This is a genomic window from Pseudescherichia vulneris NBRC 102420 (genome assembly GCF_000759795.1).
Classification (GTDB): Bacteria; Pseudomonadota; Gammaproteobacteria; order Enterobacterales; family Enterobacteriaceae; genus Pseudescherichia; species Pseudescherichia vulneris.
The window spans coordinates 57672-115342 of record NZ_BBMZ01000022.1 but is presented as its reverse complement, the minus strand read 5'-3'; the positions used below and the strand labels follow the sequence as shown (position 1 = coordinate 115342).

Annotated in this window: 42 protein-coding genes, 1 tRNA gene and 1 other RNA gene (2 of these 44 cut by a window edge); 13 read left to right on the top strand and 31 right to left on the bottom strand. The window is 58.3% G+C overall.

What is annotated here, in order from left to right; translation table 11 throughout:
* From gorA to EV102420_RS16905, 5 genes are all read left to right on the top strand, one after another.
* Nucleotides 1-611, top strand: the end of a protein-coding gene (gene gorA, locus EV102420_RS16925; RefSeq protein WP_042394138.1) for a glutathione-disulfide reductase. It extends 742 nt beyond the left edge of the window; 611 of the gene's 1353 nt are visible here — the last part of the coding sequence; its start codon lies off the left edge, out of view; the stop codon is at nt 609-611.
* A gap of 205 nt (nt 612-816) precedes the next feature.
* On the top strand, nt 817-1608 hold the full coding sequence (locus tag EV102420_RS16920) for a hypothetical protein (protein WP_072015292.1): 792 nt from the start codon (nt 817-819) through the stop codon (nt 1606-1608).
* Between the two features lie 17 nt (nt 1609-1625).
* A complete protein-coding gene (locus tag EV102420_RS16915; RefSeq protein WP_042394131.1) occupies nt 1626-1913 on the top strand; it encodes a hypothetical protein in 288 nt (95 codons plus the stop codon).
* A gap of 170 nt (nt 1914-2083) precedes the next feature.
* Entirely contained in the window at nt 2084-2521 is a 438-nt protein-coding gene (locus EV102420_RS16910) for a CopD family protein (protein ID WP_042394128.1), read from the top strand.
* Nucleotides 2522-2757: 236 nt separating this feature from the next.
* Nucleotides 2758-4407, top strand: a complete 1650-nt coding sequence (locus EV102420_RS16905) for an alpha,alpha-trehalase (RefSeq protein WP_042394125.1) — start codon at nt 2758-2760, stop codon at nt 4405-4407.
* A gap of 16 nt (nt 4408-4423) precedes the next feature.
* Here the strand turns inward: EV102420_RS16905 and EV102420_RS16900 are convergent, their stop codons facing one another.
* Nucleotides 4424-6022: an STY4199 family HEPN domain-containing protein gene (locus EV102420_RS16900; RefSeq protein WP_042394122.1), complete on the bottom strand. Its 1599-nt coding sequence runs from the start codon at nt 6020-6022 to the stop codon at nt 4424-4426.
* Between the two features lie 226 nt (nt 6023-6248).
* On the opposite strand from EV102420_RS16900, the gene EV102420_RS16895 reads away from it, so the two are divergent.
* Nucleotides 6249-6647 carry a YdeI family stress tolerance OB fold protein gene (locus EV102420_RS16895; RefSeq protein WP_042394119.1) on the top strand — a complete coding sequence of 133 codons (399 nt, stop codon included), beginning with the start codon at nt 6249-6251 and terminating at the stop codon, nt 6645-6647.
* A 50-nt stretch (nt 6648-6697) separates the two neighbouring features.
* Here the strand turns inward: EV102420_RS16895 and EV102420_RS16890 are convergent, their stop codons facing one another.
* Nucleotides 6698-7456, bottom strand: coding sequence for an SDR family NAD(P)-dependent oxidoreductase (locus EV102420_RS16890; protein WP_042394116.1), 759 nt, complete (start codon nt 7454-7456; stop codon nt 6698-6700).
* Nucleotides 7457-7574: 118 nt separating this feature from the next.
* On the opposite strand from EV102420_RS16890, the gene EV102420_RS16885 reads away from it, so the two are divergent.
* The 3 genes from EV102420_RS16885 to EV102420_RS16875 all read left to right on the top strand — a co-directional run bounded on the left by EV102420_RS16885 (nt 7575) and on the right by EV102420_RS16875 (nt 11171).
* Nucleotides 7575-8483, top strand: a complete 909-nt coding sequence (locus EV102420_RS16885) for a LysR family transcriptional regulator (protein ID WP_042394114.1) — start codon at nt 7575-7577, stop codon at nt 8481-8483.
* Between the two features lie 58 nt (nt 8484-8541).
* On the top strand, nt 8542-9582 hold the full coding sequence (gene yhjD, locus EV102420_RS16880; protein WP_042394110.1) for an inner membrane protein YhjD: 1041 nt from the start codon (nt 8542-8544) through the stop codon (nt 9580-9582).
* A gap of 272 nt (nt 9583-9854) precedes the next feature.
* Entirely contained in the window at nt 9855-11171 is a 1317-nt protein-coding gene (locus EV102420_RS16875; protein ID WP_042394108.1) for an MFS transporter, read from the top strand.
* A gap of 111 nt (nt 11172-11282) precedes the next feature.
* Here EV102420_RS16875 and EV102420_RS16870 read toward each other — a convergent pair whose 3' ends face one another.
* The 3 genes from EV102420_RS16870 to pdeH all read right to left on the bottom strand — a co-directional run bounded on the left by EV102420_RS16870 (nt 11283) and on the right by pdeH (nt 14901).
* Entirely contained in the window at nt 11283-11795 is a 513-nt protein-coding gene (locus tag EV102420_RS16870) for a hypothetical protein (protein WP_042394104.1), read from the bottom strand.
* A gap of 200 nt (nt 11796-11995) precedes the next feature.
* Nucleotides 11996-14056 carry an AsmA family protein gene (locus EV102420_RS16865; protein ID WP_042394101.1) on the bottom strand — a complete coding sequence of 687 codons (2061 nt, stop codon included), beginning with the start codon at nt 14054-14056 and terminating at the stop codon, nt 11996-11998.
* 74 nt (nt 14057-14130) lie between these two features.
* Nucleotides 14131-14901, bottom strand: a complete 771-nt coding sequence (pdeH, locus tag EV102420_RS16860; RefSeq protein WP_042394099.1) for a cyclic-guanylate-specific phosphodiesterase — start codon at nt 14899-14901, stop codon at nt 14131-14133.
* Nucleotides 14902-15136: 235 nt separating this feature from the next.
* Between pdeH and kdgK the strand changes: the two genes are divergently transcribed.
* Nucleotides 15137-16066 carry a 2-dehydro-3-deoxygluconokinase gene (kdgK, locus tag EV102420_RS16855; RefSeq protein ID WP_042394097.1) on the top strand — a complete coding sequence of 310 codons (930 nt, stop codon included), beginning with the start codon at nt 15137-15139 and terminating at the stop codon, nt 16064-16066.
* A gap of 55 nt (nt 16067-16121) precedes the next feature.
* Here kdgK and EV102420_RS16850 read toward each other — a convergent pair whose 3' ends face one another.
* From EV102420_RS16850 to bcsR, 9 genes are all read right to left on the bottom strand, one after another.
* On the bottom strand, nt 16122-17612 hold the full coding sequence (locus EV102420_RS16850) for a M16 family metallopeptidase (RefSeq protein WP_042394095.1): 1491 nt from the start codon (nt 17610-17612) through the stop codon (nt 16122-16124).
* A 186-nt stretch (nt 17613-17798) separates the two neighbouring features.
* Nucleotides 17799-19085: a dicarboxylate/amino acid:cation symporter gene (locus EV102420_RS16845; RefSeq protein ID WP_042394094.1), complete on the bottom strand. Its 1287-nt coding sequence runs from the start codon at nt 19083-19085 to the stop codon at nt 17799-17801.
* Between the two features lie 156 nt (nt 19086-19241).
* Nucleotides 19242-21248, bottom strand: a complete 2007-nt coding sequence (gene hmsP, locus EV102420_RS16840) for a biofilm formation regulator HmsP (RefSeq protein WP_042394092.1) — start codon at nt 21246-21248, stop codon at nt 19242-19244.
* A gap of 113 nt (nt 21249-21361) precedes the next feature.
* Nucleotides 21362-24901 carry a cellulose synthase complex outer membrane protein BcsC gene (bcsC, locus tag EV102420_RS16835; protein ID WP_077776554.1) on the bottom strand — a complete coding sequence of 1180 codons (3540 nt, stop codon included), beginning with the start codon at nt 24899-24901 and terminating at the stop codon, nt 21362-21364.
* Nucleotides 24889-25992, bottom strand: a complete 1104-nt coding sequence (gene bcsZ, locus EV102420_RS16830; protein WP_042394087.1) for a cellulose synthase complex periplasmic endoglucanase BcsZ — start codon at nt 25990-25992, stop codon at nt 24889-24891. The genes bcsC and bcsZ overlap by 13 nt, the downstream gene beginning before the upstream one ends.
* Before the next feature lie 3 nt (nt 25993-25995).
* Nucleotides 25996-28368 (bottom strand): cellulose biosynthesis cyclic di-GMP-binding regulatory protein BcsB, encoded by a 2373-nt coding sequence (gene bcsB / locus EV102420_RS16825; RefSeq protein ID WP_042394084.1) that lies wholly within the window; start codon nt 28366-28368, stop codon nt 25996-25998.
* Between the two features lie 13 nt (nt 28369-28381).
* Entirely contained in the window at nt 28382-31000 is a 2619-nt protein-coding gene (bcsA, locus tag EV102420_RS16820) for a UDP-forming cellulose synthase catalytic subunit (RefSeq protein ID WP_042394081.1), read from the bottom strand.
* Nucleotides 30997-31764, bottom strand: coding sequence for a cellulose biosynthesis protein BcsQ (gene bcsQ, locus EV102420_RS16815; RefSeq protein WP_042394079.1), 768 nt, complete (start codon nt 31762-31764; stop codon nt 30997-30999). Before bcsQ (EV102420_RS16815) ends, bcsA (EV102420_RS16820) begins: the two co-directional genes overlap by 4 nt.
* A gap of 18 nt (nt 31765-31782) precedes the next feature.
* Nucleotides 31783-31971, bottom strand: coding sequence for a cellulose biosynthesis protein BcsR (gene bcsR, locus EV102420_RS21595; protein WP_072015291.1), 189 nt, complete (start codon nt 31969-31971; stop codon nt 31783-31785).
* A 169-nt stretch (nt 31972-32140) separates the two neighbouring features.
* On the opposite strand from bcsR, the gene bcsE reads away from it, so the two are divergent.
* From bcsE to bcsG, 3 genes are read left to right on the top strand one after another with little or no spacing between them, the layout of a single operon-like run.
* Complete coding sequence (gene bcsE, locus EV102420_RS16810; RefSeq protein ID WP_072015290.1) at nt 32141-33700, top strand: cellulose biosynthesis c-di-GMP-binding protein BcsE; 1560 nt, start codon at nt 32141-32143, stop codon at nt 33698-33700.
* Nucleotides 33700-33894: a cellulose biosynthesis protein BcsF gene (bcsF, locus tag EV102420_RS16805; RefSeq protein ID WP_255211692.1), complete on the top strand. Its 195-nt coding sequence runs from the start codon at nt 33700-33702 to the stop codon at nt 33892-33894. The genes bcsE and bcsF overlap by 1 nt, the downstream gene beginning before the upstream one ends.
* Nucleotides 33887-35566 (top strand): cellulose biosynthesis protein BcsG, encoded by a 1680-nt coding sequence (gene bcsG / locus EV102420_RS16800; RefSeq protein WP_042394071.1) that lies wholly within the window; start codon nt 33887-33889, stop codon nt 35564-35566. Before bcsF ends, bcsG begins: the two co-directional genes overlap by 8 nt.
* A 138-nt stretch (nt 35567-35704) precedes the next feature.
* On the opposite strand, the gene EV102420_RS16795 is transcribed toward bcsG, so the two are convergent.
* The 17 genes from EV102420_RS16795 to EV102420_RS16720 form a co-directional block, all read right to left on the bottom strand.
* Entirely contained in the window at nt 35705-36712 is a 1008-nt protein-coding gene (locus EV102420_RS16795) for a family 8 glycosyl hydrolase (RefSeq protein WP_042394068.1), read from the bottom strand.
* A gap of 5 nt (nt 36713-36717) precedes the next feature.
* On the bottom strand, nt 36718-37203 hold the full coding sequence (gene bcsD / locus EV102420_RS16790; RefSeq protein ID WP_255211691.1) for a cellulose biosynthesis protein BcsD: 486 nt from the start codon (nt 37201-37203) through the stop codon (nt 36718-36720).
* Complete coding sequence (locus tag EV102420_RS16785; protein WP_042394062.1) at nt 37200-41180, bottom strand: cellulose biosynthesis protein BcsC; 3981 nt, start codon at nt 41178-41180, stop codon at nt 37200-37202. The genes bcsD and EV102420_RS16785 overlap by 4 nt, the downstream gene beginning before the upstream one ends.
* Nucleotides 41181-41194: 14 nt before the next feature.
* Entirely contained in the window at nt 41195-43486 is a 2292-nt protein-coding gene (gene bcsB, locus EV102420_RS16780; protein ID WP_042394058.1) for a cellulose biosynthesis cyclic di-GMP-binding regulatory protein BcsB, read from the bottom strand.
* Entirely contained in the window at nt 43483-45591 is a 2109-nt protein-coding gene (gene bcsA / locus EV102420_RS16775; RefSeq protein WP_052512381.1) for a UDP-forming cellulose synthase catalytic subunit, read from the bottom strand. The genes bcsB (EV102420_RS16780) and bcsA (EV102420_RS16775) overlap by 4 nt, the downstream gene beginning before the upstream one ends.
* An 18-nt stretch (nt 45592-45609) precedes the next feature.
* Nucleotides 45610-46413, bottom strand: coding sequence for a cellulose biosynthesis protein BcsQ (gene bcsQ / locus EV102420_RS16770; RefSeq protein ID WP_042394056.1), 804 nt, complete (start codon nt 46411-46413; stop codon nt 45610-45612).
* Nucleotides 46404-46931: a cellulose biosynthesis protein BcsO gene (bcsO, locus tag EV102420_RS16765; protein WP_042394054.1), complete on the bottom strand. Its 528-nt coding sequence runs from the start codon at nt 46929-46931 to the stop codon at nt 46404-46406. Before bcsO ends, bcsQ (EV102420_RS16770) begins: the two co-directional genes overlap by 10 nt.
* Nucleotides 46932-47468: 537 nt before the next feature.
* Nucleotides 47469-48485, bottom strand: coding sequence for a dipeptide ABC transporter ATP-binding subunit DppF (dppF, locus tag EV102420_RS16760; protein ID WP_042394052.1), 1017 nt, complete (start codon nt 48483-48485; stop codon nt 47469-47471).
* Nucleotides 48472-49464: a dipeptide ABC transporter ATP-binding protein gene (gene dppD, locus EV102420_RS16755; RefSeq protein WP_042394049.1), complete on the bottom strand. Its 993-nt coding sequence runs from the start codon at nt 49462-49464 to the stop codon at nt 48472-48474. Before dppD ends, dppF begins: the two co-directional genes overlap by 14 nt.
* Nucleotides 49465-49475: 11 nt before the next feature.
* Nucleotides 49476-50378 carry a dipeptide ABC transporter permease DppC gene (dppC, locus tag EV102420_RS16750; protein ID WP_042394047.1) on the bottom strand — a complete coding sequence of 301 codons (903 nt, stop codon included), beginning with the start codon at nt 50376-50378 and terminating at the stop codon, nt 49476-49478.
* A gap of 9 nt (nt 50379-50387) precedes the next feature.
* Nucleotides 50388-51407 (bottom strand): dipeptide ABC transporter permease DppB, encoded by a 1020-nt coding sequence (dppB, locus tag EV102420_RS16745; RefSeq protein ID WP_042394042.1) that lies wholly within the window; start codon nt 51405-51407, stop codon nt 50388-50390.
* Nucleotides 51408-51569: 162 nt separating this feature from the next.
* Nucleotides 51570-53177 carry a dipeptide ABC transporter periplasmic-binding protein DppA gene (gene dppA / locus EV102420_RS16740; protein ID WP_042394040.1) on the bottom strand — a complete coding sequence of 536 codons (1608 nt, stop codon included), beginning with the start codon at nt 53175-53177 and terminating at the stop codon, nt 51570-51572.
* A 722-nt stretch (nt 53178-53899) separates the two neighbouring features.
* Nucleotides 53900-54033: non-coding RNA, RtT sRNA (locus EV102420_RS21590), on the bottom strand.
* 34 nt (nt 54034-54067) lie between these two features.
* Nucleotides 54068-54144 (bottom strand) — tRNA-Pro (locus EV102420_RS16735).
* Between the two features lie 87 nt (nt 54145-54231).
* On the bottom strand, nt 54232-55920 hold the full coding sequence (eptB, locus tag EV102420_RS16730) for a kdo(2)-lipid A phosphoethanolamine 7''-transferase (RefSeq protein ID WP_042394037.1): 1689 nt from the start codon (nt 55918-55920) through the stop codon (nt 54232-54234).
* Between the two features lie 214 nt (nt 55921-56134).
* Nucleotides 56135-56566 (bottom strand): organic hydroperoxide resistance protein, encoded by a 432-nt coding sequence (locus EV102420_RS16725; protein WP_042394035.1) that lies wholly within the window; start codon nt 56564-56566, stop codon nt 56135-56137.
* An 85-nt stretch (nt 56567-56651) separates the two neighbouring features.
* Nucleotides 56652-57671: the 3' portion of an L-lactate MFS transporter gene (locus tag EV102420_RS16720; protein WP_042394033.1), read on the bottom strand. Its footprint extends 183 nt past the window's final position; only the last 1020 of its 1203 coding nucleotides appear in the window; its start codon lies off the right edge, out of view — the gene reads right to left on this strand; it ends in the stop codon at nt 56652-56654.

The window sequence follows — 57671 nt, the reverse complement described above, 5'->3', positions numbered from 1 at the left end:
ATGGCCGTAGCGAGACCGTTGACTGCCTGATCTGGGCGATTGGCCGCGAACCGGCTAACGACACCTTCAACCTGGACGTCACCGGGGTAAAAACCAACGATAAAGGCCACATCATTGTCGATAAGTTCCAGAACACCAGCGTGCCAGGCATTTATGCGGTCGGTGATAACACCGGCGCGGTTGAGCTGACGCCAGTTGCGGTGGCGGCAGGCCGTCGTCTTTCCGAACGCCTGTTCAACAACAAGCCGGACGAGCATCTGGACTACAGCAATATTCCTACCGTGGTCTTTAGCCATCCGCCTATCGGCACCGTTGGTCTGACCGAGCCGCAGGCGCGCGAGCAGTACGGCGATGACCAGGTGAAGGTCTACACCTCCTCCTTTACCGCCATGTACACCGCCGTCACTCTGCACCGCCAGGCGTGCCGGATGAAGCTGGTCTGCGTCGGCCCGGAAGAGAAGATTGTCGGCATTCACGGCATCGGCCAGGGCATGGATGAGATCCTGCAGGGCTTCGCCGTGGCGCTGAAGATGGGTGCAACCAAGAAAGACTTTGATAACACCGTGGCAATCCACCCGACGGCGGCAGAAGAGTTTGTGACGATGCGTTAAGGGGAAATTGCCGACTCTAAAATTTAGACCGGATAACTACTGCCCGTTAATTACGCTTCTTAAAAGGGGTACAGCGATAACGCTGTGCCCCTTTTTCTTTTATCTCTCTCTTAAAAGTGCATCAACACCAGGTAAAAAACAGATAATTGCATAAGAACATTTAAATATAATTACTTAAATCCAACTACGCTTAGCAGGAGTTTTCATGCCTATTCCCTCACCCACCTCTACAGTTTATCGTGTTGACTTCCGTGCACCTGATATTATTTTTCAGCAAGGGTTCCAGCCGCGCGGAAATAACATGAACATTATTGATCATCTTTCTGGAAGATCCACCTATGGTCAACACGCTAGCTTTACTCATAATTCGGGACTGATTTCTACGGCGGGCATTCGTAATGCAGCAATACGTATTGGATATTCGAATGCCCAGGCATGGCAGATGCACAACACGGGTACACCACCGACTATGTATCTGTATGAAATACGGGGTACCGATAATATGTACAATGCCCGTGCACCCATGGAGAATTACATGGAAATGTATGCCGGAAATACAGGGCAATATCGTTTCTGGGCCAGTCGGATCGCTAACGACGCTGAAACAGAAGAGTGGGTAGCCGCCGGGGCGATAGAGCCTGAACAAATTTCTCGGGCTTATTCGCTAACTTTTGCGGCTCGGGGAGAAGTGCCTACGGTTTCTGAAGCCCCCGTCGCCACAAATTCTGCATTTGTCCAGACCGGCAGTACCACATCTGCGGAAGTGTATCCCGTAGCTGACGGAGATAATGTGACCCCATGGTATATGCCAGGCGGAAGGCTTATGCAACGCATTCCCACTGCCTTTGCATGCTGTTTTACATCCAATGAAGATTTAAATAAAAAAGCGAATTTAAATGCAAGTGAAATGATATGCGATGGTTTTAAACCTATAGAGTTAGAAAGTGTTAAATATGACCATTACATAAAATTAATTAATCATCATGACGAACTATAAATTCAGGAGATATTTATATGAGTTGGTATCAAGGGTATGTAAAATATATTAATGTGGATTTTACCGATGGTTTAATGAAAATTGGAATATCGTCTAACTCTGATCCTAATGAAGAGGAGCCCTCAATTTGGTTTAATCTGTGGCCAACGTCAGGTGTTTACTCCGATCTTGCTAAACAGATGATTCTTAATTTACGTTATGCATATATTTACGGAGTCAAGGTTACCATCACTTATTCAAATAAAGATGGTGGGTATATTCTGGATTCTGTCGATCTTTCATGGTATGACGAAGTGAATAGTTGATTTTAATAACGGCGCAGGTCGCATTATCATTCTACGCCGTTTACATCTCATGTTTGTTACTCTACTCCTCACCACCGCAGTCATGTATGTTTAAGCGATCCCTTTAAGCCTCCAGCGTGATGGAGTATGATCTCAATTACAACAATAGGGTTACAGCTCAGGGGAAAGCGATGGACTACCGTTGGTTAGACGCTCTGCATATTATGGCGGGCGTGATTTGGCTGGGCGGCATTTTTATGATGGCAGCGATCGTCGCAGCATGGTCCCAAAGCCGCAGCGCGGTGGCAAAAGGGGAGAGCAACCCTCTGTTAGAGTACGTGCGCCGCTGGAACCGGTTTGTTACGTCACCAGCGATGATCCTGCTGTGGGCCTTGGGTATCGCCCTGATGTTAAAAGGCGACTGGCTGCTGCCGCTGTGGCTGGGCATTAAGCTGGCGGTGCTGGTGTTCCTCTCGGCGGTGCACGGCATCCTCTCGGGGTCGCTGCGCAGACTGGCAACCGGTGAAACCTCTACCGTGTCCCTGCTGGCACGCAATGCTGCCTGGCTCACCGTGGTGGTCGTTATCGTCGTTGTGGCTTTAGCGGTAGTAAAACCGTTTAGCGGCTAAACGTTATCTTGAATGCTCTGAAAATGCAGTCTGTTTAGTCAGGCTGCAATGTCATATTTTTATCATTAAAAACAAAAAGTTATTCTCTGTCCCTTTACAAATTGCCGCTTGTAATTGTGATCTTGCGCACACTTTGTACTTCAATACTCATATCAAATGTCTAAACTTTAGACTTAAATAATAACCGGGAAAATACCCGCCTTTTTTTACGACGCCATCCGGAGGTCGCCACAGCTATGTTCAACCAGAAAATTAAGTTTGCTGATTCTGTCGAGTTCGAGATTGAAGAGAAGATCCGTTACGAGACCGATCCGCGCGAATTAAAACTGGATGAAATGATCGAGGCGGAACCAGAACCGGAGATGATCGAGGGGATGCCTGCCTCTGACGCGCTGACTCCTGCCGATCGCTATATGGAACTGTTCGAACAGGTACAGTCGTCGGGCCTCTTTGCCGACAGCAAAACCTTCCCTGACTGCGCGCCAAGAATGGATCCGCTTGATATCCTGATCCGCTATCGTCGTATCAAACGCAGGCCTGACTTTGACCTGCGCCTGTTTATTACACGACACTTCTGGCTGCCGCAGCAGATGGACAGCCAGTATGTCTCTAATCCAGAAAACTCGCTGAAAGAGCACATCGACCAGCTGTGGCCGGTGCTGACCCGCGAGCCGCAGGATCACATCCCCTGGTCGTCGCTGCTGGCGCTGCCGCAGGCCTATATTGTGCCCGGCGGCCGGTTTAGCGAAACCTATTACTGGGACTCCTACTTCACCATGCTGGGGCTGGCCGAAAGTGGCCGTAACGATCTGCTGAAGTGTATGGCGGATAACTTTGCGTGGATGATTGAAAAGTATGGCCACATCCCGAACGGCAACCGTACCTACTACCTGAGCCGCTCCCAGCCACCGGTGTTCGCGCTAATGGTGGAGCTGTTTGAAGAGGACGGCGTGCGCGGGGCGAAACGCTACTATGAGCATCTGCTGATGGAGTACGCCTTCTGGATGGACGGTTCTGAATCGCTGAACCTCAACCAGGCCTACCGCCATGCAGTTCGCATGCCTGACGGCTCTCTGCTCAACCGCTACTGGGACGATCGTGATACGCCCCGGGATGAGTCTTGGATCGAAGACGTGGAAACGGCGAAGCACTCGGGCCGTCCACCGAATGAGGTCTACCGCGATCTGCGCGCGGGGGCGGAATCCGGCTGGGACTACTCCTCACGCTGGCTGCGTGATACCCAGCGTCTGGCCAGTATCCGTACCACGCAGTTCATCCCTATCGATCTGAACGCCTTTCTGTTCAAGCTGGAGAGCACCATTGCTAACCTCTCAGGGCTGAAGGGCGATCGCGAGGGCGAAGCGATGTTCCGCCAGCGCGCCAGCGATCGTCGGGCGGCGGTGAACCGCTATCTGTGGGATGAAGAGAAAGGCTGCTATCGCGACTATGACTGGCGGCGCGGCGAGCAGGCCCTGTTCTCGGCAGCGAGTATCGTGCCGCTCTACGTCGGTATGGTCACTCATGAGCAGGCCGATCGCATCGCCGTCGCAGTACGTGAGCGCCTGCTGACCCCAGGCGGGATGATGGCTACGGAGTATGAGACTGGCGAGCAGTGGGATAAACCCAACGGCTGGGCACCGCTACAGTGGATGGCTATTCAGGGCTTTAAGCTCTACGGCAACGATGAGCTTGGGGATCAGATTGCCCATAGCTGGCTCAATACCGTTAACGGCTTCTATCAGCAGCACCACAAGCTGATCGAGAAGTATCATATCGCCAGCGGCACGCCGCGCGAAGGCGGCGGCGGTGAGTATCCGTTGCAGGACGGCTTCGGCTGGAGTAACGGCGTCATACGCCGCTTGATTGGACTCTACGGGGAGCCGTAGCGCTCCCGGTTTACCCTTAGCGAATAACGTTATAGATCGCAGTCTGGATCGCCAGCCACTGGCGGGTGCTCTCATCAGGCTGCGCTTTATTACGTATCTTTGCCTGCTCGGTTTCATAGCGCTGGCGCTCTACCACGGCAGACCTCGTGCAGAAGGTGCGCAGATAGTCTTTCCGCTGCCCGGTAAGCTTTTCTCCGTTTAGCATCGCGTGGCTCAGCGTCGCGGTAAAACGGCGGCACGGGCGCGGCTCAACCATCTGCCGCTGGTAGCGCAGCAGCAGGGTCAGCACCTCATCATTACCCGCCGACAGCGCCTGCTCGGTCCAGGAGAGCTGCCAGTCCATCCCCCCTTTCAAAAAGAGCTGCGCGACGCGGGTATCGTTGCGATCTATTGCCGAGCGAAGGTTACTTTCATCCCACGTGATGCCCATCCGGGTCAGCTGCATGCGTGAGGTCGGCGTCTCTTGCTCATTTTGCGTATTGGTTAGCACCTGCACCTGGGCTGGCGGCTCGCTTACCGCCCGTGCGGGAGGGGTGCTGTTTATCAGCATGAAGCCACCGCCGATCATCACCAGCACCATCACGCCAACCGCGCCCCAGAGAATGCCTGAGACCAGGCGGATACGCTGCTCCGGCGAGCGAACGGCACGGCGTTCAGGTCGTTCGATGTCTTCCCCCACCTCGAAAATATCCCCTCCCGCGCCTGCCTTTTTAACCGCTCGCGCTTTAAAGCCGTTCAGCTCGTCTACGTCGGTGGTTAACAGACTGGAAGGATTAACGGTGGTGCGACCCTCGTTGAAGGCGCGCTGAACCGGAGCGGAAATCTGCGGATAGTAGGTATCCAGCATAGTAAGCTGGATAGCAGAGAGCGGCTTCTGTGCGGTAAGGGTATTGCGGATCTGGCGAATATCATTGAGCAGGGTTTGCAGGGTTTTACGCGGGTCGGCAAACAGCGTCAGAACCGAGCTATCGTTAAACAGCGGGGCGTAGTGGCGGGAGAACTCTTTTTTATCCACCAGCATCAGCGCCAGCTCGCTAAACAGCATTCCGCTGAGCACGTCGTTGCGCTCCCCCAGCTTTAACCAGCGGCGCACACGATCCTGACCAAACTGCGTTTTCAGGTGGTTACGCAGCTTAACGCCATCTGGCCAGGCGGCATAAACCAGCCCGCTAATCATCAGCTCCAGCGCACGCAGCTGGGACAGCCCTTTGAGCTGTGCTTCGCCGTTGACCGTTTCCGTTGAGGTGGGATAGGTCAGCAGAGGCTGCTGCAGGCGAAGGTGCTCCAGAGCGGCGACAAAGCGCAGCGCGGCAATCAGCTGGTTTTCACTGACGTCCTGGCCGCTTTCATACTGAGGAACCAGCTGTTGAAGATGGCGTAGCTGCATGGTGAACTGCGTCAGCTCGGCATCGTTGAGCTTCAGGCGCTGCGCCACTGCTCCCCAGCCGCCAAGGCCCAGACGGGCGTTTTCCAGCTGCTCCAGAAACCAGCGCGGATCCTTCCCTTCACTGACGCGAACGTCCAGCAATAACAGAATTTCGATAGACGCCTGGCGAATAATCCCGATGCAGGTTTCGAATTGTTCGCGATTCCTGAGCGATGTGCTGTGTGTCATTATTTTCCCTTAACCACAATTAACGAAAGTTAATGCCAGCCGTCTACGCAGCTTAATTTATCTTAGATTCCAGTAAGTTAAATGATAAGCCACTTTGTAGTAAATATCAGTGATGCAGGTAATAAAAGAGAAAGGGAAATAAAACAGAGCATTCCTTATCCAGAGCGGAATTTCCTATGCCAGGCTTAGTGCAGAGGTATTTGAGGCACATGCGAAAGGAGTATCTATGAAGAAAATGTTACTTGCCGCCACGGTGGCCGCCTTATTCACCCTTCCGGCACTGGCCGAAGACTCACCGGGACTGAATACGGATAAAGCACCGCCGCCGCCGCATAAGCTTGACGACGGCTATCGCGGTATCGAAGATGCTCGCACCATGAACGTTAAGCAGGCACTGGATATGCATGACGGTGGCTCCGTCTCCCTGCGTGGACACCTCACTGCCAAAAAAGGGAATGATATCTATACCTTCCGCGATAAAACCGGCGAGGTAGACGTCTATATCCCAATGGCAGTCTTTGACGGTCGAGAGATCGACTCGGATCAGCTGGTGGGCATTAGTGGCTCGCTAGATAAGAAACAGAAGCCAGCCCAGATTAAAGTGCATCGACTGCAAAAAGAGTAACAATCCCTGTAGGCCGGGCAAGCGCGAGCGCCGCCCGGCGTTTTTCACTCTTACAGGAACATCCCGCCTGACACCTCGACGCGCTGAGCGTTCATCCACCCCAGCTCATTGCTCAGCAGTGCCGCTATCGCGCTGCCAATATCATCCGGCAGTCCCGTGCGCCCCAGCGCCGTTTGCGCGGCAACAAACTGGTTTAGCTGCTGGTCATCCCGTACTCTGCCACCGCCAAAATCGGTTTCAATGGCCCCCGGTGCAATGATATTTACCGAGATCCCGCGAGCCCCCAACTCTTTCGCCTGGTAACGGGTTAACACCTCCATCGCCCCTTTCATCGCGGCATATGCGGCGTAGCCCGGCAGCGCGAAGCGGGCCAGCCCGCTGGATACGTTCAGGATCCGTCCGCCGTTTTTAATCAGCGGCAGCAGATGTTGGGTCAGGAAGAAGGGTCCTTTGAAATGGATGTCCACCAGCTGATCAAACTGCGCCTCGGTGGTCTCCGTAAAGGCGGCGTTTATGCCGATCCCGGCATTGTTTATTAAATAATCAAAGGTGTCGCGCTGCCAGGTCTGTTTTAGCTGCTCCTGCACCCGGTGGGCAAAGTTTTCGAAGCTGCTGCTATCGCCAACGTTGAGCTGCAACGCCACGGCCCGCGCGCCTTTCAGCTCAATTTCACGAACCACGTCAAGGGCGTCCTCCTCACGACTATTCCACGTCAGGATAATGTCCACGCCCTTCTCGGCCAGCTTCAATGCGGCATTTTTTCCCAGTCCACGGCTGCCGCCGGTCACTAATGCAATACGATGCGTCATAAGAAACCTCATTTCTGATGGTGGGTGATTGAGAAAGAGCTTATTAGGTGGTAGATAATCAATAAAGCCTGCTGAATACACTTCACTGTTTCATTGATGACAACAATAGGTGGCAAGGATGGATAAAATTTACGCAATGCAGCTTTTCGTTCGTGTTGCGGAGCTGGCGAGTTTTTCCCGCGCCGCCGATTCCCTTGGCGTGCCGAAAGGCAGCGTCTCGCGTCAGATCCAAAGCCTGGAGAACCATCTCGGCACCCAGCTGCTGCACCGGACTACGCGCCGGGTTCAGCTCACTCAGGACGGCATGGTCTACTACGAACGCGCTAAGGATCTGCTCTCTAACCTCGACGAGCTGGACGGCCTGTTTATCCACGATCCGACCAGCGTCAGCGGCAAGCTGCGGGTAGACATGCCGGTGGGAGTGGCGCGTAATCTGGTGATCCCGCGCCTGCCTGCCTTTGTGCAACAGTATCCTGGCATTGAAATTGAACTCAGCAGCAGCGACCGGCTGGTGGATGTGATCCGCGAAGGCTTTGACTGCGTGGTGCGCGTTGGCACGCTGAAAGATTCCGGGCTGATCGCTCGCCCGCTGGGTAGACTGTCGATGGTTAACTGCGCCAGCCCCAGCTACCTGGAGCGTTTTGGCTATCCGGAAACGCTGGAGGATCTCTCTTCCCATGCGGTGGTGCACTACGCCGTCCACCTCGGCACGCGGCCACAGGGCTTTGAGTTATATCAGGACAATAGCACGCGGTGGGTCAAAACCGGCGGCATTCTGACGGTCAACAGCACCGAGACCTATCATGCGGCGTGCCTGGCGGGGCTGGGGATTATCCAGGTGCCGCGTACCGGCGTGCGCGATGCGCTGCGCCAGGGCACGCTGGTAGAGATCCTACCCCAGTACCGGGCCGAGCCCATGCCGGTCTCGCTGATCTATCCCCATCGTCGTAACCTCTCCCGGCGGGTGCATCTGTTTATGGAGTGGCTGGCGAGCGTCATGAAGGAGTACGTCGATTCACCCGCTTAGGTGATGAGGGTCTATAATTTGCGGTACATCACGCTAAGCAGAGAAGGAAGCCGTACCGATGACCCCGGAAAATAGCGCCAAGCGACCCGTCCCGCACCTGGACTACGAGCCTGTCAAAAAGGTCGATACCACCGATAAACCCGAAGCTGAGTCAGAGCCGCTGCTGAGCGGTAAAGCAGAGGGCGTGGTGGAGACGGTCACCGAAGCGGCTGAGAAGATCCAGCGCCGTCCGATGGTCGCGCACCTAATCCGCGCCACGGAGCGCTTCAATGACCGGATGGGCAACCAGTTTGGGGCAGCCATCACCTACTTCTCGTTCCTGTCGATGATCCCCATCCTGATGGTGTCGTTTGCCGCAGCGGGTTTTGTGCTGGTCTCCCACCCGACGCTGTTGCAGGACATCTTTAACAAGATCCTGCTTAACGTTAGCGACCGCACCCTGGCCGATACGCTGCGCAATACGATAAAAACCGCCGTAGAGCAGCGCACCACCGTCGGGATTGTCGGCCTGGCCGTCGCGCTCTACTCCGGTATCAACTGGATGGGCAACCTGCGTGAGGCGATTCGCGCCCAGTCCCGCGACGAGTGGGAGCGTACGCCTCAGGACAACGAGAAGATCTGGATAAAATATTTTCGCGACTTTATCTCCCTGATTGGCCTGCTGGTGGCGCTGGTGATCACCCTCTCCATCACCTCTATCGCCGGTGCGGCACAGGAGATGATCATCTCCGCGCTCTATCTGGACTATATCGGTTGGCTTAAACCGGTCTGGCATCTGATTGGCCTCGCGATCTCTATCTGCGCGAACTTCCTGCTCTTCTTCTGGATCTTCTGGCGTCTACCGCGCCACCGCCCACGCAAGAAGGCGTTGATTCGCGGGACGCTGATTGCCGCCGTCGGCTTTGAAGTGATTAAGCTTATCATGACCTGGACCCTGCCTTCGCTGGTGACCTCCCCGTCAGGTGCGGCGTTTGGCTCCGTGCTCGGTATCATGGCCTTCTTCTACTTCTTTGCCCGTCTGACGCTGTTCTGCGCGGCGTGGATCGCCACCGCAGAGTACAAAGACGACGTGAAAATGCCAGGCAAAGAGACCCTCTAACCACACTATTGGGCTGAATCAAAAAGCAAAGTTTCAGCCCAATTCCCCATTTCAGCATTTAAAACCAGTCCGTAACTTTTATTTAACCAAAAACTGGTTTTATATGCTGATATCCAATTTCTGTGAAGCATTTCATAGATGTGAAAACTCAGGCATGAAAATTATTCACTTTTTGCCGTTTTTATCGCCACCTGCTCGCCCTGTTACAGATTGAAATGTCGCTTTTGCTGTGCGTAATATGGCCCTTCGTTCGCCAAAAATAAGAAAATTCTATGCAAGCTACCGCCACAACACTCGAACAGGAAAGCCCCCCGGTCAACTCGCGTAATAAAGTTGTCATCGCCTCGCTCATTGGTACGGCGATTGAGTTTTTCGACTTCTATATTTACGCCACCGCGGCGGTTATCGTCTTTCCGCACATCTTCTTCCCGCAGGGTGATCCGACGGCCGCCACGCTACAGTCGCTGGCGACCTTTGCTATCGCCTTCGTGGCGCGTCCAATCGGCTCTGCGGTGTTTGGTCACTTTGGCGATCGCGTCGGGCGTAAAGCCACGCTGGTAGCGTCTCTGCTGACGATGGGTATCTCCACCGTGCTGATCGGCCTGCTGCCGAGCTACGCCACCATCGGTATTTTTGCTCCGCTGCTGCTGGCGCTGGCGCGCTTTGGTCAGGGTCTGGGCCTCGGCGGTGAGTGGGGCGGCGCGGCGCTGCTGGCGACCGAGAACGCCCCGCCACGCAAGCGTGCGCTCTACGGCTCCTTCCCGCAGCTGGGTGCGCCCATCGGCTTCTTCTTCGCTAACGGCACCTTCCTGCTGCTGTCATGGCTGCTGACTGACGAGCAGTTTATGGAGTGGGGCTGGCGCGTGCCGTTCATCTTCTCTGCCGTGCTGGTGCTGATCGGTCTCTACGTCCGCGTCTCTCTGCATGAGTCGCCGGTGTTCGCCAAAGTGGCCGCGGCCAAGAAGCAGGTGAAGATCCCGCTGGGCACGCTGCTGACCAAGCACATGCGCGTCACCGTGCTGGGCACCTTTATCATGCTGGCGACCTACACGCTGTTCTACATCATGACCGTCTACTCCATGACCTACAGCACGGCACCTGCGCCGGTGGGCCTTGGATTACCGCGTAACGAAGTGCTGTGGATGCTGATGATGGCGGTCATTGGCTTTGGCGTGATGGTGCCGATTGCTGGTCTGCTGGCGGATGCCTACGGTCGTCGCAAGAGCATGATCGTCATCACCTCGCTGATCATTATCTTTGCGCTGTTTGTCTTCCCGCCGCTGCTGGGTTCAGGTAGCCCGGCGATGGTGATGGCTTACCTGCTGATTGGTCTGAGCCTGATGGGGCTGACCTTTGGCCCGATGGGTGCGCTGCTGCCGGAGCTGTTCCCGACCGAGGTACGCTATACCGGGGCATCGTTCTCCTATAACGTCTCCTCTATTTTGGGCGCGTCGGTAGCACCGTACATTGCCGCCTGGCTGACCGCCAACTACGGCCTGTTCTACGTGGGCGTCTACCTGGCGGCCATGGCAGGCCTGACGCTGATCGCGCTGGTGCTGACCCACGAAACCAAAAACCAGTCTCTTTAAGCATAAAAAAGCCCGGTAGCGTTAGCGCCGCCGGGCATAGCATCATATGTTCCGGAATCGCCGGGTGGCGGCTACGCCTTACCCGGCCTACGTGGAGTGCGGTGCAGTTTCTCAGAACCGCCAGTTCAGGCTTACCACAAATACCGAAGGGAAAATGATCCCTGATTCCACACCAAAGTGCTGGGTAAAATTATACTGAACCGCATGATAGATATAGGGCGCAAAACCTATTCCGGTGATGTTTTTAAATGAGTGATAAATACCCTCATCGCCACATTTGCTGAATTCATCAAAAAAGAATTCGCCGGTGTACCCGTATATCCCCTTAAAAATAATGTTGTCTTTTTCCGCCCAGTCTTTTCTGACCCCAAGAGAGAGGCAACGATCCCCGTAGCTGTTTCTCATTGTCCCGACGAGCAGACTGTAATCGGGATGGTCAGGAAGTCTCTTTTCGATTGAATAAAATTCATTATCAAACTTCTCCGTGTATTGACCATGATTCCCAAGCAGATGGTAGACAAATGAGCCAGTGTTAAAAGAAAAAGTATCTTCGGCCTGGGCAAAAGTCGTTACCGCCAGAAGAGCTGCTGCAGAAAAGTTTGGATAATTAAGGCGTGAAGGCATTGTGAAGCAAAATCTTGCGGTAATTTAACATGGCATTAGCGTAGCAGCCATATCGTCAACCAATCCAACACGGTCGTCACCGAGCCAACGGAAATGGTGAAACTGAGACTGTTCTTACCCCCGTTGCTCGTCACAAATTAAAAGAGTAAAAGCCCGGTAGGCGCTAACGCCACCGGGCTTTTTTTATCCTGCTTTCCGGCTTACTTCTTCATTTGCGCCAGAATGTTCCGGCACTGGTTCTCCTGGCCTTCTGACGGGGAGATCAGCGCCAGCAGCGCTGCGGCTGGGGTCACCAGCGTTGCCAGGGCTGCCGCCACTGCGCCGCGGGCGATCAGCGGACCGGCCTTCACGCCCGCCTGTGGGTCCTTGAAGCTGCCACGCACGTAGAGCGGCGAGCGCAGGGTGACGATACGGATCCCCTTACTCTCTGGATTGATGGTTAAATCAAGCTGCTCTGAGGCGAAGCTGGCGGTCCCGGTAACGTTGATGATCGCGTTCTCGGTATCGAAGGCGAAGATCTGCGGACGCGCCACGCCGTTGACCAGGTTCAGGTTGGCGGCGGCGCAGTTGACCCGCACCTCATCGTCACCAAAAATCTGCCCGACGATAAAGTTCCCGACGTTAAGGCCGAGGATCTCCATCAGGTTGCGGCTAACCACGCCGTCGTTCATTAGCAGCTTCAAATTGCCGTTGCTTGTGCCGAGCAGCGCGGCAATAGAGTTACCCGTGCCGCGGAAATCCGCATCGCCGTTCATCTCACCGATGGTTTTCTGCATCAGCTCTACGTCCGGCATCAGCTCTTTCAGCTTCAGTCGACGCGCCTGGATGTCCGCCCGCCCCTGCATCGGCTTCTTATCCCCTTCAAGATGAATATTGGAAGAGATAGTCCCTCCCGCCAGGCCAAACTTCAGCGGCTGGAGGCGCAGGTCGGCATTTTTCAGGATGATATGGGTAGAGAGATCGCTGATCGGCAGAGAGCTACCGTGCTCAATACGCCGCCCTTTGAAGCGCACGTCGGCATCCATCGTATCCCACTTGTCGGTTTCGAAACGATCGTACGGCAGCACTTTGCCTGCGGGCTGATTGGTCTTCTCGCCCTTCTTCTCCTCGGACTGTTTCGACTTCTCAGCGCCCTTCCCGGAGTCGACGCCAATCAGCGGGCCTAAATCTGCCAGACGCAGCTGGCGCGACTCAAGATCGCCCTCCAGTTTGGGCCGAGGCTTACCGGTGGTGTAGGTCAGGGAGCCATGAATATCGCTGTCGCCGATGCGGCCGTTAAAGCCACGGTAGTCGTAGACAGAACTTTTTTCAGCGTCGATTTTTGCCACCAGCCGACCGTCGGTTTCAAACGGCGGCGTATCCGGCAGCAGCACGCCAGTGAGATCGTACAGCTCGCCCAGCGAGTTACCGGCAAACTTCAGCTTCAGGTCGACCCCGCCCATCTTCATCGGGTCGCTCACCGTACCGGCGAAGGCCACGCGAGTATTACCGGAGCGGAAATCGGCCTGTACCGGGAACGGCGTGCCTTCGCTACGCAGCGCCAGCATGCCACCAATTTTACCCGTGCCGGTCACCTGCTGACCGTTGTAGCGACCCTTCGCCTTCAGGCCAAATACATAGTCGCCTACCTTGGTGTTCTTCTCTTTATCGCTACCCGTGACTTCACTAAACGGCAGCGGCTTGCCAAGCGGATCGATCAGGATCTCCACGTCGGCCTTGCTGACCTTGTCATCGACCGCCACGCGGCCCTGATCGAAAAGAATATTATCGAGGCGGAAAGACCAGGCCGACGGCGGCGCGTTCTCATCTTTCGGTTCGTCGCTGCCCGCCAGGTTAAAGGTCCAGTTGTTGGTTTTTTCCGACAGGCGGATCAGCCGTGCGTCCGGTTTCTCAAACTTGACCCACGGTAGGTACACGGTTTTGGTCAGCAGCGCCAGCGGCGCCAGGGTGGCTTCAACCCGGGGCAGGTGCACCATGGTGATCTCAGGGATATCGGGCGGGTTGCCAAGGATCACATCCTCGGCATGCACGTGCGGCCACGGCACCCAGCTGCGCCAGCCGGTCTCCTGCTTCTGCCGCTCCCAGACCACGCCTAAATCACCGCGTATTGCAAAGGGACGATTCAGCTCGGTGGAGACCTTCTCATTGATCGTGGGTTTAAGACGGTTCCAGTCAAACGTCGCGATAATGATGATGGCCACCACGATCAGCAACAAAAGCGTTCCCAAGACGGCAGTGATTACCTTACTTGTTCTTGTCATGCTTGCATCCTTCCATTCTTGCCTTGCCTGTCATAAAGATAGCTGAGCCTGAGAGAAAGGAGTGCAACCTGATGTTATAGAGCGAGAATAACGCTTTCGAGGTTTGCCAGCGGTGCGGGGCGAGAGAGGAAATAACCCTGTGCGGCAAAGGCCGGTGACGCCTGTACGTCGTGCCACTCCTCCAGCGTCTCTACGCCTTCAACGATCACGCCCTGGCAATAACGATTCATCAGCTGCAGCAGTAGCGTGAACAAGTTGCGCCCTTCTGGCGTCTTACGCAGCATGATAAACAGCTCGCGGGCCACTTTGATGTAGTCGTAACGTACTTCGCTCAGCGCAGAGAAGTTGGCCATCCCGGTTCCGAAGTCGTCCAGCCACAGCGGGCCAATTTCACAGATCGAGGCGAAGGAGGAGTCCTCCGGCAGGCGAATATGCTCAACCAGCTCGAAGCGCAGCCACGGCAGGGTCTCAACCAGCGCCATCATTTGCGGGTTCTGGCGCATCGACAGCAGCGTTGGGCCATCGACATTGACCGAGGCGAGCACGTTATTCTGCACAAAAAAGTCGTTTTGCTGGGCGAGGAGGTTGATCTGCTCCAGCATCACGTCCAGGCGCTGACGCACCGCCACCTCCGCAAAGTAGCGGTCAGGCGCAATACGCTGGGATGGATTATCCGGGTGCGTAACGATCGTTAAGACTTCGATTGCCATCAGGCTGCCATCCACACGATAGATGGGCTGGTAAGTGTAGGCACGTTCACATTGCAGCCAGTAGCGCCGCTCTTCCAGGCTTTCGATGCTCGCCTCCGGAATGCTTAGCCGCTGGATAACCTGCTTCAACTTCATTGTCAGATGTCCTGTAATAGAGTGAGTGACCTGGCGGAACTCGTCTAGGAGTTATCGGCGCGGCGGGTGAGAACTTTATGTTCAATCAGGCAGCAAAATAAAATTCTGCCGGGGGAATCTGCACTTAACACGCGCTAGCTCAAAAATTTATTGGAACGTTGTTTTAATATGATTGACCACGCAGCATGCGCAACGCACACTATCTCCAATATTTATCCGACTCAGGTTGATGACTATGTCCAGGAAAATTGCCGTCATTGGCGAATGCATGATTGAGCTGTCACAGAAAGGCACAGAGGTGAACCGTGGCTTTGGTGGCGATACCTTAAATACCTCCGTTTATGTTGCCCGCCAGGTCGATCCGGCTGCGCTGACGGTACACTACGTTACGGCGCTGGGGACGGATAATTTTAGCCAGCAGATGCTGGATGCCTGGCAGAGCGAAAGCGTCGATACTACCCTCACCCAGCGCATGGAGAACCGCCTGCCGGGTCTCTACTACATCGAAACCGACAGCACCGGCGAGCGCACTTTCTACTACTGGCGCAACGAAGCCGCAGCCAAATTCTGGCTGGAGAGCGAGCAGGCCGCCGCCATCTGCGAAGAGCTGGCCACCTTTGACTATCTCTACCTGAGCGGTATCAGCCTGGCCATCCTGAGCCCGGCCAGCCGCGACAAGCTGCTCTCCCTGCTGCGCGAGTGCCGCGCCAACGGTGGCAAGGTGATTTTCGATAACAACTACCGTCCGCGCCTGTGGGCCAGCAAAGAGGAGACCCAGCAGGTCTACCAGCAGATGCTGACCTGCACCGATATTGCCTTCCTGACCCTGGACGACGAGGATGCGCTGTGGGGTGAGAAGCCTGTAGAAGAGGTGATTGCCCGTACCCAGGCCGCTGGCGTCAGCGAAGTGGTGGTGAAGCGTGGAGCGGACTCCTGCCTGGTGGCGATTACCGGTGAAGCGGTGATTGACGTGCCGGCGGTAAAGCTGCCGAAAGAGAAAGTGATTGATACGACTGCGGCGGGTGACTCCTTTAGCGCGGGCTACCTGGCCGTACGCCTGACCAGCGGCGATGCCGAGGCGGCGGCGCAGCGCGGTCACCTGACCGCCAGCACCGTGATCCAGTATCGTGGGGCGATTATTCCCCGCGAGGCAATGCCGAACTGATCGACGAGCGTTTCCGGCCCCTGCCGCTGGCAGCGGGCCGGTAAACCGCACGGCGCTACTGCTGAGCGGGAGGAATATCCGTCACGTCCTGATGCACCTCATCAGTGGCAGGCACAAGGGCAGACGTTTCGGCATTCATTACCTGGTCCCAGGTGGCCTGCAGCTCCTTCATATTAAACTCCGGCTCGCCTTTCGGCTGCAGCAGCACCAGCGACTGATCCTGGGTCAGCTGCTGACGCAAGCTCTGGTTCAGCATCTCGGTCGTCAGGCCGTTGAGGAAGTTCTGGCGCAGCCTCTGGTACTGCTCAGGGGCAATATCCACCACCTGATTTTGCAGAGAGCGCATACGCTGGCTGATCAGCACGTCAGTATCGGTGCGAGCATAGGTCGTGAAGAGCCGTTGCAGCTCCAGCTTCTTCTGGGCGATCAGGGCGTTAAACTCATCCTCTGACAGACCGTTGTCGCGCACCTTCTTCAGCTCGCGGGCAATCATCGCCAGATTGGCGCTGAGCTTATCGGGCGCGGAGTCGACGTTAATGGCACACTGCGCACGCTGGAACAGCACTCGGCAGTCGAAGCCGAGGCCAATATCTTTGGCGTTATTTTTGGTAAGGGTCTGCTGGAGATGCCAGAACAGCGCCTCGCGGGCGACGTCTGCTCGCCAGTAGCGCTCCAGCGCGGCGGATTCACGAATCGGCTGCCACGGCACGTCCCACATCAGCGAGAGCCGGTCCTGGCGTACGGCGTCGGTCATGATGCTCACCGGCTCGCGCGGCAGCGGAGAGAGCGTCGGCACCGGGGCGGGCGTCTCGCGTTTCCCCTTCAGATCGCCAAAGGTTTTATTGATCTGCTCGCCAACGGCGCGGCTGTCGATATTACCCACCACAATCAGCGTCATCGCGTCCGGGGTATACCACTTCTGGTAGAACGCCTTCAGCTGAGCCGGATCGACCGGCTTCTTCAGCGGCGAGGCGGGATCGTGCCCCAGCAGGGTCGATCCTTTCAGGCGGTAGCGCCACCAGTTATCTTTGGTTTCTGGCGGCCAGGTTGCCACCATATCGTCGCTGCTCAGGGCGTGGTTTACCGTTTCCGGCGTCACGGTGAGCTTGCCGGTAATGTCCGAGAGGTAGACCAGCGCCTCTTTCAGCAGGTCGCTGCGGTTATTGGGCAGGCTGAGATTAAACAGCGTGAAGTCATAAGAGACCAGCGCCGGAGGAAGGGGGCGCTTGGGATCGATGCCCTGCTGCCAGAGCGCACGCACCTGCGCTGGCTCAAGGCTGCCGCTGTGGGACAGAGCGATACGTGGAATAAAGTGGCTAAAGCCGCTCTGCTGGGTGCTCTCCGTCAGCGAACCGGTATTCACCAGCAGGCGGATCTCAACCCGATCGCTGGGGCGCTGCGGCGTACTTAACACCTGCCACTGAAAACCGTTTGCCAGTGTCCCCTGTTGCCATGCCGGGTCGGGCTGGAGCGCATCTGCCTGCACGTAACTGGCTGCCATCATTAGCAAACCGCCAGCTATGAGTCGAATTTTTGTGCCCTGCATGTAAACCCCTGATCAACATTCCTGGTTAAAAGACCGCCTGCAACCCAGGCCGCCTAAAATGAAGTTTTAACACTCCGTGTTAGACAGCCAAAAAAGCAAAACGTCACACCGGGAAGTAAAAAATAGGGGGTAATTATGCGCAGGTGCCCGCGCCCCTACAAGGGACAACGGGCATAAGTCAGCAGATTATGAGGAGATTTCACCCGTTTTGCCGTCTGGCGCACGGTTATTAAGGGTATCTTTCAGCTGTTTATGGTCCAGCTCCTTCACCCATTTTGCTACCACGATGGTCGCCACGCCGTTGCCGATCAGGTTAGTCAGCGCTCGCGCTTCGGACATAAAGCGGTCGATGCCGAGGATCAGCGCCAGCCCCGCCACCGGCAGATGTCCCACCGCCGAGAGGGTCGCCGCCAGCACGATAAAGCCGCTGCCGGTAACGCCCGCCGCCCCTTTCGAGGAGAGCAGCAACACCACCAGAAGCGTAATCTGATGGACAATATCCATATGGCTGTTGGTGGCCTGGGCGATAAACACCGCCGCCATCGTCAGGTAGATGGAAGTGCCGTCGAGGTTAAAGGAGTAGCCGGTGGGAATAACCAGCCCAACGACGGATTTGCGGCAGCCAAGCCTCTCCATCTTATCCAGCATACGCGGCAGGGCCGATTCGGACGACGAGGTGCCCAGCACGATGAGCAGCTCTTCGCGAATGTAGCGGATAAACTTGAAGATGCTGAAGCCGGTAGCGCGAGCGATGCTTCCCAGCACCACCACGATAAACAGAATACAGGTGGCGTAGAAGCAGATGATCAGCTGTCCGAGCTGCACCAGGGTACCCACGCCATATTTACCGATGGTAAAGGCCATGGCCCCAAACGCGCCGATGGGCGCAAGGCGCATGATCATATTGATGATGCCGAAGATGACCTGGGAGAAGCTCTCGATCACGTTAAAGATCAGCTGGCCTTTGTGGCCGAGGCGATGGAGAGCAAAGCCGAACAGCACGGCAAACAGCAGCACCTGGAGAATATTGCCGCTGGCAAACGCGCCGATGACGCTGGAGGGGATCACATCCATCAGGAAGGCGATCGTGCCCTGCTGCTCTGCCTGCGAAGCGTAAACCGCTATCGCTTTGGTATCCAGGGTCGCGACATCCACGTTCATGCCTGCGCCAGGCTGCACCACGTTGACGATAATCAGGCCGATGATCAGCGCCAGGGTGCTGACCACTTCAAAGTAGAGCAGCGCCACCGCGCCGGTGCGGCCCACCGCTTTCATGCTTTCCATGCCTGCGATGCCGGTCACCACCGTACAAAAAATCACGGGGGCGATAATCATTTTAATCAGCTTCACAAAGGCGTCGCCAAGCGGCTTCATCTGTGCGCCGAGCTCAGGGTAGAAGTGACCGAGCAAGATCCCGATAGCGATGGCGGTCAGCACCTGAAAGTAGAGGCTTTTAAAGAGTGAGGCTTTCATAGAGGTGTCCTTGAATTAAAAACCACAGGCATTGTAGGGTTAGGTCGCCTGCGGTCTTAAAATAACACCCCAACAACATCGCAGAAATAAACTTACTCTAAATTTGAAACACAAATGTTAAGAAATTTGAGCTGGCTCGCACAAGTGCACTGATTGCTAGGCGCTGCCGTCAACCAGCCGGGGAAGATTATGCTGCTGCTCGAACGCCTCCGGCGCTACCGCACGGCCAAACAGATAACCCTGGGCCATCTCCACGCCCGCCTCCTGAAGCCACGCGCGCTGCGCCTCGCTCTCAACGCCTTCAGCAATAACATGCAGATCGAGACTGCGGGCCATATGGATTATTGACGAGACCATGCTGCTGTCCTCCGGCAGGCCATCAACAAAAATTTTGTCGATTTTCAGCACGTCTACCGGCAGGGACTTCATATGCTGGAGCTGACGCAGGCCCGCATAACCCATGCCGAAGTCATCCAGCGCAATACGTACTCCGGCGTTGCGCAGCGGACGGAGAATTGCCACCGCCGCGTGTGGATCGTCAATACGGCGGCTTTCGGTTACCTCAAGGATCAGGGTGCCGGGTGCAATCTGGTAGCGCTCCAGCAGCGCAAGCAGATCCCCAACCATATCCTGGTGCATCAGCTGCAGCGCCGAGAGATTAACTGACAGCGGCAGCATAATACCTCGCGCCTGCCAGGCCGCGAGCTGGCGGCAGGACTCCTCCAGCACCCACTGGCCGACAACAATCATCAGCCCGCAGGACTCAATGCTGTCGATAAGTCCCTCCGGCAGCGCCCAGCTACCGTCCGGCTGCTGCTGGCGCAGCAGGGCCTCGGCGCTGACCACCTCCCCGGTGGCGAGGTTGACCTGCGGCTGAAGCCAGATAGCAAACTGATGGTTATCCAGCGCGTTTAAGATATCGCTCTCTTCCGTTAGCCGCTTCTGTGCCGTCGCCATCTGCTCCGGATCAAAGAACTGGATCTGGTTTTTGCCTTTGCGGCGGGCCGAGAGCGCTGCCGAGATAGCCCGACGGTAGAGCTGCTCCGCCGTCACGTCGCCGTAGAACATGGCGATACCGATGCTGGCGCTCGGACGCAGCTGAATGCCCTGCACCGGCAGGCGCTCATTAATAACAGTGAGCACTTGCTGACCCAGCGTAATGGCGTGCCACGGCTCGCTCGCGCCGTGGCCGATAATAACAAAGGTGTCCAGGCTCGCCTGCGCCAGCACCATGCGCGGAGCCAGCACCGACTTCATTTTCTCTACCAGCGTCAGGAGCAGCATTTCGCGCTGGCTCTCTTTCAGCACGCCCGCCGTATCCTGTAGGGTTTCACAGGCGATCACCATCAGCGCGAGGGTTTTTTGCCGGGCCACGGTCTGCTCCAGCAGCGCCATCATAAAGGCTTTGTTGGGCAGATCCGAGATGGGGAAACGCGTCGCCTGGCTGTTCAGCTCTTCATGCTGGCGCAACACCATCTGCTGGTTGCGGTTATAGCCGCGCACCAGCATGCCGATCTCATCGTCATGATGGTGACGGGGCAGCGCCAGCTGGTGCCCCAGCTGATCCTGCGGCGACAGGTCGTTTAGCTCGCGGGCGATCTTGCGCAGCGGGCGGATAATCAGTCGGCTAATGCACCAGGTCAGCGCCACCGTCATGATCAGCACTAAAAGTAAGTAAGTAGTGACTAACGTTGAAACGGTGCTCATCACAAACTTGTACATGCGGAACGAGTCCGCCTGCAGCACCAGATAGGCCAGCGGCTGGGGGTTGGCCGGGCGCTCCATAGAGTAGATAGGCAGGGAGATCTGCACCGGCAGCTCAAAGAGCCGGGTGATGGTCACCGGAACCGGCCGCTCGGGAATAAAGCTCATGCGCAGAGCCTGGAACTGATTCGGCAAGACGACGTCCGCCCGGCTGACCACGCCCGCAGGCTGGATGCGTTTAAGGATCGCCTCCGCATCGGCGATGTCGCCTTTCAGGATGGCGGCGGACAGCGGCTCACGCACCGAGCGCGCGATGCTCTCCAGCTGCGTGCCGGTGTTGTAGCGATTCTGCTGGACAAAGTGGAACAGCAAAATCACGCAAAAAAGAAAAATAAACACCATGGCGACGATTGAGACCATCGCCATCTGTTTAATAGTTAACGAACGGCTAACGCGCAAATTGACTCTCCAAATACTCCGTGTCCGCAAAAGTAACCGACGGCTACCTGCCTGCTGTCAGAGTATACTCGATTCTGACAGCAGATTAAGACCGGGATAGAGAGCCTGGTGCGTTACCAGTCTGCGTGAGGCGTCAGCGGCCGCGGCGGCGAGTCCATATCGCCCTGCCAGCCCCCCTGGGAGTAGCGGACGTAGAGCATGCCGTGGCTCGGGGTATAATCCTCCGCCTGCTGAATATCGATAGCCGCGCCAATGGACCAGTTAGAGGTTATGCGCCGTTCAAGCAGGGCGCGCGCCGTATAGCCAAAGCCGTTGCTTTTCGATCCAAACTCTTTCTCCTCCGCCGCCCGATCGCGATAGGTATCCGGGATCAGGTTAAGCTTGGGATAGGTGGCCTGGGTGCGGGTGGCCGAGTGCGACCAGGAGACCGAGCCGCCCAGCTCCCACGACCAGTTCTCCGTTCTTTGACGCCACGTTACCGGCACGGCAAACGAGAGATATTTCTGCGGGCTGTAGTAGCCCCCCTGGCCCAGGGTGTAGCCGCTGAGATCCTTCTCATAGTGCCAGAGCATGTTGTTCAGGCCGACGGTGAGGCGACGGTTATCTTCGTTGACCAGCTTGTAGTAGTAGCCCGACATCCAGCGCACGCGCCAGTTGTCGTCTACGTTCTTGCCGGTGAGCGAGTCGGCGCTCAGGCTCGCCCAGACGCCGTTCGCTTCGCCCTGGTCATAGCTCAGGCTCACCCCGCCGCCGGTTGACCGGACGCCGCCCCAGGTCTTACCGGTGCCGCCGCGATCGTTGCCGTTGTCGTTATCGGGATCTTCCGGGTCATGGTAGTAGCTGGAGGCATCTTTTTGACCGCCGAAGGCCAGCAGAGAGCTGGAGATCGGCCGACGATGCACGTCCAGCGTGTAGCCTACCGGGCCGAGATCGTTGCTGTAGCTCAGGCCGCCGACGATATCCACCACCCGGAAGCCCATCGGCGTAGTGCCGATATCGCCTGCCCAGGTGTCGTTGCGCCAGCCGACCGCAATGCTCGCCCCGGCATCAGACTGGCTCTTATCGCCGTTGACGCAGCTGAGCTGGCCGCAGGTCCCCCAGTTGGGATCGTACAGCCCGTTCTCGTCGGTGGCGAACGAGCCCGCATTCATATTGACGTAGTCGGTACGGAAGAACATCCGCCCATCGGCAAGCGGCGCATCGGCCTGCAGCATGGTGGTGTTGGCCTTCAGATCGGAGTAGCCGCCGGTGCCGCTGGAGCCCCAGTAGTCATGCGCCAGCGTAACGTTCAGATCCTGCTGACGATAGAGATCGGCCGCATCGCTGCGCAGGCCGCGCTTCAGCCAGTCATCGCTGGCATCGTTACGCGTCTGGCGGGTAAAGGTGTCGTTATCCCGGGCGGGCGTCGCTGCAATACCTGCCGCGACCATTGCCTGGTTATAGCTCTCCAGCGCAGGCTGCGGCTGACCGTTGGCCTGCTGGAAGCGGGCGTAGTCACGCAGCACCAGGGCGCTATCCTGCGACGGCGGCAGGGTCTTCGCCTCGGGCACGATGGTGTCGTAGGTGCGCTGGGCCAGGACTCTATCCCCCAGCTGCGCCCGCACCAGCGCCATTCGACGCTGCATGTTGATAGACGGCGGCTCGGTCTGCGGCATCTCGTTCATCGCCGCCAGCTGCTGGCGCGCCGCAAGCGGATTGCCCTCGGCAATCGCCACTTCTACCAGGCTCAGGCGAGCATCGGCGTTAGCGGGTTCACGGGCCAGCACGGTCTCGTACCCGGTTCGGGCAGCCGCATAATCCCCGCGCTGCTGCGCCCAGTCTGCAAGAGTAAGGTCGATGCGCGTGGAGGTGGGCTGCTGCTTAAGCAGAGCTTCGGCCTCAGACTCCTTGCCGCTGTCGCGCAGGCGATTGGCGGTCTCCAGCAGCTGGTTGCCCTCAAGGCGGCTCGCCAGCTCCTGCATATTACTGTCCCATTTGCTGCGCGGCAGAGTGTTAAGGTGCGCCAGGGCGGCACGATCCTGGTCGTTGCCGGAGAGATAGAGGCTGTAGGCGTATACCTGGGTAGGATCGTTAGGCTGACGGCGAACCAGATCGCGCATCTGCGCGTCGGCGTCGGCGTGCTGCCCGGCACTCCACAGATCGCGGGAGAGGCGGTAGGCGATCCAGACGCTATCCGGATCGCTCGCCAGCCGACGGCGCTGAATTTCTGCCGCCTGCGCCCAGCGACCCTGGTTCTCCAGGGTTTCAGCCTGCTGCGCCAGCCGGTCGTTGGCAAGGCTGCGCTCAATGTCATCCACGCTGCGGCGCTGGCTGGCAGGGAGGGAGGCAATCCAGGCGGAGGCTTTTTCCGGCGACTGCGCGCGGTAAATATTGGCCAGACCGCGAATCGCGTTGCTGTTGCTGCTGTCCATGCGCAACGCCTGCTGATAGTAGCGTTCGGCGGCGGCACTATCTTTGCGGGCCACGGCAGCGTCCCCCAGCCCCAGCACCGCGTAGCTGTCGGTGTTATCCACCGCGCGCGCCTGCTGATAAAGTCGTTCCGCCTGCGCGGGGTTATTGGCTTTCAGCGCGGCGTCACCCTGCTGGATCAGCAGCCAGTAGCGGTTAGTTTGCAGGAGGCTGTCCCACTTGCTGCGGTTGCTGCTCTGCGGCGCAAGGGCAATGGCTTTCTCTAGCAGGGGAACGGCTCGGGCGCGATCGCCCTTTTGCGAATAGGCCTGGCCGAGCGCCCCGGTGGTTTCACCGTCGTTCTGGTCGGCGCTCAGCGCCTGCTGCAGCGAGGCGATAGCCTGCCCGCCCTGTCCGGCATCCACCGCGGCCAGCCCACGGGAGCGGGCGCGAAACGCCGGATCGGCCAACTGCTGCTGCTGTTTCGCCAGCGTCGCCCGGGCGGTCTCCACCGTATCGCCGTCGCTAAACTCGTTCAAGAACTGTTGCAGCGCCTGTACGCTGGCATCGCTCACCGGCATGTTTTGAATCTGTTGATACCAGATGGCCGCCGCCGCTTCGCGGGTGGTGCCCGACTTCGCCATCTGCCGCAGGACGGTATAGCCCTCGTCGCTGCGCCCATTGGCAAACAGCAGCTGCGCCAGCGAGTTTTGCATCTGTGGATTGCCGGGGTAGCGGCTGTTGGCGCTCTTCAGCTGCGTAATGGCCTGATTACGCCGCTCGGGAACCTTCGCCACCAGCGTCCAGTACTCGGCAGCGAGATCGCTATCGGGAGGGTTACCCTGCAACAGCTTGTCGTACGCCGCGATGGCCTCCGCCGTGTGGCCGGTCGTCGCCAGCAGCCGCGCCTCCTGCAACCCCTGCCGCCCTTGGGCGGTAGAGAGCGTCATCGCGCTTTGCGCTTCGCGGTAGGCCGCCGAGTCGGGCGCGAGCTGGGCGAGCCGATCGAGCTGCTGCTGCGCGCCTGCGGTGTCGCCCTGGCGCAGCAGATAGCGCTGGCGGGCGGCAATCACTTCAGGATTATTGGGATCGATAAGTTCCAGCCGGTAGAGCGACTGGCGCACCAGATCCTCACGCCGGGTGGACTCCCCGAGCCGAACCTGCTCCAGCAGCTGTTGCTGCTGGGCTGTCGGGGCCGCATACGTCTTTGGCATCAGCGCGATGCCCAGCGATAAAGCAAGTAAGCGTAGGGTTAGCGTGCGCATTCCTGGCCCCAGTCAGGTTGGAGTTCACCTTGGGAGGTGAAACGAAAACGGTGCTCATCCCAGCCCTGTCCGAAAAGGGTAAGCACGTAGCTGTAATAGGCGTCGCTGCCGGGCGGGTTATCGGCAACCCGCTGGCGTAGCACCGCCTGTGCGTCGCGGTTTTGCATAAACGGCAGCAGGGCGGCAGAGAAGCCCGTCGCGCCGTTGCCCTGGGCCGCGCCGGTCGTCACGTTGACCTTCTCCGGCGGCACGCCGTTTTTCGCCGTCAGCGCCGCCATCGGCTTAAGGCGCGCCAGCAGACGATTTTTTTGCAGATCGCTGTCGTGCATCATGCCGACCCACAGGTAGACACGGATAGCGTCGTAGCTGGAGACCAGCTTGCTCTCGGGCTTCAGGTTCCAGCCGCGATTTTTTTCATAGCTCACCCAGTCTGGAGAGAAGCCTTTAGGGGCGGTCTCCAGCAGCAGCCGCAGGTTAGTCTCCCGCAGCGTGCTCCAGGGCGCGCCAAAGCGGGTGAGATACTGCGCCACCTGCGGCGGCAGATAGCTGGGGTTAAAGCGCCAGCTCTCTTTCTCGGCGAAGCCAATTTTACCCGGCAGCAGCATAGAGCCCAGTCCCGGCACGCTTACCACCTCTTCGCTGACGATATGCTTGAGCAGCCCCTGAGCCAGCGCGGTGTAGCGCGGCTCTTTCCACAGGCGTCCGGCCTCAAACAGCGACCAGACGATCCAGATATCGGCGTCGGAGGCGGAGTTGGTATCCAGTATGGCCCACTCCTCCTCGCCCTTCTTGCCCCACAGCCAGGCAGGAAGATGGGCCGCGAGATCGCCCTCGGCGAGGTTATCCTCGGTCCAGGTTAAGATCTTGTCAAAGCCGGGCCGGTCGTTGGCGGCAAGAGCAAAAAACAGCCCATAGCTCTGCCCCTCGGAGGTGGTGATCTTCCGGGCATCGCTGGGATCGATAACCCGGCCACCGTCGCTGAGGTAATCTTTTTTAAACTGCACCCAGGCCGGCCAGCTACAGGCAGCGTGCGTACTCGCCGCCGCCAGCAGCAGGGTGGCCGCTATCGCGCCACGCAGTAAGGTTTTCATGGCTTACTCGTCATCATGCGGGTCGAGACGGCGGCGGCTGATGATACGCAGCAGACGCCACAGTACCCAGGCCAGCAGCACGACGCTCACCGCGGCGAGCACCGCCAGCAGTACCGGGTGGTTAGAGAGCGCATACCAGATACGCTCGAACCACGGCAGGTGACCGACGTAGTAGACATCCCCTACCCGCAGACCATTGACGCCGGACTCGCGGATCACCGTGACGGAACCATACATTGCCGCACGCTTGCCGCTGTCGTTCATCGCCTCGTTCAGCAGCTCGTAACCGCGCGGGCTGTCTGCCAGCAGGGCAATGACGCTGCGCTGATCGTTGTACGGCGACTGGAAGCCGACAATGGCCGCCATCGGGCCGCTAGAGGTGACCGCCGTCTGGGCATCCGCCTGGCGATCGGTGTTATCCGGGACGATAGACGGGAAGGTGGTCTGGCGCTGCGGGGTCTTCACCCAGCTCTGCGTCGCCTGCACCAGCAGGTCGATGCGCTTGTCATCCTTCAGGCTATCCGGAATGGTACCGATGACCAGCACGTCGGCATCCTTATTCTGGATCTGGCTGCCGTCGTTGGTCAGGGTCAGGTTAACCGCCGGGAGGCCGGTTTGCGCCCCAAGCTGGCCGATGGAGTCCAGCAGCGTCGCCAGCTGGCCCTGGGTCGGGTTAGCAGGCAGCACCACGATGGTGTCCGCAAGGTCCGCCATTCGGCTGAACGGGAAGCCCGCGTTAGCAAAGGCGCGCAGGTCCGGCATTGCAATAAAGTGGTAGTACTTCGAGAAGTCGATGGTCGAGTCATCGCCAATCACCACCCGGTTCTGCACCGGCTGGAAGGTGATGCAGTTATCGACGGTGCCGCCCGGCATCGGGTTCATGTACTGGAAATCAAAGCGCAGCTGGTTAAGCGCGCCCAGCTGCAGCGCCGGAATGGTCACGGCAGTTTTGCTATCCAGCAGCCCCTGCAGAACCGGCAGGCGCAGCAGCAGGCGGTTGGTATCCTGGTTGCTGGTGAGGCTGAAGGATTGCAGGAACTGGTTGTTCAGGCTGATATCCATCCGCGAGCTGTCTTTGGTCGGCGGCGCGGTGTAACGGTAGTTGAGATCCATATCGATGCCGGTGCTGCGCAGCAAATAGAGATCCGGCGGCAGGTTCAGCGCCACGCTGATCGGGTTCGGCTCAAGGCCAACCGACTGAAGCTGCTCCTCATAGGATTTCAGCTCGCCAAACGAGATCGCCCGGTCGGTACGCACCCAGTTCGGTGCGTCGTACGGCTTACGCGCCAGCAGCGGCTTAACGTCGTTCACCTCTACGCGATCGCCCCGGAACAGCACGTTGCCCTGAGCAATGCCTTTCGCCGCCTGGAGAAGATCTTTATCGTCGCGGCCAAGGACCACCAGCAGCTTGACGTAAGGGTTCTGAGGGTGATCCATCATCATCACCGTCGGGGCCTTCACCGGCGGCATGTCGCGCAGGAAATCCGGACGCTTGTCGTTGGTGGCAAACACGATGGCGTTACGATCCGGCAGGCCGTTGTAGAGCACCGGGAAGCTCTGGCCGCGCCAGCCCATGCGGGAGCCAAAGAAGGAGGCAACGATGCCCGCCGCCTGCTGCTGTGCCAGCGCCGGTGCGCCAGCAAAGACCATCGGCAGTACCAGCGGACGGTTATCACGGGCGTCATAGAACGGTACCGGGAAGTGTGACAGGTCGTTTTTCAGCGGCAGGGTCTGGTAGGTCATCTCCAGGGAGCTGCTGCGCCCGACATCCATCCACAGCGTGCTGCTGGCCGGGTTTTCGCAGACGTCGCGGTAGTGACCCACAAACTCCAACCGTACCCGGTTGAAGTCGGTGATATAGAGCGGGTCGATAGCCAGCTGGGCCAGCGTCTTTTTACCTAGCTGCTCTTTGGTGACAGGCAGGACGCCCATCAGCTCATCGTTCAGATAGACCTTCAGCTGCGACTGCACCGGCAGCAGCGACGGCGACGGGGTGTACTCCAGGTTCAGCATCGCCTTCGACACCACTTCGTCGCTGCGCATGCCGAACTCAATCTGGCCGTCGGGCTGAACGCCACGCAGCACCATGCTGCCCGGCGGCGGGGCGATCTGGGCGAAAGAGAGCTTAACCTCCCGCGACGGCGCGTTCTCCGCAACGATAGGCGCATTTGCACCAGTGACGCCAGGCATCACCTGGCCAACGGCCTGCGGTTCGGCGGCGGTAGCGGCAGCAGGCACAGCGGCCTGCGCGGCAGGCGTCTCGGGGGCGGCAGGCACGGTAACCATCGAATTAGCCGGTGCTGCATGGGCGACCAGCGACGGGAATGCGCTCATCCCAACCGCCACTGCACAAATCCAGGAAAGTTTTCTTTTCATCGCATTATCATCATTATTGTTGAGCCATAGCCGGATCCGGCTGCTGCACCACCATGCCCCGCGCAGGTCGGCGGGGAATGAACGACACAACCCAGGAGATCAGGGAAGTAAGCGTCCGGAAAATCATTTTCACGGACGATGGAGCAAATTCAGCCAGGTGACGGTAGCCACGGAAGCCAAGCTTAAGAATATCCAGCAGGCTCTCCAGCGGCTTATCTTCCGGGAAGCTGTCCTGCCAGAGCGCCCAGGTATCCGCACGAGCGAAGGTACACTGAACAAAATCGATATGCTGCCGGGTGGTCAGCGGCATCAGTTGTAGGCCCACCTCCCTGCCGTTAACGCGCACCACCTGGGCCGGGAAGACATACTCCTGCTGGCCGCGCTTAAGCAGCAGATTAACCTTCTGCCCCTCCAGCACCTGCGACTGACCGTTGATCTTGATCCCTACCCCACCGTCAGAGAAGTCGTGCACCGTGCAGGAGAAGAGATGACCATCGTCGCGGGCAATGGCCGCTGGCATAGAGATCTCAACGCGATGCGCCCGGCGCACCTGCTTGCTCTCCACCGATACCGCCACCGCGCCGCCCAGGACGATCAGGTTGTAGAAGACCCAGACAATACTCACGACCACGGTCAACATCTCGGTCTCCGGACCGTAGAAGTAGCGCCAGATGCCCACCAGCACGCCGACAATGTTCAGCAGCACCAGGAAGATGTAGGGCCGGGAGATCACCCAGTCAACATACTCCTCCTCGACAAGGCCGCCCTTCGAGGTCACGTTAAACTTGCCCTTGTGCGGGTTAAAGAGCGCCACCATCGTCGGTCGGGCAATATACCAGGCCAGCACCGTTTCGTAGATTTCACTCCAGAACGAGTGGCGGTATTTACCCTGAATTTTGGAGTTGGTCAGGCTGGCGTGAACCATGTGCGGCAGCACGAACAGGGCGATCATCAGCGCTGGCGCGTAGATGATATAGGCGTGCAGCAGCAGGAACGCCAGCGGCGCGGTGAGGAAGATCAGCCGCGGCACGCCGGAGAGGAAGTGGAACATGGCGTTGACGTAGCAGAGTCGCTGCGCCAGCTTCAGCCCCTTACCAAACAGCGGGTTATCGAGACGGAAGATCTGTACCATGCCCCGCGCCCAGCGAATACGCTGTCCGATGTGGGACGACAGGCTCTCGGTCGCCAGCCCCGCCGCCTGCGGAATGCGCATATAGGCCGAGGTGTGGCCGCGACGGTGCAGTCGCAGAGAGGTGTGCGCATCCTCGGTCACGGTCTCTACCGCAATGCCGCCAATCTCATCCAGCGGACCACGGCGGATCACCGCACAGGAGCCGCAGAAGAAGGTGGCATCCCACATGTCGTTGCCGTCCTGCACCAGGCCGTAGAACAGGGTGCCTTCGTTCGGCGTCTGGCGGAAGCGGCCCAGGTTACGCTCGAACGGGTCCGGCGAGAAGAAGTGGTGCGGGGTCTGCATCATCGCCAGCTTCTTGTCTTTGATAAACCAGCCCATGGTCAGCTGCAGAAACGAGCGCGTCGGCACGTGGTCGCAGTCAAAGATCGACACAAAATCGCCTTTCGCATACTGCAACGCGTTATTGATGTTGCCCGCTTTCGCGTGTTCGTGGGTAGTACGGGCGACGTACTCGACCCCGACCGTCTCGGCAAACTGGCGAAACGTCTCGCGGCCACCGTCGTCGAGGATCCAGATTTTCAGCTTATCCTTCGGCCAGTCGATACCCAGCGCGGCATAGATGGTGTTTTTCACCACGTTGAGATCTTCGTTGTAGGTCGGCACGAAGATATCCACCGATGGCCACAGAGACATATCCTTTGGCAGCGACACTGGCTGGCGATTAAGCGGCCATACCACCTGGAAGTAGCCCAGCACCAGCACAATCCATGCATAGGTTTCGGCGAACAGCAGCACCAAACCACACACGAGGCTGACCGGATCGTTCCAGTTGAGCGTCGAGGTGTAGCGCCACCAGATGTAGCGGCAGGAGACGGTCAGCGACAGGACAATCAGCATTAATGCCGAGAAGCGCCCTGGAATACGGCGTACCAGCAGGGCCACGCCCCACAGCAACAGCAGGAAGATAAACTGCGACCACGGGTTAAACGGCTGGGTGATGCAGAGCAGCGCCAGGATCAGCGAGAAGAAAACAATTACGCCGATAATAAAACGACGCACGATCGGCTTGAGGTGCGCCAGCTCTTTCTCCCCTTCCATATGGCTTGTCCGGCTGCTCACCTTCGCTGGCAGGGCGTCCAGCCAGTTGAGGTAGCGGCGGCGGAAATGGGTAAAGCGCGCGCGCTTGCTCTTGCGCGGCCGCGCAGAGGGCGCGTTATGTGCGCCGACCAGCAGCCAGAGGGTTTGCAGCAGGTAGCGGGCCGGATCGAGCGGACGCGGGCGCTCGGCGCGAATATGGGGATAAAACTCCGCGTGACGGGCGCGGAGCTGCTGCCAGCGCGGGTGCTCCAGCGGAATAAACAGCCAGGCCAGGATAACCCACAGGCAGCCGAGGGCAGCGCTAAACGCCGGTGCGCCGTGGCTCCGGTAAAGCTGGTAACGCTCGCTCAGACGGGCGTTCACCGGGGGGATCAGCAGCAAGGCGGCAAGACGGCTCATAGCGCAGGCTCATTATGGCGATCGCGGGTGAGGCGATCCGGCCCGGCGCAGTGCAGCAGGCACCAGTTGGCCAGGGTCAGGATCTCCTCTGCCGCCAGTGAGTCAGGACGGTATTCGCCCAGGGGCTGCTTCGCCGCCAGGCATTCTACCATTGCCTCATCGCGGTGGATCACCATCGGCAGCAGCCGGGGCTGGCTCTGGAGCCACACCTGGAAGAGATCGTCCTGCAGCTGGCTACCGATACGCAGGTCGTTAATGAGCAGATGCGTGCCGGACGGCAATGCCTGCTGATGCAGACGCACGTGGCAGTTGGTATCAGGCTTCACCACGGTTAGAGTATGGTCGCACTGCGCCAGCAGCTCCCGCGACAGGGGCGTAAAGTCCGCTGGCAGGTCGAGCAGGATCCACTGGTAATGTCCCTCGGCCTTCAGCGCCTGGAGTGCCGCAGTGAATGGCGCAAAGCGATCGTGCAGGGCATAGACGTTCTCCCGCTCCCCGGCGGCCAACTGGCCAAACGGCAGCAGATCGAGATTTGAGGTATAGCGCTGGCCCGCATCGCGCCACGGTTTATCATCCAGCAGCGCCCGCGCCCAGCCATCAGCGTGGGTAAACTCCACGTTGAACGAGAGGCGCAGCATGTTATCCGGCGAAGCGTCGATCATCAGCACCGACTCCCCCAGCAGCTGTAGCGCCCAGCCTAACGCTGCGGTTACCGATGTGGTCCCCACGCCTCCGCGAATGCCTTGCAGACCCAGAATAGCCATCCACGTCTTCCTTATTAATTATTGTTGACGGGCAAACTCAGCGAGCAGCGGCCAGCGTTTTATCGCTGTAGCTAACTGTTCACGTTGGGATATATCGGTGTAATCAATATCTGGCAGTGAAAACACCCGACTTAAGACCAGAAAGTCATTTTGGAAGGTATAGCCCAGCGTTGAATCAGTCTGGCTTGTAAACTCTTTATTAGACATTGTTACTGCATCTCATTGATGAAAAACAGACGAAAAGATAGCCACGCAGGGTGCCGCTGAAAATTCATTTACATGCTAAATGTGATGCTCTTTAATTTCAATGTTAGGTTTATTTCTCGGCTTTCGCTAGTAAACTAAGGTGCAGACGAATTTGATTAAGAGAGACACCGTGAAGCCCATATTTACCCTTGGCATCCAGTCATTATGGGATGAGTTGAGCCACATGCCCTCTGGCGGAGTCTGGTGGGTCAACGCCGATCGCGAAGAGGATGCCATAAGTCTGGTCAATCATACCCTTGCTGCCCAGCATAAAAAAAGCCGGACGGCGCTGATTACTATGGGTAGCGATCCTAATAAAATTATTAATTTAGAGGCCGATCACGGTCCCGATAAAATCCATCTTTTTAGCATGCCTAATCATAAGGATGGCCTATCCTTTTTTACCCGCGATCTTTTGAGCGCTATTGACCCCCAACACTATTTCATGGTTTTACTCTGCGCCAATAATGCCTGGCAAAATATATCCGCCGACCATTTGCGCGGCTGGCTGGAAAAAATACACGGCTGGACAAAATATCACGACTGCACGCTGCTGATAGTTAACCCCGGCAACAATAATGATAAGCAATACTCATTTTTGATGAGTGAGTATCGCTCACTTTTTGGCCTGGCGAGCCTGCGTACCCAAGCCGATATACATCTCTATGACGTTGCCTTCTGGTTTAACGAAAAAGGCGTCAGCGCCCGCCAGCAGCTTATTGTTGAGCAAAATAACGGCAGCTGGAAAATAGCGCAGCAGGAGCAGGCGTCGGTGCAGCCGCGCAGCGATGAAAAACGTATCCTGAGTAATGTAATGGTATTAGAGGGCGCTCCGCCGCTTTCCGAACACTGGACGCTGTTTGATAATAACGAAGCCCTGTTTAGCGAGGCGCGAACCACTCAGGCGGCCACCATTATCTTCTCGCTGATGCAGAATAATCAGATTGAGGGGCTAGCCCGCCACATCCACACCCTGCGCCGTCAGCGCGGCAGCACGTTGAAAATCATCGTGCGTGAGAACAACGCCAGCCTGCGCGCCACCGACGAACGCCTGCTGCTGGGCTGCGGGGCGAATATGGTTATCCCCTGGAACGCACCCCTCTCCCGCTGCCTGACGCTGATCGAGAGCGTGCAGGGGCAACAGTTTAACCGCCCGGTGCCGGAAGATATCTCCGCCCTGCTAACCATGACCCAGCCTCTGAAGCTGCGCGGGTACCAGACGTGGGATACCTTCTGCGACGCGGTAAGTAATATGCTCAGCAATACGCTGCTGCCGACGGATGGCAGAGGCGTGCTGGTTGCGCTGCGTCCGGTGCCTGGCATCCGCGTGGAGCAGGCGTTGACCCTGTGCCGTCCTAACCGCGTGGGCGATATCATGACCATCGGTGATAATCGGCTGATGCTGTTCCTCTCCTTCTGCCGGATCAACGATCTGGATACGGCCCTGAACCATATCTTCCCGCTCCCTATTCCGGATATCTTCTCGAACCGGGTGGTGTGGTTTGAAGATAACCAGATCGCCGCCGAGCTGGTGCAGATGCGTGCCCTGGTGCCGGAGAAGTGGGGTAAACCGCTACCGGTGATCGACGGGCCCAACCCCATTCTTAACGCCGAGCATAACGGCCAGAGCTGGCGGCGCATTCCGCAGCCGCACCGGCTGCCCGGCGGGCCTTCGGAGCAGACATCATGATGCAGTTAAGCGATATCATTCAGCTGGTGGTGCTGTGTGCCCTGATCTTTTTCCCTCTCGGCTATATGACACGCCACTCTATTCGGCGCATCAAGGCCGTGCTTCGCATGCTGTTTATTAAACCGCGCTATGTAAAACCGGTTGGCACATGGCGCAGTGCTTCGACCGTCAAGGCAAAACAAAAAAATGACTAATCAAACCCTTAACGCCTCTACGCCCTCACCGCTGTGGCCATACTGGCGCGGCCTTGCCGGCTGGAACTTCTATTTCCTGGTGAAATTTGGTTTGCTGTGGGCAGGCTACCTTAACTTTCACGCGCTGTTAAACCTGGTGTTTATGGCGTTTCTGCTGCTTCCGCTCCCGCGGCGCAGCGTGCATCGCCTGCGCCACTGGATCGCCATCCCCATCGGTATTGCGCTCTTCTGGCACGACACCTGGCTCCCCGGCCCGCAGAGCATGCTCAGCCAGGGATCGCAAGTGGCTGGATTCAGCGCCGACTATCTGCTGGATCTCGTCACGCGGTTTATTAACTGGCAGATGATCGGCGGGATCTTTGTTCTGCTGGTGGCCTGGCTCTTCCTGGCGCAGTGGATCCGCGTTACCGTTTTTGTGGTAGCGATTATGGTCTGGCTCAACGTGCTGACCCTGACCGGGCCGACGTTCTCCCTGTGGCCAGCCGGTCAGCCGACTAGCACCGTTACCACCACCGGCGGCAACGCGGCGGCCACTATCGCTGCGGCGGGAGACAAACCGGTCGTTGGCGATATTCCCGCGCAGACCGCACCGCCAACCACCGCCAACCTCGACGCGTGGCTGAACAGCTTCTACACCGCTGAAGCGAAGCGCCAGATCCGCTTCCCGACCCAGCTGCCTGCTGATGCCCAACCGTTTGAGCTGCTGGTGATCAACATCTGCTCTCTGTCATGGGCGGACGTTGAGGCGGCGGGCCTGATGTCGCATCCGCTGTGGTCGCATTTCGATATTCAGTTCAAAAACTTCAACTCTGCCACCTCCTACAGCGGCCCGGCGGCAATTCGTCTCCTGCGCGCCAGCTGCGGTCAACCGTCGCACAAAAACCTCTATCAGCAGGCGGGCAACCAGTGCTACCTGTTTGATAACCTGGCGCAGCTCGGCTTCTCGCAGCAGTTCATGCTCGATCACAACGGCGTGTTCGGCGGCTTCCTGAAAGAGGTGCGTGATAACGGCGGCATGCAGGCTCCGCTGATGGATCAGACCGGTCTGCCGACCGCCCTGCTCTCCTTTGACGGCTCGCCGGTGTACGACGACACTGCGGTGCTCAACCGCTGGATGCAGTCCCAGGATGGAAAAGAGAACCAGCGTACGGCAACCTTCTTTAACCTGCTGCCGCTGCACGACGGGAACCACTTCCCAGGGGTGAGCAAAACGGCGGACTATAAGGTGCGCGCCCAGAAGCTGTTTGACGAGCTGGATGCGTTCTTTACCACGCTGGAAAAATCGGGCCGTAAGGTGATGGTGGTGATGGTGCCGGAGCACGGCGGCGCGCTGCAGGGCGACAAGATGCAGGTTTCTGGCCTGCGCGATATCCCTAGCCCGTCTATTACCAACGTTCCGGCCGGGATCAAGTTCTTCGGCATGAAGGCCCCGCATGAGGGCGCGCCGGTGGTGATCGATCAGCCGAGCAGCTTCCTGGCGGTATCGGATCTGGTTGCTCGTGCGGTGGACGGCAAGCTGTTTACCGAAGACACCGTTAACTGGGACAGCCTGACCAGCAACCTGCCGCAGACGGCGCCGGTGTCAGAGAACGCCAACGCCATTGTGATCCAGTACCAGAACAAACCGTACGTTCGTCTTAACGGCGGGGATTGGGTACCGTATCCGCAGTAATGCCACTGCGCCCGGCGGCGCATCGCTTGCCGGGCCTACGGATGGTGCATGTTTTGATGGAGGGTGCCGATATCGATGGAGGGCACCGACTTTGTAGGCCGGGTAAGCGCAAGCGCCACCCGGCTTTTTTATTGTCTGCTACCGCTGTTCCGCCAGCCAGGAGAGCATCTTCAGGCTGGCTGAATAATAGTCATCCTGGGCCGTAATCTGCGGCTCGCCGTTTTTTGTGCCGAGGGTGAGATCCCGCACCGCCAGCTGCCCTTCGTTCATATTATAAGGCGCGGCTTCGTTGGTGGTGACGTTTACCCAGGCCGGGGTCTGGCTGCGGCTGAATTTCTGCCACCAGCTGCGCCACGGCGTTAACAGGGCGCTGTTTGGATCCTGCCAGGCGATGTAGAGCGGAATACGTATCGCGTCATAGCTCATGCGCGGCGGCCACTCTTTGGCGGGCTGCATCTTGCCATCGGCAGCCAGCGCTACCCAGTCGGTAGGCAGATTCGCTTCGCCCCAGCCCATCTTACCCGTCAGGGTCTTCGCGTCACGGATCAGATCGCGCCATACCGTCAGGTGGCTGCGTTCGGCGAACGCCTGCCACGCCGGGAAGATAAAGTAGGAGGGGTTGAGGTTCACGTAGCTGTTGAGGTTGAACCCCTTAGCGCCCGGCAGCATCACGCGGTAGCCAGCGAAGTTGATCACCGTGTGGCTGACCAGCGCTTTGGTGATGGCGTCAGAGGCAGCTCCGTAACGCCCGTCGTGCCAGCGCGCATTGGCTTTTAAGAGTGCCCAGGCGATCAGCGCGTCGCCGTCGGTAGCGTCATTTTTATCGGGAATTGGGTCCGGCTCAACCGGATTATAACGCCAGTAGAACAGTCCGTTCTCTTTGTTTTTTAACGTCTTCTCCGTCCAGTCCCACATCTTGTCGAAGCTGGCGCGATCGTCATTGGCTACCGCCATCAGCATCGCGAAGCCCTGCCCTTCGGTATGGGAGACGTTTTTATTGCCGGTATCAACAATACGCCCGTCCGGCATCAGAAAGCGGGATTTGTAGGTATCCCAGGCGGTGCCTGCCTGAGCAAACGAGGCCGACAGCAGGCCTACCAGAATGACCGTCGCGGCAACAACGCGCTTGACCCTAGTTAAACTCATCGTGGCTAAACTCTCTGTGAATTGTGGTAACGGAACTGAACGTCGGTATGGGAAAACAGACGCTCGCGCTGGACGGTGACGTGTGCCCCGCCGCCTTGGGCCTGCAGCCAGCGAGCGTAGAGGCCCTCAAGTATCGCACAAAAGGCATGGCACCAGCCCTGCCGATCGTCATCGCGTCCCAGCGGGAGCCCCTGCTGACGCAGCAGCATGCCGCTTTCGCTGGCCTCAATATCGATAAAGCCCCAGTTGAACTGGCGCAGCAGGGCGTTGATATTCGCCTCCAGCTCGCCCACCGTTTCCGACTCAGGCAGCGGAAAACGCTCGGCCAGCGCCTCGCCCATCTGGCGCAGGAAGGGCTGGCTGTCCGTCTGGCCGACGTTACGCACCATGTTGTCGATCATAATCGTCAGCAGATCGAACCAGCCCGCTGGTGTCTGCTGCTGCTGAAAGTAGCTCATCAGCGGTGAATGTTGACCATTCTGGGTCATCAGTTGCCTCCTAACATATAGCGGAAGTAGAGCCCGGCGGTGCTTTCGTTATAGTTGCCGAACGTGTCATAGCCGACCTTGCCGCCTATTGTCATCTCTTTATTCACGTTGTAGTCCACGCCTGCCCGCACGGTGTAGCCGACGCCGCTCTCAGAGCTGCCGCCGTAGCGATAGTCACGCGCATAGCCAAGGTCGTAGAGATCCTTCAGCAGATCCTGTGCCTCGCCGCTGGTAGGGAAGTAGTCGCTGCTGTCCTGACTGTAGGATTGATAGCCGACCGAGCCGCCGACGTTCAGCTTCCAGTTGTCGATTTTCTGCGAGAAATCAACGGGGAGAGAGACGCTGACGTAGTTCTGCGGGCTAAAGTAGCCCCCCTGGCCATAGGTGTAGTAGCTGAGGTTTTTTGAGAAATCCATCCAGCTCACGTTCAGGCCGGTCTGTAACGCCCGGAAGTCATCGTGATACGGACGCAAATAGACCCCGGCGCTGGCGTTGATGCTGTTATTGCTGGCCACGTTCTCCCCAATGTAGCTATAGCCGCCACCATTGACATAGAAGCCCGCATCGCCATCGTCGTAGCCCAGCTGCACGCTGCCGCCGTTTTTCGTTACCCGGCCCCAGGTCTTGCCTGAGTAGGCATCCTTCATGCCGACGTAGGAGAGCAGGCTGTCGGTCACCGCCCGGCGCTCGCCTTTGAAAATAAGCGTCAGGTAGTCGGCCAGCTTCGGCGACCACTGCACGCCGCCCACCAGCGTGCTCAGATCCTGCCCGAGCGGCGTGGTGCCAATATCAACCCGATACTGCTCGCCGCTGAGCGCCATCGCCAGTTCAACGCCGTTGGCCTTTTGCGATTCAGTCGAGGAGCTGATGCGGTTGTCGAGGCTCGACTTAAAGTTCGACACGCTAAGCGCCTTCAGGCGGCCAGAGTCATACAGGCTGGCCAGGTTCGCCAGCCCTGCATCGGTCATCGGCGACAGATTTTCGCCGTTGTAGCCCAGCAGATCGCTGAAGTTTGCCGCCGTGGGGTCCGCTGCGTTCTCGGTATTATCAATCGACGAGGTAATGTTGCTGATGGCATTGTTGAGCGGATTGGTGCCGTAGCGACGCCATGCATCCCCCGAGGCGCTGCCCGCGCTGAGGGTAATCGGCGTGGCGGTAAATTCGAAGCGCGATTCACCAAACGGCGAGCTGGACCACGTTAGCGGCGCTTTGGCTTCGGTCAGCTTGCTGGTACCGGATTCGCCATCCCGGCCGCGGATCTCTACTCCGCCCTGCACCCACATGCCGGTTTTTTGCTGCAGATCCTGCATCATCTCATCAACCTGACGCAGGGTACGGCTCTGCACGGTTTCCATCGGCAGATCGGTGCGGGTCGTACCCGGCAATGTGCTGCCCGGCTCGCGTGCCGTCTGCGCTACCTGCCACGGCAGGGTATTTTCCTCGCTGTACGTTGAGCGCGACGCCATCTTGCTGTTGCCGACGAACGGGTTATCCGCCAGCAGCACGCCGTTGATGGTAGGCGTTGCGGCAGCGTTGGTGGACGCCATCCCCAGCAGCTTGCCTCGGGCGCTGCGCAGGTAGGTCATCGCCTGCTGGTGGTTGCCTTTCGCCTCCTCCAGCCGGGCCAGCAACAGCATGCGATCCGCCGAGCTGTCGTTGCGCAGACCACTGGCAAGCGTCTGCGCTTTCTCGACGTTGTTCTCTGCCAGCGCCACATCAATCGCCCCCACGCGGGCAGCCTGATCGTCGGTATCCCGGGTGATCAGGTAGTCGTAGACCACCCCGGCCTCTTTATTCATCTTGCCGGTCTGATAGAGGCGGGCCATGGCGAACATCAGATCGGTATTCTGCGGATCGCTCTGCATCGCCCGCATCAGCTTGTCATAGGCTGCGGCATAGTTGCCCTGCTCGCGCAGCTGGTCGGCCTCGTTGATCACGTAGCCGTTGCGGATCCCCGCCAGCTGCGTGGGCGTGCTGCGCGCCTGAAGCTCCGGGTTGGCAAGAAAGGCCTGCGCCTCGTTGTCTAACCCGGCTTTGTTCAGAACCGTAACCTGATCGGCGTAGTCTCCGGCATTGCCCTGCACGCCCTGGCGCAGGTTTTCCCGCACCAGCGCCACCGCGCCGCTGAGATCCCCACTCTGGGCCAGCAGCTTCGCCAGCTTGCCCGCATCCACCGGGCTTTCCGGGGGGCGATTCGTCAGGGTTTTTAGCGTGTTGGCGGCAGCAACGTTATTGCCCTGGGCCAGGTAGCGCTCGGCGGTAGCCAGCTGCAGGTTGTAGTTTACCCTCTGGGCCAGATCGCGCATCTGCCCATTCTGGCTGGCGGGCGCAATGCGCGACAGCAGGGTTTGCGACTGCTGCCATGCCCCGTTTTCGCTGGCGAAAAGCGCTGCCGCGTAGAGCGAGCTGGCCCCCGCGCCGTTGCGCGCCGCCGGTGCCATCACCGTGCTGGCTTCGTCGCCGCTGCCGCTCTTTTGCAGCAGGCGAGCCAGATCGAGACGCAGCCACGGATCGTCCGGCAGGCGGCTAATGCCCTGCTGGAGGATAGCGATAGCCTGCTGGGTGTTGCCCGCTGCGGCGGCCTGCTGGGCCTGACGACGGATGGGATCGCCCGGCAGGCCAGTGACGATACGCGGCTGGAGCTTCGCCTGTAGGCTAGCGGGCAGCGTGCGCAGCATCGCCTGGGCCTCGTCAGACTTGTTCTGCTCCCGCAGGACGTAGAAGAGGTTCTCCCTGGCGGCAGCGTTTTGCGGCTGATCGTTTAACACCGCGCGCAGCGCCTGCTCTGCCTGAGGATAGTCTTTGTTATGACGCAGGACGTCGGCACGGAACAGCTTCGCCGCCGTGCCACGCTCGCCGCTCTGCTGGGCCAGCGGGGCAGAGAGAGCCAGCGCCTGGCTGACGTTGCCCTCTTTGAGCGCCTGCTGCGCCTCGGCGAGCTGGCCATAGAAGGCCGCATCCTCTGCCTGGGTTTTGCGCTCCGCCGAGGCGTCGCCACCCTGGCTGGCGGCGCGGTTCAGGTACTGCGAGGCTGCTTTGTAGTCGCCGTTGCGCTGGGCGATGTAGCCCAGCCCGGCCAGGGCGTCGGCATCTTCAGGGTTGGTTTGCAGCACCTGCTCAAACTGGCGCTTCGCCGAGCCGGTATCGCCGCTGTTGAGAGCGGTAAAGCCCTCGCCCTTCGCCGCACCGCCGACGTTTTTCCGGTAGTAGGCCTGGACGTCGCCGTCCTGAGGGTGGCGCTGGAGGAAGTTATCGTACAACCGTTCGTCGCCCGCCTGCGGCCCCAGCCACAGTAGGGCCTGACGCAGGCCGTCATCCGCCTCGCGGCTGCCGCTGGCCATCGGCTCCAGCAGGGCAATCCCGTCCCGGCGGGTCTCTTCCCGCCACGTCAGCATTTTACCCAGCGCGACCCGCGCCGCGTTGTCCTGCGGGTTCTCAGCCACGAAACGCTGAAGCTCCCCTACCGCCTGCGGGTAGAGCGACTTGTCGCTGCCCATGGTCAGGTAGTACTCCGGGGCCAGGCTTGGCGGCGGCGTATCGCCGTTAAACATGCTGCGCCAGGTAGCCAGCGCTGCCGGAACGTTGCCGCTGCGCGCCTGCTGGCGGGCTAACGTCAGCTGCCCCTGAGGCACCTGCGCCAGCTGTTTGGCATTATCCAGCGCCTGTAATCCGGCGTCAGCGGGCGCCACGGCGGCAAGTCGAGCACGCCACTGGGCGGCGGTTTGCAGATCGCCGTTTTGCTGCGCCCAGAGCGCCATTAGGTAGAGCGCCTGGGTATTGTTGGCATCCACCATCAGCACTTTTTTCAGCGACTCGCTCGCCAGATCGTCATGCGACTTCTCATGCCAGTAGTTAGCCTGGTCAAACAGCGCCTTCAGCGCCGCATCGTTTGGTGCGGCCTGGGCCTGGCTTACTGCGCCGAGCGTCAGCGCCCCCGACAGGCAGAGGGTAGATAACCGGCGGGCGGTTTTAATGGTCATTGTTGTCACCCTGTTCACTCTCCATCCTGCGGATCCAGCCGCTTGCGCGCCCGTTTTTTCAGTAGGGCATACAGCGCCAGCCCGACAATGATGCTGAAGCACAGCCCCAGCACCGCCAGCAGCCCAGAGTGCTGGTTGGCATACCAGATCACCATCAGGTGCATCGGCATCTCGCCGCGCGGGTACTGTGCCCCAACCCGGAAGCTGCGCACGCCGTTTTCGTTGGTGATGATGGCCGCGTCGCCGCGAATGCCAGCGTTAATCTTCGGCGAGGTGAGATCGCTGTGCAGCCGCGAGAGCTGGTCGTCGCTGCTGCCGATAGCGGTCACCACCGTGCGTCCGCTGCTCCACGGCGAGCGGAAGCTGACGAAGCCGCGCCAGGCCTCGTTTGACGAGAAGTAGCGATCGGCCTCAAGACCGTCCGCGTTCCAGTCCCCGGTCATCCAGCGCTGGATCCTCTGCCACTGGGTCGGCTCGCGGACGCTAAGCAGGCTGTCGTGGGCCACAAATGGCGAGCTTTTTAGCAGCTCGCGGTTGAAGTCGTGCTGATCCAGCCCGGTCACTGCCAGCACGTCGCGATCCCGCAGCAGTTCGAGGTTGGACCCCGCAGTGGGTATGCCCAGCACCACGCGGTTGTGGCTCAGCGCCGTCCCGGTGGCGTTACCGGAGCGGGCCGCCATATCAAGCAGCGTTCCAACCTGGGTCTCGGTGGGTTTCTCCGGCAGCAGCAGCACGGTTTCTGAGTAGTCTGCCAGCCGTGTGAAGGGGAAGGAGGCCCCCACGAAGTAGGAGAGGTTCGGCAGCAGCGCAAAGTGGCGGGTGTGGCTCAGGTCGATCCACGAGTCATCATCCACTCGGCTTTTGATGTTGTTGTTCAGCAGCACGCTGCACGGCGCGCTCTCCTTTGGCACGATGTTGAAGTAGAGCGACAGCTGGTTGTCGCCGTAGATCATGTACGGCTCCAGCGGCATGTCGAACTGCTCCTGCCGCGCGTCGCCGCCCATTTTGTGCCACAGCGTCTCCAGCGCCCCCTGCTTGTTAACCGGCAGATTGTGCAGGAAGGTGTCGTTCATGGTCATGCTGAGCCAGGAGCGATCTTCATCAATCCAGCTCTCCGACGGGAAGCGGTAGCCGATGCGCAGCGGAATGGTCTCTCCATCCCAGAGGAAAAGATCCGGCGCGGCACGGAAGGCGACCCGCAGCGCATCGTGCCAGATCCCGTTCACGGTCATACTTTGATCCTTGCGGATCAGCTCTGAGAGCTTCACCGGACGATCCGTGGGGATCCAGCGCGGCGCGTCGTAGGGCTTGCTCACCGGGATCGACTCGCCTTCCACGGTAACGCTCGGGGTTTGCAGGGCGAAGTTATCCCGCGTCAGACGCCAGGCCGCCGCCCGCAGAGCGCGATCGTCGCTGCCCACCACCAGCAGCAGCTTGTAGGTGGGGTTCGCCGGATTATCAATAATGCTCAGCGTCGGCGCGGTGCCAGGGGGCAGGGTCAGGCCGCCGATGCGCTCGCCAGGGTGACCGACCAGAATGCCGTTCTTCTCCGGCAGGCGATCGGTGAGGGCGGCGAACGAGACGCCGCGATAGTCTGCCTGGATGCCCATCCACGAGGAGATCAACGCCGCCGCGCTGATGGTGTCCGCCGTCAGCTTCGCCGGGAAGGCAAAGGCGATGGTGGCAGGCGTCATCTGCATGCTGTCAAAGAAGGGGCGCGGGAAGTGGCTGAGATCGGAGCCGATATCCAGCTGTTGGCCCTCAAGGCTAAACTTCGAGTCCGGCAGGATAGTCACGCGATACTTATCCGTGAGATCGCGCTGGCACATCATCGCATCGCCGTCGTTGATCTTGAAGCTGATGGTATTGCTGGAGACCAGCAGCGCCGCCGGCACGTCCAGCTGGAAGCGGGAGACGTCGCTGTCGGCGGCCCCCAGCGGCACGGTGCCCAGCGGCTGGCCGTTGAGCATCAGCTGCATCGTGGCGTTACGGGTCGCCATCGCCGGGGAGACCTTCAGGTTCAGCGCCAGCTGGGCGTTGGTGATCACCTGGCTCACCGGCAGGGTAAACGCCACTCCGCCCTGCAGCTGGCCGCCGCTGAGGACGATCCCCTGCGGCTGGCCCATCTGCGCCAGCGAGATATCGCTCACCACCGACGGAATGAACGCCGTCGGGGCAGGCGTCGGGCTTGCCACCGGCGGAGGCAGATCCAGCGGCAGCAGATCGGCGGGCATGGTCTCTTCCCCATACAGCGGGGTAATAAACAGCGCGCTGGCCAGCAGTGCCAGCGTGGTTAAACGCCTCATACGCTGCTCTCCTCTTGCGCCGCCTTCAGCACCGCACGCTGGCGGCGGTTTTCACGGCGCGACTTCCACGTCAGCCAGAAGAGGTCAAACACGCAGCGCATAATGGTCAGCATCGAGCGGAACGGATTGTCCTGCGGGCGCGGCGGCTGGATCCACGCATCGGCGCGGGAGAGCACCACCCGTACCAGCTCGCGGCGGCGGGAGAGCGGAATATCTTCAAACATCAGGCGCACATAGGCATCGTCGGCGGCAATAGTTTTCACCGGAATGCTGATCGCTCCCGACTGCAGCAGCAGCTCAATCTCTTCGATCTCATCGCTCAGATGACGGTCGTCCGGGACGGCAACGCGGCAGCCGCCCATGGAGAGGTCAGCGGTCTCGCTGCGGGACGAGATGCCGCTGGCGTAGTGGATCAGCGCCGGGATTTTTACGTCGATGCGGATTGTTTTCCGCGTCTGGCGCGTTTCCCGGGCAACGGCGATCGCCGCCAGCAGGAAGATCAGGCTGTAGATGCCCCAGCCAACGTTAAGGGCGATAACCTTCGGATCGACGGCAAAGTGGTCATAGGCGAAGGCGCGAACGATACCCCAGACCACGGCAATCATCAGCAGGAAGGCGATCACCAGATGCGGGCGCACGACGCTGAAGTCAAAGTAGCCGACGTTGAGCAGGCCGCCCTTATCGGTCACGTTAAACTTGCCGCGCTTCGGGAAGAGCATGGTCACCACGGTGGGCAGGACGATATGGAAGGCCAGCACCAGATCGTAGATTTCTCCCCAGAAGCTGTAGCGGTAGCGCCCGTTCAGCCGCGAGTTGAGGTAGATCGACAGGAACAGGTGCGGCAGCGCATAGGCAAACACCAGGCTCGCCGAGGAGTAGATGATGTTGAGGTTAAACAGCAGGTAGGCCAGCGGCGCGGTCAAAAAGATAATGCGCGGGATGGCGAACTGGTAGTAGAGCATCGCGCTGAGGTAGCACAGGCGTTGCTGGAAGGTCAGGCCGCGACCAAACAGCGGGTTGTCGAGGCGGAAGATCTGCGTCATGCCGCGCGCCCAGCGGGTACGCTGGATGATGTGCAGCACCAGACGCTCGGTGGCAAGCCCGGCGGCCAGCGGAATATCGATAAACGCAGAGCCCCAGCCCAGACGCTGCATTTTCAGCGCGGTATGAGCATCTTCGGTCACCGTCTCTACCGCAAAGCCGCCAATCTCCTCCAGCGCGCTACGGCGGATCACCGCACAGGAGCCGCAGAAGAAGGTGGCGTTCCAGTTATCGTTACCCCGCTGGATCGGGCCATAGAACAGCATCCCTTCGTTGGGGATATTGCGGCCCACGGAGAGGTTGCGTTCAAAGGGATCCGGCGAGTAGAAGAAGTGCGGAGTCTGCACCAGCGCCAGCTTGGGATCCTTCAGGAAGCCGCCGACGGTGGCCTGCAGGAAGATACGCGTCGCGACGTGGTCGCAGTCAAAGACGCAGATCAGCTCCCCGTTGGTGAGCTTCATGGCGTGGTTAAGGTTGCCCGCTTTGGCGTGTGAGTTATCGTTACGGGTGATATACCCCACCCCAACGTCGGCGGCAAACATGGCAAACTCGCTACGCTTGCCGTCGTCGAGGATATAAATTTTCATTTTATCCTTGGGGTAATCGATGCACTGCGCCGCCAGCACGGTGTCGCGCACCACGTCCAGCGATTCGTTATAGGTGGGGACGTAGACGTCAACGGTCGGCCACAGGCTCATGTCCTCCGGCAGCGGCACGATCTCGCGCTTCAGCGGCCAGATGGTTTGCAGGTAGTTCAGCAGCAGCATTACCCAGACGTAGAGATCGGCAAGGAACAGGCCGATGCCCAAGATAGTCTCTATCTCAGAGTTAAAGTGCAGGGTCTGGGTAGCGCGAAAGTAGATATAACGCGTCGACATCAGGAACGACATCACCACCATGATCACGGAGATGCTGCGCTTTTTGCTGTAGCCCATTAAAAACAGAATGCCGATGCTGATCAGGCCAAAGAGATACTGCTTCTGGCTATCCATTGGCGTGATGACCACCAGCACGGCGGCAGGCGCCAGCGCCAGGATCAAAAGATAAAACAGGAACTTTTTCATTGTTCGCCCTGGCGAAAATTAGAATCCAGACATCTTTGGCTGGCTGTGAACGGTGCCGTCGCCGACCCTCACGCCCAGAATATTGGTCACCTTTCTGGCAATCAGCTCGATATCAAACGCCGCCGCCGAGGCCGGGCTAAAATCGAAAATTGACTGCTGGGAGGCGTTGGCCTCGATCACGCTCTCATCACGATGCACCACGCCAATCAGGCGCTCGCCCAGCCGCTGCTCCATAAAGGCAGTCACGTCGCGGCTGATCTGGCGACGGTTATCGCTCTGATTCAGCACTACGTAGTAGCCCGCCTTGCGGTTAAGCACGTCACCGGTTAACCGGTTATTTTCCACCTGCGGCAGCAGGGAGAGGGAGGCGGTATCGGCCAGCAGCGAGACCAGGTGCAGGTCGGCCAGCCGCGACAGCGCTTTTAGCGCCGGCGAGGGGCCGGGCGGGAAGTCGGCAATAATAATTAGCCCAGGGTAGTTAAGCAGGGTACTCAGACCGCGCAGCAGGAAGTGCTCATCCTGTACCAGACGCGCTTCAAAGGCTTCGCGCTGCGGTTCGGTCGCATCGCCGTAGGGCAGAACGAAGATGTTGCCGCCCGCCGAGAGCACAAACTGGCTCCAGTCGGGGGATTCAGCTGCTTTCGCTACGAAGCCGCGGCCGTCAGAGGGCGGGACGCCGAAGTGCAGGCGCAGCGCGTTCTGCACATCAAAATCAATCGCCAGCACTTTATTGCCCGCACGCGACAGCGCATAGGCCAGGTTCGCCGTCATGGTTGTTTTTCCCACCCCACCCTTTGGGGAACAGACACAGATCAACGGCATGAAGCGATCCTTTCTAACAGCGATTTCAACGGCTGGTTTTTTTCAACGGCGGGCTTCGTCTCGGCGGCTTTAGGCGCAAAGAGCTGGGAGAAATTCACGGGTGCGGCGACGGCGGGCGCGGGAGCCGGGATCGGCGCGGGCATCGGCACAGGTTCGGCTGCCGGGATCGGTGCCGCAGGCACGAGTGCAGGGGCAGCGGGCGGCGTAGCCAACTGGGCGGCAACGCTCTGAAAAATCGGTGGCGCGGCATTAGGCAGCGGAGCCGGGGCGAGCGCTGCTGGCGCAGCAAACGGCTGCTCTTTTAGAACAAAGGTATCCGCATCAACAGACTGCGGAACCGGCAGCGAGACATGGCCGCCCATCGCCAGCGCGGACTCTTCGGTCGCAGGAGAGAGCTGGTTGATAATGGCCCAGTTGCCGTAGTCATGCGCGAGGTTTTGCGACGAGAAGTCTTTAAAATCGTGTTGCTGTGTGTGAGTCTTGTCTTTAAACCTCTGCAAATCATCATAATTATTCATTTCTATGCTCATGATTTACAAATAAAAAAAAGGCCCATCACCGTGTTAACCAACGTGGCTATTCATCGGTAAGGGTCTCGAATTTTATTCTGTGTTGATACGGCAGCCGTTAGCCGTCTTCCGTATGTTTAATTATTACGTCTTTATATGACTGCTCTACGACTTTCGACCTATTTACAGCAGTAATATAAGGATTTGCGGGACACATGCTATCTGTTTTTGCCGTAAAAACCAGCAAAGCTTTAAATAGTGAATAAGCGGCAAGCAACTGGAATATAATTCTCATTTAAAGCAAATTAGACTTTGGGAAGGGGTTATTTAACGCGGTTTTTCAGCTTAATAGATTGAATAAGATAGTTCTTAATTTAATAATTAGTTACCCTGTGAAATATTTTGAAATACTTTAGCACAGGATTAGGCCACTGTTTCCGTCATGCCTGATGGCGCTACGCTTATCAGGCCTACGACGCCTTAGCCTTTAGAAATAAAAAAACCGGAGGCCAGGCTCCGGTTTTTTAAAATGGAAAATCAAACGACTCAGACAGGGTTGATTGGCTTCTCGCCATTCTCATCCTGATCTACCGCGAAGCAGGCCACCAGCTGGCCGCCGTACGATTTCAACTGCGGCTGAAGCTGGGTGCAGGGACCAAAGCGACGACGGCAGCGGGCGCTGAAGGCGCAGCCCGGCGGCGGATTCAGCGGGCTAGGCAGCTCGCCGGTCAGCTTGATACGCTCCCGACGATCGTCCGGATTCAGACGCGGCGTCGCGGAGAGCAGTGCCTGGGTGTACGGATGACGCGGATTGCTGAAAATCTGCTCCTTGGTGCCCTTCTCTACGCAGCGGCCGAGGTACATCACCATCACTTCATCGGCAATGTGCTCTACCACCGACAGATCGTGAGAGATAAACACATAGGAGAGACCCAGGTCCTGCTGCAGATCCATCATCAGGTTCAGCACCTGCGCACGCACGGAGACGTCGAGCGCCGAGACCGGCTCATCGGCAATCACCACGTCCGGATCGAGCATCAGGCCGCGGGCAATCGCAATACGCTGACGCTGGCCGCCGGAGAACATGTGCGGGTAGCGATCGTAATGCTCGGTCTTCAAGCCCACCTTCGCCATCATCGACAGCGCTTTTTCACGCAGCTCTGCTTTGCTGAGGTTGCTGTTGATCTGCAGCGGCTCTTCCAGGATCTGGCCCACTTTCTTACGCGGGTTCAGTGAACCGTAGGGGTTCTGGAAGACAATCTGAATCTTCTGCCGACGCAGCTTCTGCGCCTGCGGATCGTGCTTAAGCAGATCCTGGCCCTGATAGTAGAGCTCACCGCCGGTGGGCGTCTCAATCATGGTCAGCAGACGGCCCAGCGTGGATTTACCACAGCCGGATTCGCCCACCACCGCGAGGGTTTTCCCGCGTTCGAGAGAGAACGATACGCCGTCCAGGGCTTTTACCAGGCGCTCCGGGGCAAACAGCCCTTTCTTCACCGGGTAGTGTTTTTTCAGGTCAATAGCCTGCAACAGCACAGGGGTTGTGGCCTCATGCGTACTCATAGTTAGGCCTCCCGGCATCATCGAGTGGATAGTGACATTTTGAGCGACGTCCATTGTCCACCAGGTTCAAGCCTGGCTCTTCGACGCGGCATTTATCCGTAGCATACGGGCAGCGCGGATTGAGCAGGCAGCCGGTCGGGCGATCGTATTTACCCGGCACCACGCCTGGCAACGAGGCCAGACGCGCTTTGTCCTGGGCAAACTCAGGCAGCGCACGCAGCAGCGCCTGGGTATAGGGGTGACGCGGCGCGCGGAAGATCTCGTGCGAACTGCCAGACTCGACGACCTGGCCCGCATACATCACGATGATTTTGTGTGCCGCTTCGGCCACCAGCGCCAGATCGTGAGTAATCAGGATCAGCGCCATGTTCTCTTTCTGCTGTAGCTCCAGCAGCAGCTCAATGATCTGCGCCTGGATAGTCACGTCCAGCGCGGTGGTCGGCTCATCGGCAATCAGCAGCTTTGGCTGACAGGCGATGGCCATCGCAATCATCACGCGCTGGCTCATCCCGCCGGAGAGCTGGTGCGGATAGACGTCAAGACGCGACGCCGGGTCCGGAATGCCGACCTGGTTTAGCAGATCGATAGCCCGCTGACGACGGGTGCGTTTGCTGCCGCCCTGATGCACCTTAATGGCTTCCATAATCTGGAAGCCAACCGTGTAGCACGGGTTAAGGCTGGTCATCGGGTCCTGGAAGATCATCGCGACGTCGGCACCCACCAGGTTACGACGCTCTTTCTCCGAGATGCGCTTCAGATCCTGGCCGTTAAACTCCAGCTTCTCTGCCATCACCCGGCCTGGGAAGTCAATCAGGCCCATAATCGCCAGCGAGCTGACGGATTTACCGGAACCGGATTCCCCGACAATGCCCACCACTTCGCCCTGCTCAACGCTATAGCTTACGCGGTCTACGGCACGGAACGGTGTCCCTTCGTCGCCGAAGTGCACCGACAGTTGATCAATATTCAATAACGCCATTCTCGTGCCTCTTACTGCTTCAGTTTGGGATCGAGCGCATCACGCAGACCGTCACCCATCAGGTTAAATGCCAGCACCGTCAGCAGGATCGCCAGACCCGGGAAGGTCACGACCCACCAGGCACTCTGTGCGAACTGCAATACGTCGGAGAGCATGGTGCCCCACTCCGGCGTTGGCGGCTGCGCACCCATGCCAAGGAAGCCAAGGGCGGCCATATCGAGAATGGCGTTAGAGAAGCCGAGCGACGCCTGAACGATCAGCGGCGCAAGGCAGTTGGGTAAAATATTGACGAACATCTGGCGCATCGCACCCGCCCCCGCCACGCGCGAGGCGGTAACGTAGTCGCGGTTGACCTCAACCAGCACGGCGGCACGCGTTAAGCGCACGTAGTGCGGCAGCGCCACGAAGGTCAGCGCCAGCGAGGCGTTGACGATCGACGGGCCGAAGATAGCCACCAGCACCAGCGCCAGCAGCAGACTCGGCAGCGCCAGCATGATATCGACCACGCGCATGATGATGTTATCAACGAGGCCGCCGAAGTAGCCCGCCACCAGACCGAGCACGACGCCCATGATCAGCGACAGGACCACCACCAGACAGCCCACCAGCAGTGACAGGCGTGCACCGTACATCAGACGCGACATCACGTCGCGGCCCACGTCGTCGGTACCAAGGATGTGCGCCCAGCTACCGCCTTCCTGCCACACGGGCGGCGACAGCAGCGAATCACGGAACTGATCCGCCGGGTTATACGGGGCAATCCAGTTGGCAAAAATGGCAATAATAAGCACCACCACCACGTACACCAGGCCCACAACTGCGCCTTTGTTGCGTTTGAAGTAGTGCCAGAACTCCTGCATCGGCGTCATTGGCACCGGTGCAGAGACAACTTTATCTTGAGTAACTTGTGACATGATGGCCCCTTACTTCTTATGCCGAATACGCGGGTTCACCACGCCATAGAGCAGATCGACCAGCAGGTTGACGAGGATGATCATCGTCGCTACCAGCAGTACCCCACCCTGCACCACCGGATAGTCGCGGCGTTGCAGCGCGTCAATCAGCCAGCGGCCCAGTCCCGGCCAGGAGAAGATGGTTTCGGTCAGGATTGCCCCGGCCAGCATCGTTCCCACCTGCAGGCCGATAACGGTCACCACCGGCAGCATGGCGTTACGCAGGGCGTGAACGATAATCACGCGCATGCGGGTCAAGCCCTTGGCGCGGGCGGTACGGATGTAGTCTTCACCCAGCACCTCCAGCATCGCTGAACGGGTCATACGAACGATGACCGCCAGCGGGATCGTGCCCAGCACGATCGCAGGCAGGATCATATGCGCCAGCGCATCGATAAAGTTGCCCTCTTCGCCCCAGATGGCGGTGTCGATCAGCATAAAGCCGGTGAGCGGATTGCTGTCGTCGAGGAAGACCATATCGCTGACGCGCCCGGAAACGGGGGTCAGGTTGAGCTGCACCGAGACCAGCATGATCAGCATCATGCCCCACCAGAAGATCGGCATGGAGTAGCCGGTCAGGGCCAGACCTACGGCGGTGTGGTCAAAAATGGAACCGCGCTTCACGGCGGCGAGCACGCCCACCGGAATACCCACGGCCACGGCAAAAATCATGGCGCAGACACCGAGCTCCAGCGTCGCTTGAAAACGCGGCACGAACTCTTCCCACACCGGAAGACGGCTTTTCAGTGAAATCCCTAAGTCGCCGTGCAAAACGCCCCAAACGTAGTTGACGTACTGCTGCCACAGCGGCTTGTTGAGGCCCAGCTCAGCTAACAGCTGCGCATGGCGCTCGGGGGAGATACCACGCTCACCCGCCATGATCATCACCGGGTCACCGGGGATCATATGGACAAAGGCAAAGGTGAGAAGGGTGATACCGATAAACGTCGGGATAACTAATCCCAGACGTCGGAGGATGAACTGCAACATAACCCGGATTCTCTCTGATGACGCACGCCCAGTGACGTGACGTCTGTATTGCTCACAAATCTAACGCCGGGTGGCGCTACGCTTACCCGGCCTACACTCGTAGGCCCGCGCAAGCGTAGCGCCGCCGGGCATGGGGTGCAGTCGCACCCCTTACGCTTTTTATTATTCGACAGACACGTTTTCGAAGTGGTGTTTGCCTAATGGATCAACAACGTAGCCTTTCACCTCTTTACGCACTGGCTCGTACACGGTGGAGTGAGCGATGATCAGCGCCGGAGCCTGATCGTGCATCACCACCTGAGCCTGTTTGTAGAGCTCAATACGCTTGTTGTGATCGTCCGCAGCGCGTGCCGGCTGGATCAGATCTTCAAACGGCTTGTAGCACCAGCGAGAGTAGTTAGAGCCTTGTTTTGCCGCATCGCAGCTGAACAGGGTGGCGAAGAAGTTGTCCGGATCCCCATTGTCCCCGGTCCAGCCCATCATCACTGCCTGGTGCTCGCCTGCTTTAGCACGCTTCAGGTACTCGCCCCACTCGTAGGTGACGATTTTGGCCTGCACGCCAATCTTCGCCCAGTCAGCCTGAATCATCTCAGCCATACGGCGAGCGTTCGGGTTGTATGGACGCTGTACCGGCATTGCCCACAGCTCAACGGTGAAGCCTTTATCCTGACCGGCTTCTTTCAGCAGCTGCTTCGCCTTCTCTACGTCGTAACTATAATCCTTAACGTCGTCGTTATAGCCCCACATGGTCGGCGGGATCAGGTTTTTCGCCGCGGTGCCCGCGCCCTGGTAAACGGCCTTGATGATCGCCTCTTTGTTGACCGCATAGGTCAGCGCCTGGCGTACTTTCACATCATCAAACGGTTTTTTCTCGGTGTTGAAAGAGAGGTAGCCCACGTTCAGGCCCGCCTGCTCCATCAGGGTCAGGTTTTTATCCTGCTTCATACGCGCGATGTCAGCCGGGTTCGGATACGGCATGACCTGGCACTCGTTTTTCTGCAGTTTTGCATAGCGTACAGAGGCATCAGGCGTGATGGAGAAGACCAGACGGTCGATCTGCGGCTTGGTGCCCCAGAAGCCTTCAAACGCTTTGTACAGGATGCGGGAGTCTTTCTGGTACTGCAGCAGCTGGAACGGACCGGTACCGATTGGGTTGAGGTCCACTTTCTCCGGCGTGCCGGCTTTCAGCATGTTATCTGCATACTCTTTGGACATGATAGACGCGAAGTCCATCGCCAGGTCAGCCAGGAACGGGGCTTCCGGACGCGAGAGAATAAACTGAACGGTATGATCGTCCACTTTTTTCACTTCGCTAATCAGGTCCGGCAGGCCCATGCCTTCGAAGTATTCGTAGCTGCCGCCAGAGACTTTATGGTACGGGTTGTTCGCGTTTTTCTGACGGTCGAAGGAGAACACAACGTCGTCAGCGGTAAGCTCACGCGTCGGTTTAAATTCTTTATTGTCCTGCCATTTTACGCCCTGACGCAGATGGAAGGTGTAGGTCTTACCGTCTTCGCTGACGTCCCACTTCTCAGCCAGGCCCGGGATGACTTCGGTGGTACCGATTTTGAACTCAACCAGACGGTTATAGATAGGTACTGAGCTGGCATCGTAGGTTGTACCAGACGTAAAGAGCTGCGGGTTAAACCCCTCCGGCGAGCCTTCAGAACAGTAAACCAGGGTTTTTGCCTGCACACTTGCTGCGACAGTCAGAGCCACCAGGCTGAGACCAAGCTTCAGCATCCCTGACTTCTTCAAGGAAATACTCATTATTCTGCTCCAATGTGATATGTGTTGTTTACCCGTTGCAGCGGGTATAACCGACAAACCTTTATTTATTTTTTACCGGTCTGGTCGGCGGTGCCCAAAGGCAGCTTAAGGGGAGGTGATTCCTTTCAAAAGGTTGACTGAGTTGCAGTGCAGATTCTCCGTGAAATGCCCCTCATGCCCTACAATCTGTCAACAGAATGTCAAAACGTCAATACAGGTAACCGGGTTTTACATCGAAGGTGAGAATTAACAAACAAAGCGTAAAAAAAGCGCAATCCGCTATTTCCAGCAGAGAAATTTGTGCTATGGCCTGGATGGCAGAACGATTAACTCCTCAGACCATCTGAACCAGCGTTTTACATTAGCAAATATTGTGAAAAAATTCTGACAGGATGATGAATATCTGAGCTATTAATACCGCGAACGTTAAAACGCACAGCGGAAAATGCTGCATTAGTCATAAGCAACGCGAAAAAAGATTCATCTATGTATAAATAAATACAATGGAATATGTCACAAAACGGTTAACAAACGACGTGAAAAGCCGGCGGGATATAACGCCCGGCGGCGCAAGCTTGCCGGGCCTACCGAGTGCACGGTTTTGCACTTGTAGGCCGGGTAAGGCGGAGCCGCCACCCGGCGAAAACGATGCAGACCAGAGCAGGGAGTTCAGCCAGGCACAAATGCAAAAAGCCTGACCGTAAGGTCAGGCTTTTCAAATTTGGTCGGTGATAGAGGATTACTCGTCACTTTGTGACTCGCCCTTCGGGCCGTTGCTGGCGCAACGTTCCCTCGCGCTGCTCGGGTCGAACCTCCCTGCCCCCGGAGGTTCTCATCCTCATGGGCACAAATGCAAAAAAGCCTGACCGTAAGGTCAGGCTTTTCAAATTTGGTCGGTGATAGAGGATTCGAACCTCCGACCCCTTCGTCCCGAACGAAGTGCGCTACCAGGCTGCGCCAATCACCGAATGCGGGGCGCATCTTACTGCTGGCAACCCCAAGCGTCAATCCCTTATTCTAAAAAAGCCCTTCGATCGGTGAGAAACTCACCGTCTTAGTTCGCTTTTGCAGTCTTGTCCGGCACTCGACACCAGTTGTTGTTCTGGTTGATCCCGCCGTCCGGCGAGGTGTAGCCCAGACAGCCCATAATGGTGTCATACAGCTCAACGTGACGGCGTGGCACCTTCATCGCCGCCTGCTGCTTGAGCTGGGCAAACATCTTCGCTTTCTCCGGGTTCTCCAGATACTTGTCAGACATCCACACCATCATCGGCACGCGGAACTGCTCTGGCGGGGCCATATTGCGCGGCGTACCGTGCAGGTGCTCATGCTCGTTGATCGACTCACCGTGGTCGGCGGCGTAAAAGACGATCGCCTTCTTATCCCGCACCTGATCGATAACCTTGGTAATAAAGCTGTCGACGTAGGTAACCGAGTTGTCATAGGCGTTGATCAGCTCCTGCTTGCTGCACTCCTTATCAATGCCCACACACTCCGGGGTCCACTGCGCATAGCTGCGCGGATAGCGCTGCACATAGTTGTAGTGCGACCCTTTGGTATGCAGCACAATCAGATGCTTACCGGTTGGGTTGTTCTGCAACGCAATATTGGTCTCATCCAGCAGCAGCATGTCGTCCACATGCTTGCCCCGGTTGCGCGGCTCAGCGCCGATCTGCTCGCGGTAGCTGATGTTGTCTGCCATGGTGTTGCTGTAGAACCACATCTCGCTCTGCATCGCATAGAGATCCGAAGCGAAGCCGAGCTGCTTGAGTACCGCAAAGATATTCTGCTCCTTCAGGGTACGCTGTGGATTCTCATCCGCCCCGCCCTGCCGGACAAACATACAGCGCAGCGAGAGCTTGGTCGCCGTATCGCAGGAGTAGCCGCGGAACGCCGCCAGGTTCTTCTCCTGAGCAAGCTTAGGCGTGGTGTTACGCTCGTAGCCGAAGATACCCATATGATCCCAGCGGGTGGTCTCACCGATGATAAAGATCACGGTGGTATCCTCCAGGTCTTTAGGCGGTACATAGGTGAACTTCGTTGCCGGGTTCATCAGCGACTTGTTGTCCGAAGACTCATCTACCTGCGCCCAGGCGTAAAGCCCCAGCGCCGACAGCCAGTTGGACGGCAGATAGGAGTTCGCCACTACGCCGCCGTAGCTCGGCATATCCACGCCGGTGCTGCGTTCGACCTTCTTCTGCTGCATATCCATCAGACGGATCGGCCCCCAGACCATCAGCCCGGCCAGGATCACCAGCGTCACGCTGCGCAGGCGCTGTCCTGGCGTGCGCAGCTGGCGCAGCAGGGTATAGCGGCAGCGGTTGCTCCAGATAAACAGCAGCGGCAGCGCGCTGACGGCCACCAGCCAGATCACAAAGTGCAGGCCCACCACCTCTTTCGAGAGGTCGATATCCGTGGTCATCACCGAGGCAATGATGCCGTAGCCAATCACCACGTTCAGGAAGGTCATGTAGTAGCTGGCCCCGGCGGAGAACAGCACCAGCAGGGTGGCCAGCACGCGCCAGGCACGGCGGCCCAGCAGCGAAAGCACACGCAGTAAAAAGAAGGTGATCAGTACCGTGCCGAAGAGCTCAATCGCCACGGCGCAGGCTTTGGAAAAGGTAAAATCTTGTGCATAGCTGTCAAAGCGGCGGAAGAAGACGGCGCAGTTCATAAACAGGCCGATGTATAACGCCAGCAAGAAGCTAAGCCTCTGCTGCGTCATGATTTTGATATATCTCATGCAAGCTGCCCTGTAAAAAGGGAATCAATAAAAGCACCTACATACTGTGTCTTTCACCAGCAGGCAGGTTAATAGAGTGCGATGGAAGTCAAACCAGGTAACTTCTTAAAGCGCGGGATAGTAGACCACAAGGCTTCAAAAAAGTGTCATGGGGAATGTGATCCGGTCGGATATTTACAAAAATATGACCGGATCGAGAGAGGCAGAAAAAAGATTAAGAGGTGATGACGTTCAGGGTAACGTCGATGTTATCGCGGGTGGCGTTAGAGTACGGGCAAACAACATGCGCCTTCTGTACCAGCTCTTCCGCTTCCTGACGGTCCATGCCCGGCAGGTGAATATCCAGCTGGGCCTCAATACCAAAACCGGTCGGGATCGGTCCGATACCTACCTGCCCTTCTATATAGGCATCCTGTGGAATTTTCTTCTGCTCTTGCGAGGCGACGTGCTTCAGTGCGCCAAGGAAGCAGGCCGAGTAGCCTGCTGCAAACAGCTGCTCCGGGTTGGTCGCTTCGCCACCTGCCCCGCCCATCTCTTTGGGTACGCCGAGTTTAATATCCAGCACGCCATCAGACGAGACAGCGCGGCCATCACGGCCGCCGGTTGCTTTTGCTTTCGCGCGGTAAACCACTTTTTCTAAAGACATAGGGTGACTCCTTTTTGTTGGAAGCGCTAATCACTAAAGATAGTCGCTGTCACCCGTCCCGGGAGGATTACCGCACGAAAAGCCCTTAGGCATGTACCTGTTTGTACACTTTGCTCTGCGGCTGGCGAATGGTGGTAGAGAGCGCCAGAGAGACGATCAGCAGGGCAAAAATCACGCAGAAGGTGATGAAGAAACCACCGAACAGCGAGGCGATAATCGAGCCGCAGATGCTGCCGATACCGAAGCCTAAGTAGATCACGCCGTAGTTTTTCGCCAGGTTGTTCAGGCCGAAGAATTCGCTTACCAGCGACGGGAACACGGTGATGGTGCCGCCGAAGTTAAAGGCGACGCAGGCGATGGCGGCGAAGAAGGTCATCGCATTGAGCGGAGCAAACAGCAGCGCGGCCATGCCCACCAGCGAAACCACCTGGCCGAGGGTAATCACCCGGATACGAGCAATCTTGTCAGAGAGGATACCCAGCACCAGACGACCCGTCAGGTTCGCGATAGCAATCACCGTGACCGCGTTGGCTGCGGTAGCCATATCCAGATGCACCATGCCCTGGGCGATATCTTTTGCCACGCCAATGACATACAGGCCGCTCATGCAGGCGGTCAGGAACATCACCGCCAGCATCCAGTACTGCGGTTTACGCATTGACTGTGCAAGGGTGAAGTCGTTTTCAACCACGCCGTTGGTCATGGTGACTTTCTGCTGCGGTGCGTCTTTCATCAGCATCGCGCCGAACAGGATCATACCCATCACGATTGCGCCCCAAATCATAAAGGTGCTCTCCAGGCCAACGGTCGCCAGCAGCTGGCTGTCGATAAACTTGAAGCCGAGGCTGCCAAGCCCGTAGGAGCCAATGGCGAAGGCCGAGATCAGCCCTTTACGCTCCGGGAAGTATTTTACGCAGTTGGAGAGGGTCAGCAGGTAGCCTGCGCCATCGGCCAGGCCGACCAGCACGCCGGCGCTGAGCCAGAGCATCATCAGGTTGTTCGCATGCGCGGTGAGCATTAAGCCAACGCCCAGCAGGACGCCGGAGGCCATCGTGACGCGCTTAACGCCAAAACGCTCCTGCAGCTTCCCGGCTACCGACGAGGA

What these genes read in the sequence shown, in the direction of transcription:
- EV102420_RS16920 (WP_072015292.1), top strand. Translation starts at nt 817, where the DNA reads ATGCCTATTCCCTCACCCACCTCTACAGTTTATCGTGTTGACTTCCGT.
- EV102420_RS16915 (WP_042394131.1), top strand. Translation starts at nt 1,626, where the DNA reads ATGAGTTGGTATCAAGGGTATGTAAAATATATTAATGTGGATTTTACC.
- EV102420_RS16910 (WP_042394128.1), top strand. Translation starts at nt 2,084, where the DNA reads ATGGACTACCGTTGGTTAGACGCTCTGCATATTATGGCGGGCGTGATT.
- EV102420_RS16905 (WP_042394125.1), top strand. Translation starts at nt 2,758, where the DNA reads ATGTTCAACCAGAAAATTAAGTTTGCTGATTCTGTCGAGTTCGAGATT.
- EV102420_RS16900 (WP_042394122.1), bottom strand. Translation starts at nt 6,022, where the DNA reads ATGACACACAGCACATCGCTCAGGAATCGCGAACAATTCGAAACCTGC.
- EV102420_RS16895 (WP_042394119.1), top strand. Translation starts at nt 6,249, where the DNA reads ATGAAGAAAATGTTACTTGCCGCCACGGTGGCCGCCTTATTCACCCTT.
- EV102420_RS16890 (WP_042394116.1), bottom strand. Translation starts at nt 7,456, where the DNA reads ATGACGCATCGTATTGCATTAGTGACCGGCGGCAGCCGTGGACTGGGA.
- EV102420_RS16885 (WP_042394114.1), top strand. Translation starts at nt 7,575, where the DNA reads ATGGATAAAATTTACGCAATGCAGCTTTTCGTTCGTGTTGCGGAGCTG.
- yhjD (WP_042394110.1), top strand. Translation starts at nt 8,542, where the DNA reads ATGACCCCGGAAAATAGCGCCAAGCGACCCGTCCCGCACCTGGACTAC.
- EV102420_RS16875 (WP_042394108.1), top strand. Translation starts at nt 9,855, where the DNA reads ATGCAAGCTACCGCCACAACACTCGAACAGGAAAGCCCCCCGGTCAAC.
- EV102420_RS16870 (WP_042394104.1), bottom strand. Translation starts at nt 11,795, where the DNA reads ATGCCTTCACGCCTTAATTATCCAAACTTTTCTGCAGCAGCTCTTCTG.
- EV102420_RS16865 (WP_042394101.1), bottom strand. Translation starts at nt 14,056, where the DNA reads ATGACAAGAACAAGTAAGGTAATCACTGCCGTCTTGGGAACGCTTTTG.
- pdeH (WP_042394099.1), bottom strand. Translation starts at nt 14,901, where the DNA reads ATGAAGTTGAAGCAGGTTATCCAGCGGCTAAGCATTCCGGAGGCGAGC.
- kdgK (WP_042394097.1), top strand. Translation starts at nt 15,137, where the DNA reads ATGTCCAGGAAAATTGCCGTCATTGGCGAATGCATGATTGAGCTGTCA.
- EV102420_RS16850 (WP_042394095.1), bottom strand. Translation starts at nt 17,612, where the DNA reads ATGCAGGGCACAAAAATTCGACTCATAGCTGGCGGTTTGCTAATGATG.
- EV102420_RS16845 (WP_042394094.1), bottom strand. Translation starts at nt 19,085, where the DNA reads ATGAAAGCCTCACTCTTTAAAAGCCTCTACTTTCAGGTGCTGACCGCC.
- bcsC (WP_077776554.1), bottom strand. Translation starts at nt 24,901, where the DNA reads ATGCGCACGCTAACCCTACGCTTACTTGCTTTATCGCTGGGCATCGCG.
- bcsZ (WP_042394087.1), bottom strand. Translation starts at nt 25,992, where the DNA reads ATGAAAACCTTACTGCGTGGCGCGATAGCGGCCACCCTGCTGCTGGCG.
- bcsB (WP_042394084.1), bottom strand. Translation starts at nt 28,368, where the DNA reads ATGAAAAGAAAACTTTCCTGGATTTGTGCAGTGGCGGTTGGGATGAGC.
- bcsA (WP_042394081.1), bottom strand. Translation starts at nt 31,000, where the DNA reads ATGAGCCGTCTTGCCGCCTTGCTGCTGATCCCCCCGGTGAACGCCCGT.
- bcsQ (WP_042394079.1), bottom strand. Translation starts at nt 31,764, where the DNA reads ATGGCTATTCTGGGTCTGCAAGGCATTCGCGGAGGCGTGGGGACCACA.
- bcsR (WP_072015291.1), bottom strand. Translation starts at nt 31,971, where the DNA reads ATGTCTAATAAAGAGTTTACAAGCCAGACTGATTCAACGCTGGGCTAT.
- bcsF (WP_255211692.1), top strand. Translation starts at nt 33,700, where the DNA reads ATGCAGTTAAGCGATATCATTCAGCTGGTGGTGCTGTGTGCCCTGATC.
- bcsG (WP_042394071.1), top strand. Translation starts at nt 33,887, where the DNA reads ATGACTAATCAAACCCTTAACGCCTCTACGCCCTCACCGCTGTGGCCA.
- EV102420_RS16795 (WP_042394068.1), bottom strand. Translation starts at nt 36,712, where the DNA reads ATGAGTTTAACTAGGGTCAAGCGCGTTGTTGCCGCGACGGTCATTCTG.
- EV102420_RS16785 (WP_042394062.1), bottom strand. Translation starts at nt 41,180, where the DNA reads ATGACCATTAAAACCGCCCGCCGGTTATCTACCCTCTGCCTGTCGGGG.
- bcsB (WP_042394058.1), bottom strand. Translation starts at nt 43,486, where the DNA reads ATGAGGCGTTTAACCACGCTGGCACTGCTGGCCAGCGCGCTGTTTATT.
- bcsA (WP_052512381.1), bottom strand. Translation starts at nt 45,591, where the DNA reads ATGAAAAAGTTCCTGTTTTATCTTTTGATCCTGGCGCTGGCGCCTGCC.
- bcsQ (WP_042394056.1), bottom strand. Translation starts at nt 46,413, where the DNA reads ATGCCGTTGATCTGTGTCTGTTCCCCAAAGGGTGGGGTGGGAAAAACA.
- bcsO (WP_042394054.1), bottom strand. Translation starts at nt 46,931, where the DNA reads ATGAATAATTATGATGATTTGCAGAGGTTTAAAGACAAGACTCACACA.
- dppF (WP_042394052.1), bottom strand. Translation starts at nt 48,485, where the DNA reads ATGAGTACGCATGAGGCCACAACCCCTGTGCTGTTGCAGGCTATTGAC.
- dppD (WP_042394049.1), bottom strand. Translation starts at nt 49,464, where the DNA reads ATGGCGTTATTGAATATTGATCAACTGTCGGTGCACTTCGGCGACGAA.
- dppC (WP_042394047.1), bottom strand. Translation starts at nt 50,378, where the DNA reads ATGTCACAAGTTACTCAAGATAAAGTTGTCTCTGCACCGGTGCCAATG.
- dppB (WP_042394042.1), bottom strand. Translation starts at nt 51,407, where the DNA reads ATGTTGCAGTTCATCCTCCGACGTCTGGGATTAGTTATCCCGACGTTT.
- dppA (WP_042394040.1), bottom strand. Translation starts at nt 53,177, where the DNA reads ATGAGTATTTCCTTGAAGAAGTCAGGGATGCTGAAGCTTGGTCTCAGC.
- eptB (WP_042394037.1), bottom strand. Translation starts at nt 55,920, where the DNA reads ATGAGATATATCAAAATCATGACGCAGCAGAGGCTTAGCTTCTTGCTG.
- EV102420_RS16725 (WP_042394035.1), bottom strand. Translation starts at nt 56,566, where the DNA reads ATGTCTTTAGAAAAAGTGGTTTACCGCGCGAAAGCAAAAGCAACCGGC.